The 57,671-nt window shown below is 61.5% G+C and carries 55 protein-coding genes, 1 tRNA gene, 2 rRNA genes, 3 pseudogenes and 1 riboswitch (1 of these 62 running past the window's edge); of the genes and pseudogenes, 46 read left to right on the plus strand and 15 right to left on the minus strand.

Features of this window, described 5'->3' with window-relative positions:
- The 20 genes from G8767_RS10225 to G8767_RS10320 form a co-directional block, all read left to right on the plus strand.
- Positions 1-79 (plus strand): 23S ribosomal RNA (locus G8767_RS10225); the annotation flags it as partial.
- 159 nt (positions 80-238) lie between these two features.
- A 5S ribosomal RNA gene (rrf, locus tag G8767_RS10230) occupies positions 239-355 on the plus strand.
- Between the two features lie 61 nt (positions 356-416).
- On the plus strand, positions 417-1,358 hold the full coding sequence (locus G8767_RS10235; RefSeq protein ID WP_073513327.1) for a hypothetical protein: 942 nt from the start codon (positions 417-419) through the stop codon (positions 1,356-1,358).
- Entirely contained in the window at positions 1,355-2,338 is a 984-nt protein-coding gene (locus G8767_RS10240) for an HAD-IIA family hydrolase (protein WP_166810097.1), read from the plus strand. Before G8767_RS10235 ends, G8767_RS10240 begins: the two co-directional genes overlap by 4 nt.
- 76 nt (positions 2,339-2,414) lie before the next feature.
- Positions 2,415-2,657: a hypothetical protein gene (locus G8767_RS10245; protein ID WP_095970021.1), complete on the plus strand. Its 243-nt coding sequence runs from the start codon at positions 2,415-2,417 to the stop codon at positions 2,655-2,657.
- A 1-nt stretch (position 2,658) separates the two neighbouring features.
- Complete coding sequence (locus G8767_RS10250; protein WP_166810098.1) at positions 2,659-3,504, plus strand: TlyA family RNA methyltransferase; 846 nt, start codon at positions 2,659-2,661, stop codon at positions 3,502-3,504.
- Positions 3,501-4,448, plus strand: a complete 948-nt coding sequence (locus tag G8767_RS10255; protein WP_166810099.1) for an NAD kinase — start codon at positions 3,501-3,503, stop codon at positions 4,446-4,448. The genes G8767_RS10250 and G8767_RS10255 overlap by 4 nt, the downstream gene beginning before the upstream one ends.
- Before the next feature lie 2 nt (positions 4,449-4,450).
- Positions 4,451-6,229, plus strand: a complete 1,779-nt coding sequence (gene recN / locus G8767_RS10260) for a DNA repair protein RecN (protein ID WP_166810100.1) — start codon at positions 4,451-4,453, stop codon at positions 6,227-6,229.
- An 86-nt stretch (positions 6,230-6,315) separates the two neighbouring features.
- Positions 6,316-7,500, plus strand: coding sequence for a putative cytokinetic ring protein SteA (gene steA / locus G8767_RS10265; RefSeq protein ID WP_007731902.1), 1,185 nt, complete (start codon positions 6,316-6,318; stop codon positions 7,498-7,500).
- On the plus strand, positions 7,497-8,450 hold the full coding sequence (locus tag G8767_RS10270) for a copper transporter (protein ID WP_019748590.1): 954 nt from the start codon (positions 7,497-7,499) through the stop codon (positions 8,448-8,450). The genes steA and G8767_RS10270 overlap by 4 nt, the downstream gene beginning before the upstream one ends.
- Positions 8,451-8,605: 155 nt before the next feature.
- Positions 8,606-10,366, plus strand: a complete 1,761-nt coding sequence (locus tag G8767_RS10275; RefSeq protein ID WP_003946139.1) for a CTP synthase — start codon at positions 8,606-8,608, stop codon at positions 10,364-10,366.
- 6 nt (positions 10,367-10,372) lie between these two features.
- On the plus strand, positions 10,373-11,005 hold the full coding sequence (locus G8767_RS10280; protein WP_166810101.1) for an NUDIX hydrolase: 633 nt from the start codon (positions 10,373-10,375) through the stop codon (positions 11,003-11,005).
- 1 nt (position 11,006) lies between these two features.
- Complete coding sequence (gene xerD, locus G8767_RS10285) at positions 11,007-11,930, plus strand: site-specific tyrosine recombinase XerD (RefSeq protein WP_095970025.1); 924 nt, start codon at positions 11,007-11,009, stop codon at positions 11,928-11,930.
- Positions 11,931-12,073: 143 nt separating this feature from the next.
- The gene (locus G8767_RS10290; protein WP_166810102.1) at positions 12,074-13,087 is read left to right on the plus strand and encodes a ParA family protein; all 1,014 of its coding nucleotides are present in this window, start codon (positions 12,074-12,076) and stop codon (positions 13,085-13,087) included.
- Positions 13,088-13,137: 50 nt separating this feature from the next.
- On the plus strand, positions 13,138-13,959 hold the full coding sequence (locus tag G8767_RS10295; RefSeq protein ID WP_046379919.1) for a segregation/condensation protein A: 822 nt from the start codon (positions 13,138-13,140) through the stop codon (positions 13,957-13,959).
- Between the two features lie 41 nt (positions 13,960-14,000).
- The gene (gene scpB / locus G8767_RS10300; protein WP_037127047.1) at positions 14,001-14,684 is read left to right on the plus strand and encodes an SMC-Scp complex subunit ScpB; all 684 of its coding nucleotides are present in this window, start codon (positions 14,001-14,003) and stop codon (positions 14,682-14,684) included.
- Positions 14,685-14,761: 77 nt separating this feature from the next.
- Positions 14,762-16,183: a pseudouridine synthase gene (locus G8767_RS36525; RefSeq protein ID WP_124568497.1), complete on the plus strand. Its 1,422-nt coding sequence runs from the start codon at positions 14,762-14,764 to the stop codon at positions 16,181-16,183.
- Positions 16,184-16,194: 11 nt separating this feature from the next.
- On the plus strand, positions 16,195-16,875 hold the full coding sequence (gene cmk, locus G8767_RS10310) for a (d)CMP kinase (protein WP_172827088.1): 681 nt from the start codon (positions 16,195-16,197) through the stop codon (positions 16,873-16,875).
- On the plus strand, positions 16,872-18,299 hold the full coding sequence (der, locus tag G8767_RS10315; RefSeq protein ID WP_007731884.1) for a ribosome biogenesis GTPase Der: 1,428 nt from the start codon (positions 16,872-16,874) through the stop codon (positions 18,297-18,299). Before cmk ends, der begins: the two co-directional genes overlap by 4 nt.
- 102 nt (positions 18,300-18,401) lie before the next feature.
- A tRNA-Pro gene (locus tag G8767_RS10320) sits at positions 18,402-18,475 on the plus strand.
- Between the two features lie 60 nt (positions 18,476-18,535).
- Here the strand turns inward: G8767_RS10320 and G8767_RS35520 are convergent.
- On the minus strand, positions 18,536-18,697 hold the full coding sequence (locus G8767_RS35520; protein ID WP_206029197.1) for a hypothetical protein: 162 nt from the start codon (positions 18,695-18,697) through the stop codon (positions 18,536-18,538).
- Positions 18,698-19,642: 945 nt separating this feature from the next.
- Here G8767_RS35520 and G8767_RS35745 point away from each other — a divergent pair.
- Genes G8767_RS35745 through G8767_RS35755 form a run of 3 tightly spaced genes read left to right on the plus strand, consistent with a single transcriptional unit; the run spans position 19,643 to position 20,551 of the window.
- Complete coding sequence (locus tag G8767_RS35745) at positions 19,643-19,825, plus strand: hypothetical protein (RefSeq protein ID WP_240952144.1); 183 nt, start codon at positions 19,643-19,645, stop codon at positions 19,823-19,825.
- Between the two features lie 28 nt (positions 19,826-19,853).
- Positions 19,854-20,264 carry a hypothetical protein gene (locus G8767_RS35750; RefSeq protein ID WP_240952146.1) on the plus strand — a complete coding sequence of 137 codons (411 nt, stop codon included), beginning with the start codon at positions 19,854-19,856 and terminating at the stop codon, positions 20,262-20,264.
- Positions 20,240-20,551 carry a hypothetical protein gene (locus tag G8767_RS35755; RefSeq protein ID WP_240952148.1) on the plus strand — a complete coding sequence of 104 codons (312 nt, stop codon included), beginning with the start codon at positions 20,240-20,242 and terminating at the stop codon, positions 20,549-20,551. The genes G8767_RS35750 and G8767_RS35755 overlap by 25 nt, the downstream gene beginning before the upstream one ends.
- 168 nt (positions 20,552-20,719) lie before the next feature.
- On the opposite strand, the gene G8767_RS10345 is transcribed toward G8767_RS35755, so the two are convergent.
- Complete coding sequence (locus tag G8767_RS10345; protein ID WP_166810105.1) at positions 20,720-22,009, minus strand: hypothetical protein; 1,290 nt, start codon at positions 22,007-22,009, stop codon at positions 20,720-20,722.
- Positions 22,010-22,629: 620 nt separating this feature from the next.
- Positions 22,630-23,016, minus strand: coding sequence for a hypothetical protein (locus G8767_RS35760; RefSeq protein ID WP_240952151.1), 387 nt, complete (start codon positions 23,014-23,016; stop codon positions 22,630-22,632).
- Positions 23,017-23,469: 453 nt separating this feature from the next.
- Between G8767_RS35760 and G8767_RS35525 the strand changes: the two genes are divergently transcribed.
- A complete protein-coding gene (locus G8767_RS35525; protein ID WP_206029198.1) occupies positions 23,470-23,637 on the plus strand; it encodes a hypothetical protein in 168 nt (55 codons plus the stop codon).
- Positions 23,638-24,505: 868 nt separating this feature from the next.
- Positions 24,506-24,688, plus strand: coding sequence for a hypothetical protein (locus tag G8767_RS10355; protein WP_166810106.1), 183 nt, complete (start codon positions 24,506-24,508; stop codon positions 24,686-24,688).
- Between the two features lie 375 nt (positions 24,689-25,063).
- On the opposite strand, the gene G8767_RS10360 is transcribed toward G8767_RS10355, so the two are convergent.
- From G8767_RS10360 to G8767_RS35765, 3 genes and pseudogenes are all read right to left on the minus strand, one after another.
- The gene (locus G8767_RS10360) at positions 25,064-25,378 is read right to left on the minus strand and encodes a hypothetical protein (protein ID WP_166810107.1); all 315 of its coding nucleotides are present in this window, start codon (positions 25,376-25,378) and stop codon (positions 25,064-25,066) included.
- 54 nt (positions 25,379-25,432) lie between these two features.
- A complete protein-coding gene (locus G8767_RS10365; RefSeq protein WP_166810108.1) occupies positions 25,433-25,906 on the minus strand; it encodes a hypothetical protein in 474 nt (157 codons plus the stop codon).
- Positions 25,907-26,162: 256 nt separating this feature from the next.
- Positions 26,163-26,282 (minus strand): annotated as a pseudogene (locus G8767_RS35765) (acyl-CoA thioesterase); the annotation flags it as partial.
- A 587-nt stretch (positions 26,283-26,869) separates the two neighbouring features.
- Between G8767_RS35765 and G8767_RS10370 the strand changes: the two are divergent.
- From G8767_RS10370 to G8767_RS10380, 3 genes are all read left to right on the plus strand, one after another.
- Entirely contained in the window at positions 26,870-27,565 is a 696-nt protein-coding gene (locus G8767_RS10370; protein WP_166810109.1) for a hypothetical protein, read from the plus strand.
- Entirely contained in the window at positions 27,562-29,673 is a 2,112-nt protein-coding gene (locus tag G8767_RS10375) for an ATP-binding protein (RefSeq protein ID WP_166810110.1), read from the plus strand. Before G8767_RS10370 ends, G8767_RS10375 begins: the two co-directional genes overlap by 4 nt.
- A gap of 70 nt (positions 29,674-29,743) precedes the next feature.
- Entirely contained in the window at positions 29,744-31,183 is a 1,440-nt protein-coding gene (locus tag G8767_RS10380) for a hypothetical protein (protein WP_166810111.1), read from the plus strand.
- Between the two features lie 245 nt (positions 31,184-31,428).
- On the opposite strand, the gene G8767_RS10385 is transcribed toward G8767_RS10380, so the two are convergent.
- Together G8767_RS10385 and G8767_RS35770 are read right to left on the minus strand one after the other, a co-directional pair.
- Complete coding sequence (locus G8767_RS10385; RefSeq protein ID WP_166810112.1) at positions 31,429-31,782, minus strand: hypothetical protein; 354 nt, start codon at positions 31,780-31,782, stop codon at positions 31,429-31,431.
- Positions 31,783-31,908: 126 nt separating this feature from the next.
- Positions 31,909-33,160, minus strand: a pseudogene (locus G8767_RS35770) (IS3 family transposase).
- Between the two features lie 150 nt (positions 33,161-33,310).
- Here G8767_RS35770 and G8767_RS10410 point away from each other — a divergent pair.
- Complete coding sequence (locus G8767_RS10410) at positions 33,311-33,505, plus strand: hypothetical protein (RefSeq protein ID WP_166810117.1); 195 nt, start codon at positions 33,311-33,313, stop codon at positions 33,503-33,505.
- Between the two features lie 1,501 nt (positions 33,506-35,006).
- Here G8767_RS10410 and G8767_RS10415 read toward each other — a convergent pair.
- From G8767_RS10415 to G8767_RS10425, 3 genes and pseudogenes are all read right to left on the minus strand, one after another.
- Complete coding sequence (locus tag G8767_RS10415; RefSeq protein ID WP_166810118.1) at positions 35,007-35,462, minus strand: hypothetical protein; 456 nt, start codon at positions 35,460-35,462, stop codon at positions 35,007-35,009.
- Positions 35,463-35,647: 185 nt separating this feature from the next.
- Positions 35,648-36,434, minus strand: a pseudogene (gene istB / locus G8767_RS10420) (IS21-like element helper ATPase IstB).
- Positions 36,435-36,562: 128 nt separating this feature from the next.
- Entirely contained in the window at positions 36,563-37,207 is a 645-nt protein-coding gene (locus tag G8767_RS10425; RefSeq protein WP_166810119.1) for a hypothetical protein, read from the minus strand.
- Between the two features lie 574 nt (positions 37,208-37,781).
- Here G8767_RS10425 and G8767_RS10430 point away from each other — a divergent pair.
- The gene (locus tag G8767_RS10430; protein WP_277346874.1) at positions 37,782-37,997 is read left to right on the plus strand and encodes a QsdR family transcriptional regulator; all 216 of its coding nucleotides are present in this window, start codon (positions 37,782-37,784) and stop codon (positions 37,995-37,997) included.
- An 83-nt stretch (positions 37,998-38,080) separates the two neighbouring features.
- Here G8767_RS10430 and G8767_RS10435 read toward each other — a convergent pair whose 3' ends face one another.
- Both G8767_RS10435 and G8767_RS10440 read right to left on the minus strand, forming a co-directional pair.
- Positions 38,081-38,902 carry a class II glutamine amidotransferase gene (locus G8767_RS10435; RefSeq protein ID WP_166810121.1) on the minus strand — a complete coding sequence of 274 codons (822 nt, stop codon included), beginning with the start codon at positions 38,900-38,902 and terminating at the stop codon, positions 38,081-38,083.
- 21 nt (positions 38,903-38,923) lie between these two features.
- A complete protein-coding gene (locus tag G8767_RS10440; protein ID WP_166810122.1) occupies positions 38,924-39,367 on the minus strand; it encodes a hypothetical protein in 444 nt (147 codons plus the stop codon).
- 354 nt (positions 39,368-39,721) lie between these two features.
- On the opposite strand from G8767_RS10440, the gene G8767_RS10445 reads away from it, so the two are divergent.
- The 5 genes from G8767_RS10445 to G8767_RS10465 all read left to right on the plus strand — a co-directional run bounded on the left by G8767_RS10445 (position 39,722) and on the right by G8767_RS10465 (position 45,857).
- Positions 39,722-40,465, plus strand: a complete 744-nt coding sequence (locus G8767_RS10445) for a hypothetical protein (protein ID WP_166810123.1) — start codon at positions 39,722-39,724, stop codon at positions 40,463-40,465.
- A complete protein-coding gene (locus G8767_RS10450; RefSeq protein ID WP_346842976.1) occupies positions 40,462-41,076 on the plus strand; it encodes a class F sortase in 615 nt (204 codons plus the stop codon). Before G8767_RS10445 ends, G8767_RS10450 begins: the two co-directional genes overlap by 4 nt.
- 93 nt (positions 41,077-41,169) lie before the next feature.
- The gene (gene thiD / locus G8767_RS10455) at positions 41,170-41,970 is read left to right on the plus strand and encodes a bifunctional hydroxymethylpyrimidine kinase/phosphomethylpyrimidine kinase (protein ID WP_166810124.1); all 801 of its coding nucleotides are present in this window, start codon (positions 41,170-41,172) and stop codon (positions 41,968-41,970) included.
- Positions 41,971-42,018: 48 nt separating this feature from the next.
- Positions 42,019-44,502 carry an aminopeptidase N gene (pepN, locus tag G8767_RS10460; protein ID WP_166810125.1) on the plus strand — a complete coding sequence of 828 codons (2,484 nt, stop codon included), beginning with the start codon at positions 42,019-42,021 and terminating at the stop codon, positions 44,500-44,502.
- Between the two features lie 65 nt (positions 44,503-44,567).
- Complete coding sequence (locus tag G8767_RS10465; RefSeq protein WP_166810126.1) at positions 44,568-45,857, plus strand: alpha/beta hydrolase-fold protein; 1,290 nt, start codon at positions 44,568-44,570, stop codon at positions 45,855-45,857.
- Here the strand turns inward: G8767_RS10465 and G8767_RS10470 are convergent.
- Both G8767_RS10470 and G8767_RS10475 read right to left on the minus strand, forming a co-directional pair.
- Positions 45,819-48,086, minus strand: coding sequence for a DUF2254 family protein (locus G8767_RS10470; RefSeq protein ID WP_166810127.1), 2,268 nt, complete (start codon positions 48,084-48,086; stop codon positions 45,819-45,821). The genes G8767_RS10465 and G8767_RS10470 overlap by 39 nt on opposite strands.
- Positions 48,087-48,090: 4 nt before the next feature.
- A complete protein-coding gene (locus G8767_RS10475; protein ID WP_166810128.1) occupies positions 48,091-50,226 on the minus strand; it encodes a DUF2156 domain-containing protein in 2,136 nt (711 codons plus the stop codon).
- A gap of 139 nt (positions 50,227-50,365) precedes the next feature.
- Between G8767_RS10475 and G8767_RS10480 the strand changes: the two genes are divergently transcribed.
- The 11 genes from G8767_RS10480 to gcvP all read left to right on the plus strand — a co-directional run.
- Positions 50,366-50,980 (plus strand): CoA pyrophosphatase, encoded by a 615-nt coding sequence (locus G8767_RS10480; RefSeq protein ID WP_166810129.1) that lies wholly within the window; start codon positions 50,366-50,368, stop codon positions 50,978-50,980.
- A 109-nt stretch (positions 50,981-51,089) separates the two neighbouring features.
- Positions 51,090-51,689, plus strand: a complete 600-nt coding sequence (locus G8767_RS10485) for a CDP-alcohol phosphatidyltransferase family protein (protein WP_166810130.1) — start codon at positions 51,090-51,092, stop codon at positions 51,687-51,689.
- Positions 51,686-52,552: a DUF881 domain-containing protein gene (locus tag G8767_RS10490; protein WP_095970050.1), complete on the plus strand. Its 867-nt coding sequence runs from the start codon at positions 51,686-51,688 to the stop codon at positions 52,550-52,552. Before G8767_RS10485 ends, G8767_RS10490 begins: the two co-directional genes overlap by 4 nt.
- Positions 52,553-52,565: 13 nt before the next feature.
- Positions 52,566-52,916, plus strand: coding sequence for a DUF1290 domain-containing protein (locus G8767_RS10495; RefSeq protein WP_003946178.1), 351 nt, complete (start codon positions 52,566-52,568; stop codon positions 52,914-52,916).
- Between the two features lie 3 nt (positions 52,917-52,919).
- On the plus strand, positions 52,920-53,699 hold the full coding sequence (locus G8767_RS10500; RefSeq protein WP_166810131.1) for a DUF881 domain-containing protein: 780 nt from the start codon (positions 52,920-52,922) through the stop codon (positions 53,697-53,699).
- A 45-nt stretch (positions 53,700-53,744) separates the two neighbouring features.
- Positions 53,745-54,149, plus strand: a complete 405-nt coding sequence (gene gcvH, locus G8767_RS10505; RefSeq protein ID WP_003946160.1) for a glycine cleavage system protein GcvH — start codon at positions 53,745-53,747, stop codon at positions 54,147-54,149.
- A 211-nt stretch (positions 54,150-54,360) separates the two neighbouring features.
- Positions 54,361-54,855 carry a glycogen accumulation regulator GarA gene (gene garA / locus G8767_RS10510; protein ID WP_003946166.1) on the plus strand — a complete coding sequence of 165 codons (495 nt, stop codon included), beginning with the start codon at positions 54,361-54,363 and terminating at the stop codon, positions 54,853-54,855.
- On the plus strand, positions 54,855-55,592 hold the full coding sequence (locus tag G8767_RS10515; RefSeq protein WP_003946161.1) for a MerR family transcriptional regulator: 738 nt from the start codon (positions 54,855-54,857) through the stop codon (positions 55,590-55,592). Before garA ends, G8767_RS10515 begins: the two co-directional genes overlap by 1 nt.
- A gap of 93 nt (positions 55,593-55,685) precedes the next feature.
- The gene (locus tag G8767_RS10520) at positions 55,686-56,159 is read left to right on the plus strand and encodes a bifunctional nuclease family protein (protein WP_003946194.1); all 474 of its coding nucleotides are present in this window, start codon (positions 55,686-55,688) and stop codon (positions 56,157-56,159) included.
- A gap of 335 nt (positions 56,160-56,494) precedes the next feature.
- Positions 56,495-57,049, plus strand: a complete 555-nt coding sequence (locus tag G8767_RS10525) for a MerR family transcriptional regulator (protein WP_021344354.1) — start codon at positions 56,495-56,497, stop codon at positions 57,047-57,049.
- Between the two features lie 220 nt (positions 57,050-57,269).
- Positions 57,270-57,399, plus strand: a riboswitch (glycine riboswitch).
- A gap of 53 nt (positions 57,400-57,452) precedes the next feature.
- Positions 57,453-57,671, plus strand: the 5' end (the start) of a protein-coding gene (gene gcvP, locus G8767_RS10530) for an aminomethyl-transferring glycine dehydrogenase (RefSeq protein ID WP_166810132.1). It continues 2,640 nt past the right edge of the window; only the first 219 of its 2,859 coding nucleotides appear in the window; it begins with the start codon at positions 57,453-57,455; its stop codon lies beyond the right edge, outside the window.

The following is a 57,671-nucleotide window of genomic DNA, read 5'->3' on the forward strand; positions in this document are numbered from 1 at the left end:
CACCGGGTTGATAGGCCAGAACTGGAAGTGCAGTAATGCATGCAGGTGACTGGTACTAATAGGCCGAGGACTTACCACAAAGAAGCTACGCGTCCACTGTGCGGTATCTGAAACAACACACAGATACTGATGAGAAACTCTGTTTTCTCCGTCATCCATCCACCCGGTAACGGGTTCGGGTTGGTGCACGGTGAAACCAGGTGATCAGAAGTTGGTTACTGTGACAGTTTCATAGAGTTACGGCGGTCATAGCGAAGGGGAAACGCCCGGTCCCATTCCGAACCCGGAAGCTAAGCCCTTCAGCGCCGATGGTACTGCACTCGACAGGGTGTGGGAGAGTAGGACACCGCCGAACACCCGTTAACCGAAAGGGGACCCAACATATTGGGTCCCCTTTCGTGCGTTGTATGAGAGGAATGACTGTGTCGGAGAATGGCGACGAGCGTCGGTCCTTCCGTGGGGGAGGAGCGCCTCGATCAGGTGGCCCCCGTCGTGACAACGACGGGCGTGGATCACGCGGCGCTGCAGGCGGAGACCGCCGCGGTGGTGCCGGAGACAACAACCGTGGCGGTGCTGGAAACAGTAACCGCGGCGGCGGATTCAACGGCGGACAACGTCGCGGCGGCGAGGGTGGGTTCACCCCTCGTGGGCGCGACGGCGACCGCAACCGTCAGCAAGCACGACCTGACGAACCGGATTTGCCCGACAACGTAGAGCCCACCGAGTTGGACCCGGCCGTTCGTCGGGATCTGCTCAGCCTCGACAAGGACAACGCCAACACCGTTGCGCGTCACCTCGTCATGGCAGGAAAGCTCGTCGACGAGGACCCGGAACTCGCACTGCTCCACGCTCGCGCTGCTCGTCAGCGCGCCGGCCGTATTGCCGTCGTTCGTGAAGCTGCTGGAATCACCGCGTACCACGCCGGTGAATGGGCTGAAGCTCTCTCTGAGCTTCGTGCTGCCCGTCGAATGGCTGGTGGACCGGGTCTGATCGCTGTCATGGCCGACTGTGAACGCGGTTTGGGCCGACCCGAACGCGCGATCGAACTCGGCCGCAGCGACGAGGCTGCCCTGCTTTCGGGCGACGAGGCTTCGGAGTTGAGGATCGTCGTCGCCGGCGCCCGCATGGATCTCGGTCAGTTCGATCAGGCAGTTGTCACGCTGCAGACCAAGGATCTGGACGCAGCGCGTACCGGTGAAGCCGCGGCTCGGCTGTTCTACGCCTACGCCGATGCCCTCGTTGCAGCCGGTCGTGTCGAAGACGGACTGAAGTGGTTCCTCAACGCTGCAGCTGCAGACCTCGAGGGTGACACGGATGCTGAAGAACGGGTGGCCGAGTTGACCGGAGAAGATCAGTGACCGTGCTTCGTACTCAGTACGACGTACTTTTGCTCGATCTCGACGGAACGCTGTACGCCGGAGCTCATGCGATTCCCGGCACACAGGTTGCTCTGGGGCAGGGCACGCAGGCTTTGTACTACGTGACCAACAATGCGAGTCGCTCGCCTTCGGCGGTGTCGGCGCATCTGACCGAACTCGGTTTCGATTCCGAAGATGATCGTGTCGTCACCAGTTCTCAGACGGCAGTGCGCCTGTTGGCGGAGCGTCTCGAACCCGGTGCAGCTGTTCTGGTCGTCGGTACCGACGCATTGGCCGACGAGGTGACCCGCGTCGGATTGCTTCCGGTTCGTGAGTTCGCGGATTCTCCGGTTGCTGTCGTTCAAGGACATTCGACGGAGACCGACTGGACGATCCTCGCCGAGGCGTGCTTGGCGATCAGGGCCGGCGCGCTGTGGGTGGCTGCGAACCTGGACACCACTCTGCCGTCGGAACGGGGTTTGGTTCTCGGAAACGGCTCGATGGTGGCAGCTCTACGCGCTGCGACCAAGCAGGAACCCTTGGTGGCAGGTAAGCCGGCTGCACCGCTGATGGAAGATGCGCTCGCTCGCAGCGGGTGTTCGCGTCCTCTGGTGGTCGGCGATCGTCTGGACACCGATATCGAAGGCGCACATGCTGTTTCGGTCGACTCGTTGTTGGTTCTCACCGGTGTGAGCACGCCGGGCGACGTACTGCGGGCTCCGATTGAGCAGCGTCCCACCTACATTGCAGCAACTCTGGATTCGCTCAATCAGCCGGCCGTCGAATCGCTGGTCGGTGCGGACTCCAAGTGGTCTGTCTCCGTGAACGGATCGGCGCTGGTTGTCGACGGCCCGGTTGTCGGTGACGAGATGTCCCTTCTACGCGCGGTTGCGCCTGTCGCATGGGCCAATCCGTCCTTCCAGACACTGAAAGCGTCGGACGCCGGCGTGGCGGATCTGTTTGCTTCCTGGCTCGTCTGATTTCTCGCAAATGTGTTCGACTCGCGGGGGTGCGGGTGTATGCGTAACCGAGAGTCATGCACTAGCGTTGTGCGCGATGAGCACGCCGACACCGCACCCCGGAAACTCGAGTAACGGATCGCCGTTGCCCGGGCCACGCCAGACCGTCGATCCGGAACGTATACGTTCTGACGTCGACGGTTTATTGGCGCGCCTCGGCGGCATCGAACACGATCCGAACGATCAGCACGGAGCAGGTGTGATTCCGCAGAAGGCACATATTTTGGAACAGGCACATGAGGTGCTCGTCCAGGCGCTCGCCTCTGTGGACAGGGCTTGACGTGGCACGTAGAGCACGGGTGGATGCCGAACTGGTCCGTCGCGGACTCGCACGGTCGCGAGATCATGCGCAAGAACTGATTTCCGCAGGCCGAGTTCTCATCTCGGGCGCAGTCGCGACCAAGCCTGCGACGGCGATCGAGGCAGGAACTCCACTTCGGGTAGTCGAGGTCGAGCAGGAAGTCTCGTGGGCATCGCGAGGGGCACACAAGCTGATCGGTGCCCTCGACGCTTTCGGGTCCGAAGGATTGACGGTCGAAGGACGCCGATGCCTTGACGCGGGCGCTTCCACCGGTGGGTTCACCGATGTTCTTCTGACGCGTGGTGCGAAGGAAGTTGTCGCCGTCGACGTCGGTTACGGCCAATTGGTGTGGCGCCTTCAGTCCGACGACCGCGTGCATGTCATCGACCGAACCAATGTTCGCGCTATCGATGCCGAGACGATCGGTGGAACAGTCGATCTGGTTGTCGCGGACCTGTCGTTCATTTCTCTCAAACTCGTACTCGGGGCCTTCGTCGCCTGTACTGCTGACGGTGCGGACCTGGTCCCGATGGTCAAGCCTCAGTTCGAGGTGGGCAAGGACCGCGTCGGTGCCGGTGGCGTCGTACGAGATCCGGAATTGCGAATCTCCGCTGTGCTCGACGTGTCGGAGGCTGCTGCAAAGGTAGGTCTGCGGACGTTAGGTGTGGTGGCCAGCCCATTGCCCGGTCCGTCGGGAAATGTCGAGTATTTCCTGTGGCTTCGAAAGACAGGTTCATCCGGCGATGAAGAGACGGATGCCGCTACCGACGATGTCCCCACGGTGGAGGACATGATTCGCAAGGCTGTAGAGGAAGGGCCCCAGTGAACGCGGTCACGAACGGCGAGTCGCGCGAGATCCTTCTTGTCGCACACCCGGGTCGACGTGACATCACGGAAACTGCCAAGCGGGTCGGGAAGATCTTCGAGCGCGCGGGAATCGGACTGCGCGTCCTCGTCGACGAAGCAGACAGCTCGCGCATCGAAGCAATGACGGAACCCGCGGGTTTCTCTGCGCCGGGTCTCGACGTCACCGTTGTTCATCCCGGCCCTGATGCCGCCGTCGGATGCGAGTTGGTACTGGTTCTCGGCGGCGACGGCACGTTCCTGCGCGCCGCCGAGCTCGCTCAAGAAGCGTCCATTCCGGTACTGGGCATCAACCTCGGGCGCATCGGATTTCTGGCAGAGACCGAAGCCGAGCATCTCGACGAGGCTCTCGCACAAGTAGTTCGCAAGGAATATCGCGTCGAGTCGCGTATGACACTCGACGTCGTGATTCGGGTGGACGACGAGATCATCGACCGCGGGTGGGCGCTCAACGAGGCCAGTATCGAGAATCGTTCGCGTCTGGGAGTTCTCGAAGTGGTCCTCGAAGTCGACGGCCGACCGGTGTCTGCCTTCGGTTGCGACGGTGTTCTCGTGTCCAGTCCTACAGGCTCGACCGCGTATGCATTTTCCGCAGGCGGCCCCGTCGTGTGGCCCGAACTCGAAGCGCTGCTCGTCGTACCCAGCAATGCGCATGCGCTGTTCGCGCGGCCGTTGGTCACCAGCCCGAATTCGATCATCGCGGTGGAGACCGTCGCCGGTAGCCATGACGGCCTGGTCTTCTGCGACGGCCGTCGAACGTTGGAACTGCCTGCCGGCGCTCGCGTCGAGATCGTTCGCGGCGCCACTCCCGTCAAGTGGGTCCGGTTGGACTCTGCGCCCTTCGCTGATCGGATGGTTCGCAAGTTCGAGCTTCCGGTTACCGGATGGCGAGGAAGGAAGCCTTAATCGTGCTCGCAGAGATCCGTATCGACAGTCTTGGTGTGATCTCCGAGGCCAGCGCCCAGTTTCACGAGGGCCTGACCGTCCTGACCGGTGAAACCGGCGCAGGTAAAACGATGGTCGTCACGAGCTTGCACCTCCTCAGTGGGGCGCGAGCGGATGCCGGTCGAGTGCGATTGGGTGCGTCGCGAGCCGTTGTCGAAGGACGATTCATCGCCGACGACGTCTCACCGGCCACCGAGCGTGAGATCGTCCGAATCCTGGAATCGTCGGGCGCCGAGCGGGACGAGGACGGGACCATCATCGCCGTCCGCACGGTCGGCAGCGACGGCCGCTCGCGCGCCCATCTCGGCGGCCGTAGCGTGCCGGCGGGAGTTCTCTCCGAATTCACTGATCCGCTGCTGACTGTCCACGGACAGAACGATCAGCTGCGGTTGCTTCGTCCCGACCAACAGCGCAACGCTCTGGACCGCTTCGGGGACAAGACAATCGGAACGCTGCTGACGAGGTACCGCAAACATCGTCGGGAGTGGCTTGACGCTCGTTCGGAGTTGATCGAGCGCACGTCGAAGGCTCGTGAACTGGCGCAGGAAGCAGACCAGTTGACCTTCGCGCTCAACGAAATCGACGGCGTGGCACCCGGGCCCGGCGAGGACACGGCGATCGTTGCCGAGGTGCGTCGGCTCAGCGAACTCGATTCTTTGCGCTCCGCGGCCGAAGAGGCGCACGCTGCCCTCGCCGGTAGTGACGACATGGCCAGCGGCGATGTGGGCGTCATGCCTGCGCTCGACCTGATGTCCGAAGCGAGGGCGCGGATCGAGTCGGTCACCGATGCCGATCTGGACGGTCTCGGTTCCCGGTTGGCCGACGCTATTGCCGTCGTCACCGACGTTGCCGGTGACCTGAACACCTACCTGTCCGGGCTTCCTGCCGATCCGGGGGCACTGGACTCGCTGTTGTCGCGGCAATCCGAACTGAAAACTCTGACGCGTAAGTACGCCGCCGATGTCGACGGTGTTCTCGAATGGGCGGATACCGCTCGCGCTCGTCTGTCCAAACTCGACGTGTCCTCGGATGCGTTGTCGCTGTTGTCCAAGCAGGTCGAGGAGACGGCTGGCCTAACGGCGGAAGCCGCCACAAAGCTGAGCGCCGCGCGAGTCAAGGCAGCGGCAAAGCTCGCCAAAGCGGTCAGCGCGGAACTTGCCGGTCTGGCGATGGGACGTGCGGGCCTCGAGGTGACTGTGCGTTCGCAGCCTGCCGGCCCGCAGGACTCGGCGCCGCTCAGTGTCGGGGGAGTAGACCTGCATGCGGGGTCTGCCGGCGTCGACGAGGTGGAATTTCGCCTGTCCGCGCACAGTGGGGCACCGTCACTTCCGATCAGCAAGAGCGCTTCCGGTGGCGAGTTGTCACGCGTCATGCTGGCGCTCGAAGTTGTTCTCGCTGGTAGCGACACCGGCGCGACGATGGTTTTCGACGAGGTGGACGCGGGGGTCGGTGGTCGCGCTGCTGTCGAGATCGGACGTCGATTGGCGAAACTTGCTCGCACGCATCAGGTTATCGTCGTCACCCACCTTCCGCAGGTTGCTGCGTTTGCCGACACCCACCTCGTGGTGGACAAGGTCGACGACAAAGGCGGAGTGGTGAGCAGTGGTGTGCGGACTCTGTCGGATTCGGATCGGGTGGTCGAATTGGCCCGTATGTTGGCAGGGCTGGACGACACCGAGACCGGTCGTGCGCACGCCGAAGAACTGCTCGAGATCGCGAATGCGGCCCGCGTCACAGATTGAAGGTTCTGTGGTGTTGGTGTGACTGATGTGGTAGTTGTCGGCGCGCCTCCACCGGTCAACGCGGTTTCAGGTTCATCATCGAAGCCATGAAGATGCCCGGATTGCTCTCACGTAACACCGAATCCTTGCCTGGGATCAGTGGCATCGCCAGGGCCGATCGGAACACGGCGAAGCTTCTGCGCCGTGTCGGTCCTGGAGACATCGTGATCCTCGACGAAGTCGACATCGATCGCCGGACCGCCGACGCTCTGGTGAAAGCCGGAGTCATGGCCGTGGTCAACGCGTCGCCGTCGATTTCCGGGCGCTACCCCAACCTCGGCCCGGAAGTGATCGTCGCCAACGACATCGTTCTGATCGATGCCGTCGACGGTGACGTCTTCAAGAACGTCAAGGACGGCAGCAAGATCCGCCTGCACGAGGGTGAGATCTTCAACGGCGAGAAGAGTCTCGTCAAGGGTGAAGAGCAGACCGAGGCCGAGATCTCCGACCGGATGATCGAGGCCAAGACCGGCCTGGTCGATCACCTGGAAGCGTTCTCGGGTAACACCATCGAGTTCATCCGCACCGAAAGCCCTTTGCTGATTGACGGAATCGGTGTTCCGGACATCGACATCGACTTGAAGGATCGCCATGTGGTGGTCGTCTCCGACGGCCCCGAACACGAGGCAGATCTGAAGAACCTCAAACCCTTCATCAAGGAGTATTCGCCGATCCTGATCGGTGTCGGCGCAGGTGCGGACGTATTGAGCAAGGCCGGATACCGCCCCGATCTGATCGTGGGCGACCCGGAGGAAATCACCAGTTCCACCCTCAAGTCCGGCGCGGAAGTTGTTCTGCCCGCCGACCAGGACGGACATGCGGCGGGCCTTTCGCGAATCCAGGATCTCGGTATCGGGGCGATGACGTTCCCGGCGACCTGCTCACCGACCGACCTTGCACTGCTGCTCGCCGATCACCACGGAGCCTCACTGATCGTTACGGTCGGCAACGTGGTGTCCCTGGACGAGTTCTTCGACCGCGGACGCCGTGAAAGCAATCCGTCGGCGTTCATGACACGGCTCAAGGTGGGACCGAAACTGGTCGACGCCAAAGCCGTCGCAACGCTGTATCGAAGTCGAGTGTCCGGCGGCGCGATCGCGCTCCTGGTGCTCGCCGCCCTGGTGGCAGTGATCGTCGCCCTGGTCGTGTCCAATGCCGGTAGTGAAGTTCTCGACTGGGCAATCGCAACGTGGAACAGCTTCGCGCTGTGGGTTCAGGGGCTCTTCAAGTGATTTCGATGCGTCAACATGCAATTTCCATAGCGGCAATCTTTCTGGCACTCGCGATCGGCGTGGTGCTCGGTTCGGGAATGCTGTCCAGTGGATTGCTGTCCGGTCTGCGTGACGACAAGGCGGACCTGCAGAACGAGATCGAAGACCTCAATCAACAGTCCAATCAGCTTCAGCAGCAACTCAATTCCGCGGACGGCTTCGATGCTGCCGTGGGTGGCCGCGTCGTGCGCGACAGTCTCGCTGGTCGCACGGTCGTCGTGATCACGGCACCGGACGCGGATCCCAGTGATCTCGACGGTGTCAACCGACTCGTCACTGCCGCCGGCGGCGCCGTGACCGGACGCGTCTCGCTCACCGATTCGTTTGTCGACGCCACGGGCGGCGACCGCTTGCGGACCGTCGTCACCAATGTCATCCCTGCGGGCATCACCCTCAAGACCGGTGCGGTCGATCAGGGAAGCCTTGCGGGCGATCTTCTCGGGTCGGTTCTGCTTCTCAACGGGCAGAACAGCGAACCGCAGAGCACTCCCGACGAGATGAATCTCGCGCTCGACTCGCTGCGCAGTGCCGGCTTCATCAGCTACGACGACGGAGCGGTCAAGCCGGCTCAGCTCGCTGTGGTTCTCACCGGCGACAACAAGAGCGAATCCGACGCAGCCACCGGTAACCGCGGCGCGGTCATCGCCCGGTTTGCAGGCGCTCTCGACGGACGCGGGGCAGGAACGATTCTCGCGGGCCGACCCGGCTCGGCGGAGGGTAGTGGTCCGGTTGCCGTCGCACGTGCGGATGCGGCGCTCTCAGCGGGATTGACGACCATCGACAACATCGATCGGGAGTCGGGCAAGATCACGACGCCGTTGGCGCTGCAGGAACAGCTGAACGGCGGCGCCGGCCGCTACGGCACGGGACCGGGAGCGGCGGCGGTTACCGTCGGCGCACCCACCAACTGACGCCCCGGTATTGATACGCCGGTCACATCGGGGGCGGAAAGTCGGCGCGTTGTAGGCACCGACCCCCGATAGGTGTTACCGTGAAATCCCGTGGGTCGGCAGGCCCCAGCATGCTTCATCAGACCAAGCCCTGCACAGTCGTCACGGGAGCCCCTTTGCCACAGTCACGCACTAACACGCGTACCGCCACCAAGCACATCTTCGTCAGCGGAGGTGTAGCTTCCTCGCTCGGCAAAGGATTGACCGCCTCGAGCCTGGGACAGTTGTTGACCGCGCGGGGAATGCGCGTGACCATGCAGAAGCTCGATCCCTATCTCAATGTGGATCCGGGCACCATGAACCCCTTCCAACACGGCGAGGTCTTCGTCACCGAAGACGGTGCCGAGACCGACCTCGACGTCGGACACTACGAGCGGTTCCTCGACCGTGATCTCTCCGGTCAGGCCAACGTCACCACCGGCCAGGTGTACTCGACGGTCATCGCCAAGGAACGCCGCGGCGAGTACCTCGGTGACACCGTTCAGGTCATCCCGCACATCACCGACGAGATCAAGCGTCGCATCCTCGAGATGAGCGGCCCGGATCTGCAGGGCCACCGCCCGGATGTCGTGATCACCGAAATCGGTGGAACCGTCGGCGACATCGAATCGCAGCCCTTCCTCGAAGCCGCTCGCCAGGTCCGCCACGACGTCGGCCGCGACAACGTCTTCTTCCTGCACGTCTCCCTCGTGCCGTACCTCGGCCCTTCCGGAGAACTCAAGACCAAGCCCACGCAGCACTCGGTTGCGTCGTTGCGCAGCATCGGCATTCAGCCCGACGCGCTGATCCTTCGTTGCGATCGTGACGTTCCGCAGGGCCTCAAGAACAAGATCGCGCTGATGTGCGACGTGGACGTCGACGCCTGCATCTCGACGCCCGATGCTCCCTCGATCTACGACATCCCGAAGGTTCTGCACCGTGAGGGCCTCGACGCTTACGTCGTTCGCCAGCTCGGTCTTCCGTTCCGCGACGTCGACTGGACCGTGTGGGGCAACCTCCTCGATCGTGTTCACCAGCCGCGTGAGACCGTGCGCGTCGCATTGGTCGGCAAGTACGTCGACTTGCCCGACGCATACCTCTCCGTCACCGAGGCTCTGCGCGCCGGTGGATTCGCGAACCGGTCCAAGGTCGAGATCTCCTGGGTCCCGTCGGACGCCTGTGAGACCGAAGCTGGAGCGCAGGCCGCTCTCGGTGACGTCGACGGTGTTCTGATCCCGGGCGGCTTCGGCATCCGCGGCATCGAAGGCAAGCTCGGCGCGATCCGTTTCGCACGTTCGCGCAAGCTACCGCTGCTGGGTCTGTGCCTGGGTCTGCAGTGCGTCGTCATCGAAGCTGCTCGTAGCGTCGGCCTCGACGATGCCAACTCGGCCGAGTTCGAGCCGGACACCAAGCATCCGGTCATCTCCACGATGGCTGATCAGGAAGACGTCATCGCCGGTGACGCCGACCTCGGTGGCACCATGCGTCTGGGTGCTTACCCGGCCGTGCTGACCAAGGGTTCCGTCGTCGCTCAGGCCTACGGAACCGAGGACGTTTCCGAGCGTCACCGTCACCGCTACGAGGTCAACAACACCTACCGCGATCGGATTGCCAAGTCCGGCTTGCAGTTCAGCGGAACCTCACCGGACGGCCATCTGGTCGAGTTCGTCGAGTACCCGCGTGAGCAGCATCCGTTCTTCGTTGCCACCCAGGCACACCCGGAGCTCAAGAGCCGCCCGACGCGCCCGCACCCGCTGTTCGCCGCCTTCGTCGAAGCAGCGTTGACGTACAAGCTCGAAGAGCGCCTGCCCGTCGACGTCCACGGTGACGAGAAGATCGACACCGCCGCCACCGAGACGGCGCTCGACGCTGCAGTCGAGAACGTGGAAAAGGTCTAGCCACAGATGAGCGATCCCGGTCGGCACGAATTCGACACCCTCGGCTCCAAGACGGTCTACACCGGCGCGATCATCGCGTTGCGTGTCGACACCGTTGCGATGCCTGGTGGTCAGCGTGCCGATCGGGAAGTCGTCGAGCATCACGGCGCCGTTGCCGTCGTGGCACTGGACGAGCACGACAACCTGGTGCTGATTCGCCAGTACCGTCACCCGCTCGGGCACCGGTTGTGGGAAATCCCCGCCGGTCTGCTCGACGCTGCGGGGGAGAGCCCGGTCGAGGCAGCAGCGCGTGAGCTGGGCGAAGAAACCGGACTCGGCGCCGATCGATGGTCGGTGCTGGTCGATGTAGCTCTCTCACCCGGGTTCACGGACGAGGCGGTTCGCGTCTTCCTCGCCGAGGGGTTGCACGAGGTGGAGCGCGACGATCCCGAACACGAAGAAGCCGATCTCGAGATTTCGCGAGTTCCGCTCGCCGACGCCGTCGACATGGCGCTGGGCGGCGACATCGTCAATGCCACCGCGGTATCGGGCATTCTCGCGATCGCTACCGCACGCTCGACGGGAAAGCCGCTACGCCCGGCCGACGCACCGTGGCCCGATCGTCCTCGCGTATTCGGAGAACGCAAGTCGCGAGCCTGAAGTGCTTGCCCGACAGGTGGACTCGTATCTCGACCATCTAGCGGTCGAGCGAGGATCTGCGCGCAACACTCTTCTTTCGTACCGCCGCGACCTGAATCGCTATGCGGACTATCTGAACGGACGCGGCATCGACGACGTCGCGGGCGTGACGGAGAACGACGTCACCGAATTCGTGACACATCTGCGCCTGGGTGACAAAGATGCCGGAGTCGTACCGTTGGCGGCCAGTTCGGCAGCGCGCACCCTGATCGCGGTCCGCGGATTCCACAAGTTCTCTGCCGCCGAGGGCCTGGTCGGTGTCGATGTGGCTCGGACGGTCAAGCCCCCGACGCCCGGACGCAAGTTGCCCAAGGCTCTGCCGCTCGACGACGTCATAGCCCTACTCGACGCTTCGGGTGGCGGTGCGGCCGGTGACGGGCCCCGCGACCTGAGGGATCGCGCTCTGCTCGAGCTTCTGTACTCGACCGGAGCACGCATCACCGAAGCGATCGATCTGGACGTCGACGACATCGACACCGAAACCCGTTCCGTGCTGCTCAAGGGCAAGGGCGGCAAGCAGCGGATCGTCCCCGTCGGCAGGCCGGCGATCGCCGCCGTCGACGCGTATCTCGTCCGTGGGCGCCCCAGCCTGGCGACGCGCGGTGTTCCTGCCCTGTTTCTCAACGCTCGCGGTGGACGACTCTCGCGTCAGAGTGCGTGGCAGATACTTCAGGATGCGGCCGCGTCGGCCGGAATCAAGGCGGACGTCTCACCCCATACGCTCAGGCACTCGTTTGCCACACACCTGCTCGACGGCGGCGCGGACGTACGTGTCGTGCAGGAACTCCTGGGTCACGCTTCGGTAACCACGACGCAGATCTACACGCTGGTCACCGTCACCGCGCTGCGCGAAGTGTGGGCTCAGGCACACCCGCGTGCCCGTTAGGGGTTGGTTGGCTCATGCGTGTCTGCGAGACCATTCGGTGATGTAAGCGGTAGCGTTCAAGGAGCGCGAGCGGCCTCCACCGCAGTTTCGGGGGTTTGCCGGCGCCGAGAGCAACCGCCGAAAGAGTAGGGGAGCATCGGACCGTGTCGACATCGCAGCCACCAGCGGCGGAGTCCGCGCCGCCGCATGTCAATGCCCAACTCTTCGAGCGCGTGAACGAATCAGCACCAGCTGTACCCTCCGAACCAGAGGCGATGTTCGAAATAGATACGACGCCAGTAGCCTCTCCACCTGCGGAAACACTTACCGTTTCTACGGAAGAACTCGGCCCGACGGGCCGGCCGGTCCGCGAGGTGCCTCAACCGACACCGTTGGCGCATCACGGACCAGCGATGATCATCGCGATGTGCAACCAGAAGGGTGGCGTCGGCAAGACGACGTCGACCATCAACCTGGGCGCGTCGTTGGCCGAATACGGTCGTCGAGTGCTCCTGGTGGATCTCGATCCCCAAGGCGCGTTGTCTGCCGGACTGGGCGTTCAGCATCACGACCTCGAACTGACCGTCCACAATCTCCTGGTCGAACCGCGTGTGTCCATCGACGACGTGCTGATGAGAACCCGAGTCGACGGCCTCGACCTGCTGCCCAGCAACATCGACCTTTCGGCCGCCGAGATCCAATTGGTCACCGAAGTCGGACGTGAGCAGACCTTGGGACGCGTGCTCCACCCGGTTCTCGATCGGTACGACTACGTGCTCATCGACTGCCAGCCGTCGCTGGGCTTGCTCACGGTGAATGCTCTGGCGTGCGCCGATTCGGTCATCATTCCGATGGAATGCGAGTACTTCAGCCTGCGCGGCCTGGCACTCCTCAACGACACTGTCGAAAAGGTGCACGATCGTCTCAATCCCAAGCTCGAGTTGGCCGGCATCGTCGTCACGATGTTCGACGCCCGGACCCTGCACGCACGGGAGGTGATGGCGCGCGTCGTGGAGGTCTTCGGCGACGTCGTCTACGACACGGTGATCAACCGTACCGTTCGGTTCCCCGAAACCAGCGTCGCCGGTGAGCCGATCACGACATGGGCGCCGAAGTCGGCTGGGGCCGAGGCATATCGAGCATTGGCCCGCGAGGTCATTCACCGGTCTGGTCGTTAGTGGAACTGATTGCATCGCAAGAAGATCCGGTCGAAGTCGCACCGGATTCGATCGACCCGAACGTGCCGACCGACGCTCAGACCGCAGCCAAAGCTGCCGGTTTCCGAGTCACTCTCCGGAACTTCGAAGGCCCGTTCGATCTGCTGTTGAACCTGATCAATCAACGGCAACTCGACGTCACCGAAGTTGCCCTGCACACGGTCACGGATGATTTCATCGCGTACACCAAGGAACTCGGCAGCGCGATGGGCCTCGATCAGACGACGGAATTCCTGGTCGTCGCTGCCACTCTTCTGGACCTGAAAGCCGCCAGGCTGTTGCCTGCCGGGCAGGTCGAGGACGCGGAGGATCTGGCACTTCTCGAAGCTCGCGATCTTCTCTTCGCGCGCCTGCTGCAGTACCGGGCGTACAAACAAGTTGCGGCGCTGTTCGGTGAGCTCGAGGAAGCGGCGCTGCGGCGCTATCCGCGTTCGGTGGCGGTCGAGGATCAGTTCACCGAACTTCTGCCGGAGGTGCTGTTGGGCGTCGATCCGCAGCGTTTTGCGGAGATAGCGGCGACGGTGTTCACGCCGCGTCCGGTGCCCACGGTGGGCCTCGATCACCTCCATGTGTCCAATATCTCGATACCCGAACAAGCCGAGCGAATTCTCGAGTTGCTGCGCGAGCGAGGCATAGGGGAGTGGACACCCTTCGGGGACCTCGTTGCCGAGTGTGAGATCACCGTCGAGATAGTCGCAAGATTTCTCGCGTTGCTCGAGTTGTATCGCCGGCAGGTCATTGTGTTCGAGCAACCCGAAGCACTCGGACCGCTGATGGTGAGTTGGACCGGAGACGACCCGGCCGCGCCGGTCACAGAGGAGGACTACGGATGAACGCCGAGCCGACGGAATCAGAGTCTTCGCAGCTAGACGAGATGATCGAGCCTACCGAACACGCCTCGGAGTCCGAAGATTCCGCCCCCGATTTCGAACTCGACGACGATCAGCTCGACGCAGTGCTGGAGTCGCTTCTGCTTGTCGTGGATTCGCCGGCCGAAGTGAACCAGCTCGCATCGGTCACCGGCACCGCACCGGAACGAGTCGAAGAACGCCTGACGTCGATGTCGGCCGCATTGACCGCTCGCGGCAGCGGAATGGACCTTCGCTACGCGGGCGACGGATGGCGTCTGTACACGCGACAAGAGTTTGCCCCGTACGTGGAAAAGCTGCTATTGGACGGCGCACGCACCAAATTGACCAGGGCGGCATTGGAAACTTTGGCCGTAGTCGCATACCGTCAACCGTTGACTCGTGCGCGGATCAGTGCGGTACGAGGCGTCAACGTGGACGGGGTGGTACGCACCCTCCTTGCCCGCGGACTGATCGCGGAAGCCGGGCCGGACCCGGACACCAACGCGACACGGTACTCCACGACCGAACTGTTCCTCGAACGGCTCGGGCTGGCCTCGCTGAGCGAGCTCCCGGAGTTGGCCCCGCTCTTGCCTGATGTCGATCTCATCGACGACATCAGCGAAAGCCTGGAATCCGATCCGCGATTTGCGAGAATGAACAAGGCCGACGTGCCCGCTGACGTAGTGGACACCGAAGTCGACGACTGACCGGACTTCCGTCGGTCGTCAGCACCGAGAAAGACCCGACCACGCTCGGGAAACAGTAGAAAACTGACAGGAAAAAAGTGAACAATCCCGCTCGCCGAGATGGCACACCGGACCGTAACAACTCCCGCGACAACCGCGGCGCACGCAGCGAAGCACCCCGTGGTGGTCGCAGCGACGCCCCCCGCGGCGCACGCAGCGAAGCGCCCCGTGGTGGACGCAGCAACACTTCCCGCAGTACCTCCGGATACGACCGCAACGCCGGATCCGACCGTCCCCGCACGGACGACCGTCGCGGTGGATTCAACGATGACCGTCGCCCCCCGCGCAGCGACGACCGTCGCCCTCCGCGCAGTGACGACCGTCGCCCCGCACGCACCGACGACCGCCGTGGTGGTTACAACGACGACCGGCGCGGACCCCGCACTGACGATCGCCGCGGACCTCGCAGCGACGACCGCCGTACCCCCCACGTCGACGCCCGTCGCGCACCGCGTGGCGGCGCTGACCGTCGTAGTGACGATCAGCGCGGCGCACGCCCCGACGCTCCTCGCGGCGGCGCATGGTCGAACGCACCTCGTGGATCCAAGTTCGACGGACCTCCGCGCAAGCGCCCGGCAGCCCCGACACCGCCGGCGACCAACAAGCGTGGCAAGCCGAAGACCGAGAAGCCGCAGCGCGTCGTCTCTCAGAACCCGTTGGTCTCCAACGCCAAGCCGGCACGTCACCAGCATGCCGAGATCACCAAGCACGACGGCCCGCCGAAGGGCGACGGCGTCCGCTTGCAGAAGGTGCTGGCTCAGGCCGGCGTCGCATCACGCCGTGCAGCTGAAGAGCTGATCGACCAGGGGCGCGTCGAGGTCGACGGCCGCATCGTGGTCGAACAGGGTCTGCGTGTCGACCCCGAGAACGCAGTGGTTCGTGTCGACGGCGTCCGCGTCGTCGTGCAGAAGGACCTCGTCTACCTCGCGATGAACAAGCCGCGTGGGTGGCAGTGCACCATGTCCGACGACCTCGGTCGCCCGTGTGTCGGTGACATCGTCTCCGAGCGCGTTCAGTCCGGTCAGCGGCTCTTCCACGTCGGCCGCCTCGACGCCGACACCGAAGGCTTGCTCCTCTTCACCAACGACGGCGATCTGGCTCACCGCCTGATGCACCCGTCGTTCGAGGTTCCGAAGACGTACCTCGCCACGGTTCACGGCGTTGTCGAGCGCAGCACCGGCAAGCAGTTGCGTGACGGTGTCACTCTCGACGACGGTCCGGCCAAGGTGGACGCGTTCACCGTGCTCGAGATCAACGAGGGCAAGACGCTCGTCAAGCTCGTACTGCACGAGGGCCGTAAGCACATCGTGCGTCGCCTCCTCGATGCCGTCGGTCACCCCGTTGTCCGTCTGGTTCGCACCAACGTCGGAGTTGTCGCTCTCGGCGATCAGCGTCCGGGAACGCAGCGCGTCCTCGGACGTAGCGAGGTCGGTGGACTGTACGAGGCGGTCGGCCTGTGACCGATTCGTCCATGCCGCTGGTAGTCGCGATGGACGGACCGTCCGGAACCGGCAAGTCCAGCGTCTCTCGCGCGTTGGCGCAGCGTTTGGGCGCTCGCTACCTCGACACCGGAGCCATCTACCGGATCGCGACCCTGCACGTGCTGCGTCAGGGAATCGATCTGGCTGATTCCGCCGCGATCACCGCTGCCGTTGCGGCACTGCCGTGGTCCATCGGTACCGATCCAAGCAGTGAGCAGGTGCATCTCGACGGCGCGGACGTCAGTGAGGAGATCCGCGGCGACGCGGTCACCAAGGCTGTCTCCGCGGTCTCGGCCGTACCCGAGGTTCGCGACCTGCTGGTCGCCACTCAGCGTGAGTTGGCGGCGGGCGCAGAGCGGATCGTCGTGGAAGGTCGCGACATCGGAACCGTTGTGCTTCCCGATGCCGACGTCAAGATTTTCTTGACCGCATCCGCGGAAACTCGTGCGGCACGGCGCAATACGCAGAACATCGGCCAAGGCCGCGAAGACAATTACGAAGCGGTGCTGGCTGATGTGCAGCGCCGTGACCATCTCGATTCGACTCGGGCAGTGTCGCCGTTGCGCCCTGCCGAGGATTCCATCCTGGTGGATACGAGCGAATTGGGAATTGAAGATGTGATCGCCAAGTTGCTGTTGGTGGTCAGCGACAGAACTGGAGCAGTGCAGTGAGCGACGATCTGGTAACCGAATATGCCGGTGACGGAACTTGGTCCGAGGAATCGGAGTGGGACTACGCCGATCTCGAAGCGGAAGGCGAAGGCGAAGCGCACATTGCCGTCCCGACCTTGGCTGTTGTCGGTCGACCGAACGTCGGCAAGTCGACGCTCGTCAACCGCATCATCGGCCGTCGTGAAGCGGTAGTCGAGGACATCCCCGGCGTCACTCGTGACCGCGTCTCGTATGAGGCGAACTGGGCCGGACGACGCTTCCTCGTCCAGGACACCGGCGGATGGGAACCCGACGCAAAGGGTCTTCAGCAGGCCGTTGCCCGTCAGGCCGAATTGGCCATGGGCACAGCTGACGCCATCCTGCTGGTCGTCGACGCCGTTGTCGGCGCTACGGCGACGGACGAAGCTGTGGCTCGTGTGCTTCGCCGCTCGAAGACTCCGGTCATCCTCGTTGCCAACAAGGTGGACGACGGACGCACCGAGTCCGAGGTTGCCGCGCTGTGGTCCTTGGGCCTTGGTCAGCCGTACTCAGTGAGTGCGACGCACGGCCGCGGTACCGGCGACCTGCTCGACGAGGTTCTGGAGAAGCTGCCGGAGACCCCGCGTGAAGGTATTCCCGGCGGCGGTCCGCGTCGTGTTGCTCTCGTCGGAAAGCCGAACGTCGGAAAGTCCAGCTTGCTCAACAAGCTGTCCGGTGACGAGCGGTCCGTCGTGCACAACGTTGCCGGCACCACCGTCGACCCGGTCGACTCTATCGTCGAACTCGGCGGGCGCCCTTGGCGTTTCGTCGACACTGCTGGTCTGCGCAAGCGCGTCAGCCATGCCAGCGGCGCGGAGTTCTATGCGTCGCTGCGTACGAAGAGTGCAATCGAGGCCGCTGAGGTCGCGATCCTGTTGATCGACGCACACGAGCCGATCACCGAGCAGGACCTGCGTGTTCTGAGCATGGTGGCCGACACGGGTCGTGCATTGGTGATCGCATTCAACAAGTGGGACCTCGTGGACGAGGACCGTCGACTCATGCTGGACAAGGAAGTGGACCGCGATCTGGTCCGCGTTCCGTGGGCTCAGCGAGTCAACATCTCCGCCCACACCGGTCGCGCCGTGGCGAAGCTCGTGCCGGCTCTCGACACGGCTCTGGAGTCCTGGGACAAGCGCATCCCCACGGGTCGCCTGAACACCTGGCTCAAGGAAGTTGTGGCGGCCACGCCGCCTCCGATGCGTGGTGGCCGCCTGCCTCGCATCATGTTCGCGACGCAGGCAAGCACACGCCCGCCGACATTCGTTCTCTTCACCACGGGCTTCCTCGAGGCCGGCTACCGCCGCTTCATCGAGCGGCGTCTGCGTGAAGAGTTCAACTTCGACGGCAGCCCGATCCGCGTATCCGTCCGAGTGCGCGAGAAGCGTGACCGTAAGGGCCGCTGATTCTGCGTCCAAATCGGTACTGAAAAGGCTCTGACCTGCCGATTGGCACTTCGGCCCGTCCCTGATGTAATCTTTCCAAGCGCCCGAAACAAGGGCGTGGGACGGGCTGTGGCGCAGCTTGGTAGCGCACTTGACTGGGGGTCAAGTGGTCGCAGGTTCAAATCCTGTCAGCCCGACCGAAGTTAGATCAAAAAGGCAGTTTCTCAGAAATGAGAAACTGCCTTTTTGTTTGTGCCTCAGAGGTTCGGCAACGGATCACGCGGGAAGTCCTGTGGCGACGTGATCTCCGCGTCGGCAGCATTCACGACTGCAACATATTCTTCGTCGATCTCGTACGTTATGCCCGCCGCAGTGAAGTGTGGCGTTGACGCAGTATCGACCGGGCCGAGAACGGTCATTCTCGGAAACTGGGTAAGGATCGACCTCGGCACTTTTCTCGAACGAAAGCTTGTCGAGAACACTGTGATGGCCTTTCGGCTCACCACGACAAACACACTCGGTTTCGCGCTCATCAGAACGTCAGCCGGAAATACGTACCGGATCTCGTCATCTGGATCCAAGTGAGACCGAAGGCGCTCGCGAATATTCGCCGAAACCGGCATGTGCGGAAGGTTAGCAGCACGAGCACAAGAGCTTGCTAAATTCGTAATGTCGACTGGCCGATAAACCGAGTATTTCTAGGGCGCTTATCCACCGTTTGACCATTTTTCTCCTATCTCCCGGCGATGGAATCGGGCGTTGGACCTCACCAATGTCAAGGCGACGTTGATCTTGCTGTCCGGTCATCAGACGCTGGAGGACATACGACGGTGATCGAGTCGATGGCCGGCTTCAGTCCGGTGCGCGGAGCGGAAGTCCCCGCTGTCACTGGTGGTGATCTCACTGCGTTCGGAACCCAGATCGATTGGCGCGCATCGCGGGTCTGGCGCCGAAACCTCCTGTTTCGGGTCGGGTGAGCGGAAACCTGTGGCGGCAGAGCCGATACGACCGCCGCCTGCTACGGGCGTTCCACCTCGCCGCCCAGTTGAGCCCCCAAGTTGTCTGCGTATCGCAGACCTACTAAGCCTGGAAACGATTCCAATAGAAACGTCACACCCAACTCGTCCTTTGCTCTAGCGTGGCGGCTGTTGAATGTGTTGTCGGCGATGGTCGTGACAACGCGGCGGTCTAACTGCCAGGACCAACTGCCGCATTGGCGGTAGGCAACTTCTGAATAGATTATTTACAGACTCGACTTAACACCGTCCTCAACCTCCGAATCGCCCCGAACCCCGAGTCCGCCGAAATGCGCCAACGCGCCGCCATCGCGTCCATCACCGGCCCCCCTCCCGGGGTTCTCGATCGTGACCATCGCCAACCCGACGGGCGGCGTCGGCGAAACCCCACTCGCGGTAGGGCTCAACGCGATCATCGCCGAACACCGCGGCGCCGCAACCACAGTCTGCGTCGACGTCGCCGACGTCGGCGGCAGCCTCGCCGACCGCGTCAGCATCCACCCCGCGACGGACACGACGTGCTCTCACTGATCGCCGCCGAGGCGGCCGAGCCCACTGCGTGCGCATCACACCCGTCACGCTTTCCGGACTGGGGGATCGAGGATGCCGAAGCCCTCGGCTTTTGATAGGTGGCCACCAGATCCAACCGGTCACCGACCATACACTTCCCGCTGACGAACGCGCAGACTTCGCCGTGCGCGGACTGTCCGCTCCCACGCTCTACGAACTGGCTCCTGCCGACGCCGGGGTCTACCGCGAGCAAATGCTCGAGCTCGCCCACAAGAATTCGCACGCCTCCTCGGTCCACGTCTACGACGAAGCCGAGTACCGGCAGATGCGACTCTTGGTCAGCGACGACGGAAAAGCCGGCGTCGCAACTAAAGACGACGAAATGTCTCCGCATTCGGGCACAAGGACTGTGCACATCCGAAGGCCGTGCAGTCGATGCTCCGCCAGGCCACGCGGCTAGGAGGTTTTCGTCTGGACTGCTTCGATACCGTCCTGCCGACGCTCTGTGCGGACGCCGGATTCGTTCCCGGCGCACATCTGGCCTGGAACGACGACTACGCACCCGACAGTTGGGGCTACCAACAGTTTGGCCGATTCAACGGTGGACGGCCCGACGTGGTGTTTATGGCCTATGACTCCGACCGGATCGGCGGGATCTATACGTCCGGAACTGGGGTGTACGTCGACGACTACGACTTAGGGATCGCCCTAGCCCAGGCGTTCAGGCGCGGCACGTCGACGACATGAATTGGATTGGCGGAAGCAGTGGCGGAAGCAGTGGCGGAAGCGCAATCGAGAAAGCGACCGAACCGATGCAGGAGTCTGCCCCACTGCATGCCGCGGGACCCCGGGAACCGAAGAGCGGCAGGAAGACAGGTATTCCGGCACGAGTTGCTCGCTTGACGTCGCGGATACCTAGTTGCCTAGCCCACTGATCAGATTGACGGCGAAATCGTAGGCACCATTCGCTGCTGTCGTGGCCATGTCGGAGAACTGTTCTAGCGCTGCATCCTGCAGTTCTCCCTTGACGTAATCGAGTGCCTGGTCACGCGCCACGAGGACGGCTGCACCGGAATAGGTGTATCGCGCTAAATCTTTGAAAAGTACTTCCAAGTTTCGCTCGTGACCTCCACCATCGGAGACGAATTGATCGAGATGGTCGTCCCGTATTCCCCTGGCATACAGTCTCGCAGCGGTTACGGCGTCTGCGATTCGACTGGATTCGGTTGCGGTGACCAAGGGAAGACGATTGGCGAAGAGTGCACCCAGGTACGGAATCGTGGCGCGTTCGTACGAAGTCGTATTCGGCATATCGTCTGGAGCCGAACGGTACCCGGTGAGTTCCAGCGCGCGGGGGAGATGGTCGTCGACGTACTGCGCTGCGCGCACCATGTCCTTGTCGACGATCCGAATCATTTCCGACTCCAAGAACACGAACATGACGAAATAGTGAGGGTCGTCGATCGACGCGACGGGGATGGCGTTGGTGACGTCATCGAACAGCTGCCTATCTTCCAAGCTGAGCGCTGCACGTGCTGCCCAGTATCTTGTTGTGTATTTGGGGCCGGGCGAGTGTCGTTCTCCCATAAGCGCTGACTGTAAGTACGCCATGTGGGCCTGTCGCCTACGACCGTTTTCCAGCAGGAAGTTTCCCGCCGCTCCGTAGCATCGTTCCGACATGCCGAGTTGGCCGAGGGCCGCGAAAATCTGACCTGCCCGAACGAAAACATCTGAGGGTTCGATTCGAGATTCGTCTGGCGCTTTACACGTCAGGAGACCTGCACCGAGTTCGTACATATAGGTCGCAACCTGCACATTCCCTGCTTGAGAATCGGTCGAAGGCACGGTCGACGGCCGAGCAAGATCTTCGATTTCTCGCGCATACAGGACTGCTGTGTGCGCCGCTGCCACGATCTGATCGCCGCCTTGAGCACCGATCATCTCCCGCTCTGCGAGGCGCAACAGTTCCGATCCCCGGCCATACTGACCCGTTGCGAAAGCGATCGCACTACTGGCTGCAACTTGTCGGGGTACATACGCCACCTTCGGTACGGTCGTGCGCCGCATCAAATGGATTGCCGCCGCATGCGCCCTCGAAGCGTCGTCGAAGCGTCCCAAGTAGGTCGCATTCCGCGCGATTTCAACCCAGTTGCGGATTGCGTCGTAATCGTTGTCCGGCGGATCTGCGAGCAGTACTTCTGCCATTCGGTAGCGAAGATCAAGCGAGTTTGCGACTCGGCCTTCCGCATAGACTTGCTCGATCCGAGCTTGAAGTCCAGCTGCTGAATCACCCTCTGCCGGTGTCGGACTCACACACGACTGGACATACGAGTTTAGATCGAACGGTTCATGAAACGGATCGCCGGGCGTACTTGGCCACAAAAAGGGGCCTGTCTCTGTGTTCATTTGTGATCTCCCATGGACGGCTGCAGGACTACGCCGCTAGTTGAGTGGCTGAGTTTAACGGCCTTCGCAACCTCATCGGTGGGCTTTCGTCAAGTCGCCTAACCAAATCTCTACCCGGCTGAAGTGCTGGCGATGAGGCTAGGGGACGGCTAGATCGCAGCGGCCGTGCGGTGCTGCTGTCGTCGACCGCTTTTGCCGTTTGAGCGGCGGCGTTCCCAGCGGCGTTGGACACGGCGACGAACACCAATGAGGCAGTGTCGACCTGCTCATCGGGGTTCGTCGCCAAGCGGTGGGGTCAGCGAGGTAGAGCCCGAAGGAGCTTGGATGCCTCGTCCGAGGTGCTGCCGGACCCAACAGAGTTCTGGTATCCGGCCACTCCTGGCCAGCCGGATTGGGAGGCCCCAGGTGAGAGGCCGAGCCTAACAGGCTGGTTGGCCGTGAACGCCCAGTACATTCCGCCGGATCTCCGATTCGTGTGTGGTCAGTCGCCGAAAGTATTTGGTGGGCAGCGGGATCAAGGATTGATGCTCGAACAGCTGGCTTCGGCTGAGCTGCAGGATTTCCCGGAGCGCGCTGGACAGGTGGTGGAGTTCCTCTATATCGGAGGAAGATTCGGGGATTCGCTGTACTGCTTTCTTGGTCGCGTCGACGAGGTCTGTTTCGCCCTCGTATGCCTGACAGGTGAGGGGCGTGATGAGGCTGGAGGGTGGCCGGTCGTCGAGGTAGATGGCGAAGTAGATGTCTCTGTTTCGCTTGAGGATCTGCACGACGCGGTGGATCGGGGTGCGGACCCGGTGCTTGGGCACCGCAAGCGCCACCACCGGCGAGCCGGCCGAAAGTAGTCGTGCGTGACCTTCCTCGACGAGACAGCAGAGAAGCGCAGATCTCGCAACTCCTCGGATCCACCATCGAGCAGCTATATCGCCGACGCTGCCTTCAAAGCTGCTGAAAGTTGCTACCTGGACCTCGGTGACAGAAGTCCAACCCGCTGGCCTACATCGAGTGGTTCCCCACTCAGTGCGTCAAGCAGTTCGAGGAAGAACGCGCCATACTGGCCAGGTTTTTCGGCTCGGCCGAGGTCGTACTCGCCGGCGCGGTGGCTGAGCCAATACGGTGCCCTCAACCGCGAGTTGCAGCCCGTATAGGGGCGGCTGAAACCTCGGACGGTTCAGACTGCTTGGGGCCTAGAATAGCCTGCAAGGGCGCGCTCGAAGCAACTCGTGCGTGACGAATTAAACCCATACTGCCGAAGGAGAACCATGGCTAGTGAATCTTGTTCCGTTTGTGGCGAAGAGGCTGACGCCGATGTACTGGATCCACATGGACACTTCACCTCAGATGATGACGATGATGACTGTGCCATTTGTGGTGACGAACATTTTGTAGTGGGCAACAAGCCTGATCACGAGTGGACCAACGGGATCTGACAACCGTTCTCCAGCACGTCAAGAAACCCCGGGACTGCCTGTAAGTGTTGATGGCGGCTGGCCGGGGCCGGGTGACCGGATCGGTATCGCCGCTGCGACCTATGTGACTCAGAGACTGCTTTGCCTCCCGGACTGCACTTGTGGGAAATTGTCTATCGATTGCGGCGGCGATGCCGACTCTGGCCGCGTCCCTTGCTTCCGACCGTTTCTGTGAACCAGAGCAGACGAGAATGTCCTTGACGATTCAGATTCCACGTAACTATCAAGATGCTCAAACGGCAAATGTACGGGCGCGCCGGATTCGACCTGCTCCGCAAACGAATACTCCTCAGCAAACGACGTATTCGAAATCGATCACAAAAATTGGGCCAGCACCAGTTTTCGCTCGTCGTTGACGTTGAAGAATAAAGTTGCACCGTTTCCGGGTGTGACTCGGAGCAGCAGGCACCGGAATAACCAAGCCCGGTCCTCATCTGTGGCAAGCTTTCCAAGCTCCGTCAACAACGCGTACATGCCCGGATGGTCTTCGGGTTCCCTAAAGGCCTGGACACGATGGATGTCCCCGTCGAGATCGCGCAGCAAGTTTCGCGCTGTGGTCTCGACCTTTGGAATGACGGTCGAGAGACAGCCGCCTCGTAGTCGCCCACTCACTTTGGACCTTAACTGGCTGCATCGACGTGGGCACTGCCCACGTCGATGTTAATGATCGGTCGAGGAAACGGGCTCAGGCTGGCCTATGTCTAGGACGATTACCTCGATGTGCTTGTTGGGGAGATGATTCCGCGCCTGCTCGCGCAAACAACGTGGAGCGATCTTTGGCGTAAGTACCGAACTGTTCGATGCTCCAGAAGTTGGCAAAGTCGATCTCATGGGACGCGCGAATTGCAACGATCCGATGGCGCGATTCAAGTTCTCCGATGGAGGTACCACCTTCGAAGCTGAACTGCTGTACACCGCCGCGGTCGCATCCGAATCGATCGAGCAGAAGGATAAGGTCCTGACGCGTCTCCGGGCAGAGGTCCGTGCAGAATCGTCTATCCAGTACGTCTAGATAGTTAGGGCACGCACTGCTGTACAGCTTGACGCGATTGCACTCGTTAACGAACTGGAGGTCAGCACTGGCCAGAATTAAGGAAGGCTACGGCTACCTTATGGGCGCGCAGTACTCTGCCCGATCAAGCCCTCGGAGAATTTCTTAGTCGCGACCCAGACAGAGGAGTTCGTCTCACGCTGGCAAATGAAATCGCCTCAAAGTCGCCTAACCAATCGATCAACGGCGTTCGAGCGATACTGCGCGAGGATGCCAGCGCGCGGGTACGACCCACGGCCGAACGCAGGTGTACGGACGACAACGGCGGTTAGCTCAATCTCGTCTCCTGGATCAGTCCAGACTGCGACGCCCCGGTCACAACGCAGGGACGGCCTGCTATCCGTTGGCCTGTTTGAAATCCTCGTGGAGATCGAACGACCTCGTCGCCTTCGTGATCAGCGCGGCCAACCTTGGACCGAGAACTTCGAAAGCTTCTGGGCGAAGAGCAGACAAGTAGACGTGACTCATGTGAGCACCGAACAGTGCCATGGTGAAGAGCGGTTGCGCGTAGATGTCCCCGGAATCGTAGTTCGGGAAGAACTTGCCATCTTTGCGCTGAAGATGATTGCGCTCTAACTCGTGCCACGATCCATGGATGCTGCTTGATGCCAGTCGATACATCACGTAGGCCGTAGGGGATATGAGGATCATCCGACGCTCTGCATTTGGCTATTTTATGTTACCCGTGATGGAAGGTCTTGGCGCTCAACAACAGCCGCGGCGAAAGACGTATGGATGGAAAGAAATCACTCGTAACTCCACAGGATCGAGCGCCCGGTTTCCGTCAGCTTTGACCTGGTTTTCGATTGTCACTAACGTCTGAACCTCAGCGACCAGGCTGTCGAAGACATAGCTGTCGAATCGCGACGTGTCGCCTGGATCGTCAAGCAGATAATTCAGGATGGAGACCGAATCCGGGAACTGCGGCATCAAGTGCATCTGTTCCATGCCACCATGCTCGTCCAACACGCACCGGATCATCGGCCGAGAAAGCTTGACAATGCGGACTATATGGCCAGAGAGGATAGCTTCGTTGCGCTCTACCCCTTGTTCAGTTTCAGTCGTCACGGCTGCTGCCGTCAGCGTTACGAGTTGCGCGGCTTCTTTGAGCAATTCAAAGGAGATGCGGACGAACTCATGTTCATGGTTAGTTTTTTGCGAGTGCATCGAAATCGACATGGAAGTCGATGATGTGGTCTAGGTCCGCAACAATAGTTTCGGTCATCAGTGAAGAGTAACCTGCTTGGAGCCGAATGTGTTTCGCAGGATAGTTTTTGGCATTGACTGGTCGACGGCCTTGTATTCGCCCTGCAGTCCCACTGACACCGACGTCGAGCCTGCCGAGGGTCAGTTTGCTGTGGTCCACGCTGCGAACGCGACCCGCTCGTCGACGGAGAGGCGTCGCAGCGGGCCGGCGTCGGGGGTCGGCGAACGCGAGTTGGGTGGTGGCGGTGATGGCGGGTTTCGAGTCCGGTGCGGCGAGTGTGGACCGCACCTCGTAGAGGAGGGTGATGTCGACGGTGCGGAGCTTCTCGGCGCGCATCGTGACGGCGAGCTTGGTGGTGGGGCTCGTTTCAGGTCACGGTGGCAGAGGTCGGTGAGACGGTGAATTCGCTGCCGGCGGTATCGGAGCAACTGACCGTATCCTCGTGGACTGTGCAGGTGTAGTCACCGACGTGCAGGGTCTCGTTGTTGTTCAGGACGGCTGCGGTGCCTCCGATGGCGTAGCGTTGCCGTTCTGCTTGCTGAATGCAGTCGGCTGGTCGAGTCCAGGAATCGTTGTCTGCGCCGAGGTGCGGAAGGCTTTCATTGCGCGTTCTCGCCGCGAGTAGGTTGGTGCGAGTCCTCGTTTGGATTGTTCAATTAATTGTTCTGCCGGTGCTCAGTTGTCGACAGTGTGATGCGGTGCGCGACCTGGAAGCTGGCAAGCGTGTCGATGATCAGCACCCGTGCTGGGCGACCCTGATGATTGAGGCGCGAAAGAACCTGGTTGCGGCCTCCACGTCCGCTTTCTTTAGATCCGAATGTCGAGTACGTTCCCGTGCGCTGGCTATTTAGATCGTGGGATATGTTTGTTGCGGTCAGAGCCATCAGAAAGGGGGATGGCGATTCTTCTGTTTGGTGAGGTGGGTGAGGAGTCTGATGGACGCAGATCCAGTAGGTGACGGCGGCCGTCCTTCGGCGACCCGGACCCAGCACGCCATAAGAATTCTAGTTCTATTGGATAAATGCGGTGAGGCGGTAACAGATTCCGACCCGGACGGTTCAGTGAAAGCCATTCGGAGCGAACTCCGCCTTCAGGCGATGGACTTTTGGATGCGGAATCCGGACTATTTGGCCGATGAGCTCATCAGCCAGATCGCGGCCGGCGATCTGAGCGACTCCTTCCTCGACGTTGCGCGTCATCTCTTGGACGATCCAGAACCCGACTTGCATTGGTACCCGATGCCGCGCTGGTTCTACGGAGCCTATGAGGCGATTGACGACGCGGTCGCGTTGCTTGAGACCTATGGGTTGGCGACGTTCCGCCGTACCGGTGAGCCTGGCTCGAAGAGCTACAGGAATCGGCTCTACTTGACGGCCGATGGCGCGAACGCAGTTGCAGAGCTTGCGAAGGATCCAGTCCTGAACTGGTATGCCAAGCAGGTTGAACTCGTCGCTTTGCTCGCGAAAGACACTGTGGGCGACAAGCTGAAGGAACGGCAATACGAGCAGGCTACGTACGCAGGTACAGAGCTTGGTCTCGATATCGCGCCGATTACGGACTATGTACGTGTCCGGCTCGCAAAATTGTCCAGTCAAGACTTCGGAACAAGTTCCACGGGAGGCGGGTCGTGAGTGCCCTAGCTGAAGAGATTGTCAAGGTTCTAGGGCGGCGACAAAAGGGTCGAGCTCTCGTCCTGATTCCTGCTGACGTCGACACCATTTTGGCCACGTTGGGAATCCCTGCCTCGGCGTCCAAAGGGGTGCCGGTTTCACTCCGCGCGACCCGGGTGCTGTTCAGTGGGACCAAGCGCCTGGCGCCAGACCATCCCGACGCCCAGGGTTTCGAACCTGAAGTCGTCGAGGATGAAGAGGTTCATGACGCACTAACGGTAGTCGGTGAAAGGAACGAAGCCGGTCAGAGCCTCGATCCAGAGGCGACCGACGAGGAGATAATCCGGGTACCAGTTCCGTTCGAATTCGAGTGGGAGCCGCAGCCCGGAGTCAACGGGGTCGGTTCCGGACGCAACCTTCGTGGCAAGTCGACTGTGATGAACGTGCTGTTGTGGTCGTTGACTGGACGATTCTCGGAGTTCTCTCCCGATATCCGCCGCTGGATTGAGCACGTCGAGGTCGATTGGAAGGTCGGGGAAGAGGAGCTCCGTGTCTCGTTCGATGCCGAACGCGGCGTGGTCGCTCGCGGGACCGTCATTTCTGTAAACAGCGACGGGACAGAGGGAACCGCTTTGGCGGCCTTCGATGACGACTCGTTCGCTGACGCCATGAATTCGGTCATGATGAACCGGCTACGTCTCGAAGCGTTTACCGTATCTCAGGCAGGCACACCAGCAACGCACAAGTGGGCGTCGTATGTGAACGCGTTCTGGGTGCGACCCAAGTATTTGAAGTCCATCATCGGGAAGGAATCGACCCTCAGTATCCGCCTGATGCAAATGTTCATCGGGACCGACTGGGTGCCAGTTCTTGCCACAGCCTCCACCGTCGCCGGTACCCTTGCTGCAGAGCATAAGTCGGCAACTGACAAGGCAATGGTCGCTACCGACGCCGTAGAACTATCGCGGGTGGCGGCTCAAAAATCCGTCGACGAAGTGAAGGTTAAAATCGCGGCGTTGCCGTCTGACACTCCCGACATCGCAAATATGAGGCAGTCGAGTGTTAAAGCCAGCAATCTCTCCCGCGAGATCCATACCCTGGACAGCGAATTAATAGCTCGCGCTATGTCAGCCGAAACCGTCAGGCAACAACTAAAAGCCGCGAAAGCTCGCGACCATACTGAGTTCGAACACGCGCTCCTGACCAAATTTTTCCACCAGATGGAACCAACTGTGTGTCCTCGTTGCACCGCGCAGGTCACTCCAGAGCGTCGTGCTGCCGAACCTGAGGAACACAAGTGCTCCGTTTGCACCAACGACCTGAATCTTGATTCCCTCGACACGGCCAATTCTGTAACCGATTACCAAGGCGACGACGAACCTGGACCGCGCAGCGAGGTCGAAGCACTCGAAGAAGCCTTGGCGAACGTGGAGGTCGTCATGGCCGGCCTTCGAGATCAGATCGACACGAAGACCAAGGAACGCGATGTGGCGTTCACTGAATCCGAAGCGGCCGCAGACCTGGCAAAGGCCGCCGAGGAACGCAGGACTCTCGATTTGGCGCTTGCACGCGCAGAAGGCGCTGCCGAGGCACTGGCGCAGCCGGTAACGCCCATCGATGCTAATCCAGTCGAGCCACTTCATCTGGCGGTCGCGCAAGCTGCTGAGAAAGTCCTTGCACAGTGGGTTAAAAATAGCCAAGACCCTCTGCTTCTCAAGATTTCGAGTGACATCGAGCGACTCACCATTGGTTTCGGCGGCGATAGCCTGAGCCATATCAAGCTCGACGGCGCCGCGAACATGAGCCTCCGCAAAGGCGGTGACCCGGCCAAGTACGGTGACCTGACCGAGGGAGAAAAGCTCCGAGTCAAGATCGCGACAGTCATTGCACTGATCAAACACGGATACGCTGAGAACATCGGACGTCACCCTGGGTTACTCCTCCTCGATTCCCCTTCATCAGAAGAAATGCCTGAAGAAGACCTCGCGACTATGGTCGAAGCGCTCATCGCCGTCGCGGAGGAAGCGCCGATGCAGATTGTCGTAGCCACCCGAAATTCGGGGCCGCTGATGGACCTTCTCCCCGAACGCAACCGCATCATCGCCGAGGGCGACGATTACGTGTGGTGACATCAGATCGCTGAATTGTAGGTGCCACCGGGAACCATCAGCGCTTGTCCCACTCAAGAAAGGCGGTCAAGTGAGCGCACCTGATGAGACGACGCTTGCCGACGACATTCGGCGACTGGCACAAGAAGCCCGAGGGGGCCCTTTCTCCAAGGACGCCCTCAGGACCCTCGGCGGGTGGGAGCGGATCTTCACCGAGGCCAGCACTCTGCAAGAAGAGGGCACCCTCCCTCTGCTCGCGAACCTTGTCGCGCGTGATGCAGGCCCTGAACCTGACGAAATCACTACGCAAGCACTTGTTGCCGTGGCCGACTCGGCTACGGCAACAACGCATCCCACGTTGTTTCGGGACAGCATCGATCCGCTCCTACGATCGCCGGGCACACTCCGTGCCACCGGCGAACGTCTCGCAACAACGCTCCAGACGCCGGTACAGGAGTTCCTCGCTAGCGAGGAACGCGACGGCCGCGCAGACCTTCGTGCTGCGGACGCACTCGAAGCTCTAACCCGCGTCACCATCGCCGGATATGGCTCCCACTTCGCCCTCCTCGCGCTTCTCCAACGCTTCACTGCTCCGACCGTGACCTCGATGGCAACCGCTGTCATCCGATCGATCAGCACTGTCGTAGACCGTTGGCCAGAAGCCGACATCCTCGGCGACATTCCGAGGAAGCTGGCCGGCCTCGACTCCGTTCCCAACGGCGACTTGGCTTTTGCAGCAGCCGTCGAATCTGATGCCACGTGGGTACTCGCCAATATCGGAGTCCTACGGACCCTGCGTGCCGAATCAATCGAACAGATGACACCGCATCTCGAAACCGCGGCCCACTACCTCACTGTCGCGTCCGACACTTACGGCCGCGATGACGCACGTGTTCTCCGGACAGTCATCGAAGCTCTCGGCGAACTGGCCAGCGCCATCGTCGCTGGTACACCGACAGCAGCGCTTGATAGCACTCACTTGACCGCAGACGCGCTAAAGGAACTCGCCGCGCAGGCTCACGCCTTCAATGTCACTGGCAGTGGACTCAATCATTGGTATGGCGACAGCAAACGCGCGGCCATCCTCGCTTGGTCGCACCTGTTCAGAGATCTCGGCCGACTGCGGATCGAGTTCGAGAAGGATGCCTTCTATAAAGCAGAAGTCATCGTGGACGATCTCCTGCGCATTTATCTCGGAACCCGTTCCTATACGCTCCACCAACGAGACTCCGATACCGCTGGCGTACATGATCTGGTCCAACCAGTCATTGAGTCTGGTTTTGCAGCGAAAGCTGGCCTGCTGAGTAACCTCGAAGACCATGCAGCTGCCCTCAGGGAGCGTGTCGAATCTGAACCCGGCACCGAGCTCGTCGAACAGCTCGGTGCCGCGCGACTGCTCATCCAAACCGCCCGTCAAATCGCGAAGGATGGCACAGGTCTGGGAAAAGGCAACGGCGGCGCCCCATCCGAGCCGCTCCCCCACCCCTTAGTCGGCTCTTTCCATCTGGATCTCCGGATGAAGCAATCCTAAACCGGCTTACGCCTTCAGCAATCGAAGCTCTAGCTGAAGGGCTCGACCACGTTGCAAAGGGTCGCAGCCACCTCAATATCGTCTCAGCCGAAGTCTTCGAGAAAGTTCGTGCAGCACTCATTGAAAGCCCCGATTACAAAGGCGATGTCGTCCGGGTAGTAGACGAGGTCCTCCTCCTTGTTCTGAACTTCGTAGTTAGCCGGACCAGCGGTGAGTCAGGTCATTATAAGTACCTGTTCGATAGGTCAGCGAACGAAGCTGCAATCCATGAAGATCTCAATGATTACTTGGTCGGCAACCTCGGATCCCATGCCGAGTATGAGGTCTCCCATATCGGGGGAGGGCGCGTTGATCTGAGACTCAAATTCGACGGATTCGCGATCAACATCGAGATGAAGGTCGACCACACCAGAGTCCCCATGAAAGACAAGACGGCCTACTTGAAACAAGCCGCCGCCTACCAGGGCAACGACATCCGTATCGGCTTCCTCGTTGCACTCAGGCACAAGGCCTTCGATCCGACAGGCGGCGCGCCGCATTTGTCGAAGCTCATCGAACACACGAAGTTTGTCATCGAAGGCGACCCCGAGCCTCGCCACATAATTCTCGTTCAGGTCCCCGGCAGTCGTACGAAACCATCCGCATCGAAATAATCGCAAGGGCGTGGGCGACGGCCGACCACTCGGTCAGAACCAAATTTGAATCGCACCGGCGAGTCCGGAGACTTACTGATTTGAGAACTCCGCGATTCGCGTAGTTCTGTGTTCACCGTAGTAGAACGCCTCGAGTTCGGCCGGAGGAACATCGCCACAATGCTCGTAGAGGCGTCGGTGGTTGAACCAGTCCATCCACTCCAACGCCGCGATTTCCACATGCTCGACCGTTCGCCACGGCCCGCGCGGTTTGATCAACTCGGTCTTGTAGAGCCCGTTGATCGTCTCGGCGAGAGCGTTGTCGTAGCTCGACCCGGTAGCCCCGATCGAGGCATCGATACCAACCTCAATGAGCTTGTTAGTGGACGCAATGACGTATATTGTGATCCGCGGTCGTTGTGGTGAATGAGCCCCGACAAATCCGCAATTTCTTCTCGGCAGCGGGTCCAGATCGCGTGCTCGTCGCATCGAGTACCAGCGGTGTCGTCATCGTCAACGCAGTCCTCCATCCGAGGATTCGGCGAGAATACGCATCGATCACGAACGCGACATACACCCAACCCGACCATGTCGAAACGTTATTAAAGTCAGCTACCCACAACACATTTGGTGTAAGCGGGGTTGAACTTTCGCTGCACCAGATCCTCCGTACGACGACCTTGTGGATCTGCGATGGTGGTCCGTTTCTTCTTGCCTCGACGTGCACGCTCGAGCCCGAGGACACCCATCAACCGTTCGACCCGTGCACCGCGCTACCTCGATACCCTCTCACCTCAGCTGAAGCCACACCTTGCGGGCGCCGTAGACCGAATAGTTCTCGGCATGCACGCGGCTGACCTCGATCTTCAGCTCTTCTCGCGCGCGGTCCGCCGAGACGCAGGACGGTTGCGGGCTTCGTGGTATGTGGACAGCGCAATTGAGCTGCCGTGCTCGCTGAGCACCCTGCACATCGGCTCGACGCCGTACTTGCTCTTGTATCGGTTGATGAAGTCGATGATCACTTGTTGTTGCGGTCGAGCTCCGCTGCGAAGAAAACCGATGCCAACTTCAGGATTTCGTTGGCGCGCTTGAATTCCCGGTTTTCGGCTCGGAGCTTGCGCATCTCCGCCGCCATTTCGCTCGTCACACCGGGCCGCTGGCCGGCGTCGGTTTGCGCTCTCCGGATCCAGTTGAGCAGCGTCTGCGTTGTTCCGATGCCGAGTTTGTCGGCGACGGCTTCGACCGCGGCCCACTCGGATGGGTACTCGTGTTGGACTTCTGCGACCATCCGCACCGCCCGCTCACGCAGTTCGGGCGGGTACCTTTTGTTCGTTGCTGACGACATGACGCCATCTTTCCCAAAGGATGAAGTCTCCGGACTCGCCGGAGTGATTCAGTTCGAGCCTGTGCGTCTATTCGAACAGTTACGAGTTCTCGAGCCACCGACACCCACCTATATCTCGGCACTGGACCTTGCAGCAAGTCGTGCACTCGAATGGCGCCCACTCTGGACGACGACTCGGAGCCGATCCGCGGACTCGCCCTTCTTCTGTTCGACAAGCGGAACAAGATCGCATCGGCGAGACTTGCCGGCACGTACATTCAACTGCTGCTCTATGCCAGGAATGGCTTCGGAAAATCATCCGGCAAACTAATCGCGTCCTTCCCCGCAGGTCACCCGAGGACCTGACACCCGCAGTTCGACCTTCGCGTCAACTGCGGGTCTGGCGAGCGTGTAAAAACACGCCGGGCCCCGCTTCGTCACCAGACAAGTGGAGTCGACATGTCGGTTTCTTCCGACCTTCTTTCCTTCATTCCTCCCGACCTGCTATTGCTGGTCGGGATCGTCCTCGGGCTCGCTTTCCTGACTTACTCGGTACTCATCATCGTTATGGCAGCGGTCTCCGTGAGCGCCAGTGCCGAACGTGCTGAACGTGCGCGGTCGGTGGTCTCCGGGCTCGTGCAAGCACAGTGCTCACTTCTGCATGGGAGGGGTACCGGCCCGGTATGCGATTTGCGCGTTGAGTGGGACGTTGCTCGCGACGGTAAGTGTCGACCTGCTGATGGTTTTCGGGATCACGATGATCTCCTTCAACAGTTGAATTTTTGGTTCGGAAACGCGGTACGTTCCCACCTATTCGTGTTCAACTCGGAGAAGGTTAGATAGCGCCGAACAGCGCTACTACTGACACCGCGACACTTCCTTGGAGTGGCCTGCTGTGTAGTTTCCAGAAAAGAATTGCAGCACGGAAGGTCCCAGATCGCAGCATTTTGAAATATGTTCGTAGTGAGACTTCCCTCATCGTCACACGCGCCAACATCTGCTCGTCGCCCGTGCACGGGCGAGAACAATGCTCTTGTCGTTGTGACAACCCGGAGAGGGATGCTGTTGTGTCGGACCTACACGCTCGCCGACTCCGCAGTGTCGACAAGCTCAGGAGGGTAACTCTGACGACAACTACCGAGAATGCTGCAGGAGGCAACACCTTCCAAAAAAAGTTCAATCGGTATGTTTAGGATGGGGTGTGAGGGCTGACCCCACACTGATGTTGCCCTGGGCAGGCGCGAACCTGACGTTCTACTTGTTTGCGGCGCCCTTTGTCGCGGCGGCAGTTGGAGTGGTCGCGGGCCGCGTTGAATAGCGCGTCGGCTTTCGCTTGAATCGTGGTTCGTCAGGGTTTTCCTGCCTCTCAGGGTAATTGGGTTGCTGAGCGTGGCCATGTGACCGGTTCGGCCGCGCACTTCTGCGCGGACGAACGTAGAAGTTGGCGGGACAAGACGCGACACTTCGCAGGTTCCGCTGCTGGGAAACGATTCTGAGTGAATCGGTCCTGCATCGGTGTGAATGGTGAGGGTGCCGAACGGTACGCCCTGCACGGTGGTCTGAACCGTGGCCGATTTGCCGTGCGTGACGATCTCGTCGCCGATCGGTGCGCACTGATCGTAAATAGTTTGCTGTGAACGACGGGTCGATGGAGGCTGTGGCTGAGATCCAAGTCCGGCCAGCTTTGATGGATGTTAGGAGATCGTCTGTGTTCAATCGGTCGGCCGCAACGACATCACGGTGAGCGGGTATCCGACTTGCGCGTGGCTGAGTGCTCGTTTTGTGGCGTTGAACTGGGGTGATGACACGTCCCCGGTTTGTGGTGGATGTCGGTGAGCTGCGCGCTCGGCTGACGGGCAGCGGCGATCTAGAGGGCGAACACCATGAAGGAAACGTTGGCTTGGCCTGTCTGTGCGAAGGTGGCTTCGTTGATCAGCTCGCTCAGTGCTTGTGCGCCGTAGTTCGGCATCCGTTGGGTGGCCAGCGGTGTTCGTCCGCGTGCTGTCACGACTTCTCCGGCGAAATCAATTGTGTCGGTGATGGTGAGGGTTGATTCGTAGTCGGATGTGTTGCCGCCGTGGGTGTTGACGATTCTGTCCGCGACGACGCTTACCGTCTCTTCGGAGAACGGGAAGCTGGCGACGATTGTGGGAGTGATGTCTGCGGGGCCGCCGCGCGGAAGGGATACGTGAGGTTCGGAACTGAAGGCAATGGCTAGCGATCGGGTAAAGGCGATCGTTCTCGTCCACCACAACGAGCCCAGTACGACAACCATCACGGTGAACACGATCAGTGTGCGATGACGATTGGCGTAACTCCTCATCTGTTAGTTGTAACAGTGCGCTGCCCCGGTGCCACCGTTAAACGTCCTAAGGGGCATCGCGCCCTGTACTCGGGAGTGGCGGTGGGTTCCCGGTGCGCGCTTTGTGCTTTTGACCTGGGATTTGTGAACCACAGTCGAAACCTGGTCCATTTCAGACGGACGGAATCTTGACCACGCCGATGTGTTCATTGTGCCGCGTTGTCTGCTTTCACGGACGGCGCCGTGTCGACCCCGGTGTTTGTGAGTCGGTAACTCGTGCCTTTCAATGTCGAAACTTCTTCCGTGATGGAAAATTCGGTCGATCATCGCGGCGGCGACTGCCTGATCGTCGAACACGTCGCCCCACCGGCCGAACGGCGGATTCGATGTCAGAATCAGTGAGGCGTGCTCATAACGAGACGACCCCGAACTGGAAAAGCAGGTTCGCGGAGTCCTGTTCGAACGGGATGTGGCCGTCTTCGTCGACGATGATCAACTTTATTTGCCGTAGTCGCGCCTACTCTGCAGGTAGCTTTCCTCCGGCGTGTGCGGTTTTGAGTCTGGTCACCCAATCGGCGGCGGTAGCGAATGAAACGCGATGTCGGGCCTGGGCCGCTTTGATTCCCAGCCCGGTCGCCAGATGCGTTTTGCCGGTGCCGGTGGCCCCAGAAGCGTCACATTGGGTGCCTGCGTCAAGAAGACTCCAGTTCCCAGATACGCCACCATCTCTGGAATGAGTGACGGTTGATAGTCGAAGTTGAACTTCTCCAATGATTTTCGTGTCGGGAATCCGGCTCATCGGATCCGGTTCTGCGTGCCGGACGATTCCCTGGCCGTGACCTCTCTCGACAGTACGGCGGCAAGGGAGTGCTTGTGGCTCCATCCGTCGCTTCGGGCCTGCTCGGCTAGCCGTGCTGTCGGTTCCCGAATGCGCGGCGTCTTCATTACTTGGGCGCAGTGCTTGAGGTCCTTGAGTGGCTCAACGGCACCCATTCATCGTTACACGATGCAGTACAGGGGAATTCGACTCCAAAGGCTCGATCGTAGTCGCCCAGGTCTCGCATCAACCGGTCTTCGCCGGCGGCAATCGGCATCGGCCGTGCTCGATTCGGGACTTTTTGTTACAGGGCAGTTTTGGTCCACGAGTGTTGATCGGTGATCGCGACATCGCCACTCGCCAGCCACGCTTTCATCATGCCGACGACCTCCGGCGCCGCTACCACTTCGGTACCGAAATGCTGGTCTGCAGATCCTGCTCGGTGCTCAACGGCGAAGGCTTTGATATCAACGCGCGTGGTTTGTATGTAGACCTCGTCACTGGTTTCGACGACGACGAAATCGTCTACTTTCATTGCTCCAACGAAGTGGTCGATCAAATCTGGAGCGATCGTGGGAAAGGTCCCTTCGCGAGAGGTCGAGACTTTTCCGGCGACCGACCTACGCGGACTGAGCACTATGTCGAGCTGTGGGTCATACATGCCGTAGTCGGCGGCGAATGCTCGAGGCACCATCACATCGCGAGCATCCTGTATGCGTCGCCACGGAGATGGAACAAACACCGCGGCGCCGGTTCCACTCAATGAAGTGACCGACAAGAATCCCTGTTCTTCTGTCAGATCTGCGTTGACTGCGCTGATGTCCGCGGCAAGGCTGGAGGCAATCGATGTCGCCGGTTCGTCGGCCTCGTCCTGGGCCAGTGCGAAGGCACGGGCGGCTGCGGCGGTTTGGCAGTGCTCGGCGGGAAAAAGCCAGAAATCGTAGCTCATCTCACGATGTTAGTCATTTCCCGGGCCGCTGTGAGCAGGCGTTGTCCCAGCGCGGTATCGAGCTTCTCAGCGGGCTGGATCGCCTACGAGCTCGAGCCTCAAAAGCGTGAACGCCGACCGCAAGATGTGTGCGACGACCCCCGAAGTAGTAGGCCGACGCCCGCCGGAAGGCTGGCGCGAAGTCAATCCTCACATCGGCCACCTTCGCGAGTCTTGTTGCGGGATGCGCTGACGATGCCGGTACCTCGACTGTGGCAGGCGCCGACTCCGACACCTCCGGCCTCACAACTGCTGGGGCGACTACGACTGCTCCGGCGATTCGCCCACCGTTGCGCGGATCCGATGTCGCTGGTTTGGTGGCCAACGAGTCGGTTGCGCAGATGGCGGTGCGAGCGATTTCCAGCCGTCCTTGGAAGATTCGTCCCCGGAGCGGTTGTTGTGGGTGTGTGGTACTAGCGTTAGGGCTCTGTCTATTTCCGGTCCTCGTGCTCCGTGCGTCCCGGGCGTTGGACATTGCTGATCCCTTGGCGACTCCGGGTCCGACGCCGACGTCGTACCGGGTCTTACAACGGGGTTGGGGCCGGTTCAGGGGACGATGGTCGAATCCGTGCGGCGGCTGATCGAAGCCGAAATACCGGAGCAGATTCGACCCGATCTGCCCGTTGAGGACATGGCCTATCTGCTGGTTCGCGTGGGGGAGTCGTTCATCTACAACGATCTGCTCACCGGTGGCACTCCGGATGCGGAGAAGGCTCGCCAGGCGTTTCGGCTCATCCTCTCGAGAGACTAGTGTTCCGGGTTTTCCGTTAGTCGAGCGTCGTGAAAGCGCTTCGAGGGCAGGCTATTTCGCAGCTATGTCCGCTTCTGGCGACATCACGCTGGGGGGATCGGCGCGAAGTGCCGCATATCGTCCCGCCCGGGGCGTATGACGCCTGCGGCGGATTCGGGAACCTCGTTCCATGCTCCGGGAAGGTCGCGCAGCGGTTCGGAGACGACGATGCGGGTCTCCTCACCTAGATGGTGAAGGGCATCCACCTCAGGATGGAGCTTGCGTAGCGTGGACATCTCGGTGGAGAAGAACAGCGACCTTGACCGGTTCTCGCTCGAATAGCGAAAGATCCAGGTGGAGGTGCCATTCGACGTGGCAACGGTCATCTGGACCGGATTGTCGATTCCCTGCGAGCGAGCCGTGTGCTCGACAAATCCGACTGCCCTCGCGACACCTTCGAACGGATCGTCGGTCAGGCCGAACGTCAGCGCGAGGAAGAACAAGGTTTCCGAGTCCGTCGATCCTTCGAGATCCGGGAAGAGCGACGGATCAACTGCGGTCACCAATTCCCTTTTCATGTCGTGGAATCCGCGTAGTGAACCGTTGTGCATCCACATCCAATTGCCGTGCCGAAATGGGTGGCAGTTGCTGCGCTGCACCGCAGTTCCCGTCGAGGCGCGGACGTGGGCGAACAGAAGTGGAGTGCGAAGTTGAGAGGTGACCTCGCGCAGGTTCGAGTCGTTCCATGCCGGTTCGATGCTCTTGAACAAGGCAGGTTGGGGCCCTTCCCCGTACCAACCGATTCCGAAGCCGTCACCATTCGTCGTCGTTGCCCCGAGTTGAGAATGCAGGCTCTGGTCGATCAGCGAGTGCTGTGGCCGGAACAGCAAGTCATGGGCCAGTATCGGCTCTCCCGAATACGCCATCCACCTACACATGCTTTCAACTCAAACAGATCGAGTCGGCGTTGACGGTGCATGCGCAGCGGCGTGCGTCGGTTGGGCGGGCTTCCATGTCGACACAGCCCAGATCACGACGATGTTCAGCGCGATGATGAGAGTCGACCACCAGGGGTAATACGGCAGCCACAAGAAGTTCGCGATGATCGAGATGGCACAGATCACGACCGCCGATACCCGCGCCCACGCCGTTCCGGTGAACAGTGCGAGACCGACGAGAGCGACGAGCGCGCCCAGCACGAGGTGGATCCACCCCCACGTCGTCAGGTCGAATTGATAGACGTAGTCGATCCCGACCACGAACACTTCGTTTTCGGCGACGGCAGCGAGACCTTGGAAGAACTGCACGATACCGACTGTCGCCAGGATGACTGCTGCCCCGATCGATGTTCCTACCGCGAATCCTTGCTTGACTGACGTTGTATCCGACATGACGGGTTCCCTTGATTCGGTGGGGCGACTGATTCGGTGGGGCGACCGGACACGTGCCCGGCACGCTGTACCGATGGTTGTTCCACCTGGTGACCGTCTCGAAACGACAATGCCTGCCCGCTTCGGTGAGAAATCAGAGTGTTCTGCGCCTGCGTGCGGGCGAAATGTAACTTCTGGGCACTGTTGATGCGATGTACCCCTTGCCGGAATGTGTGTGCGGAGGAATTGCTCGTTACCGAGGTTCACAGAAAACGAGAAAATTTCGGCGCGAAATGTGACCTATTTGTCCAGCTGTACTGGTATTTTGGCTGAATTGACCGGAAGCTGCGGTCCGCGGAAAAGAGTAGCGAGAGAATGACAATCTTCGGTAGGCGTTCCGCGGTCGTCACCGCGACGGCCTTCGTTCTGGCGACTGTTGTGTCGACGGCGCTCCCCGCGGTGGGATCGGCGGATTCCGTCGCGCTCACCCACCGATGCAATTCGGAAATCAACGACAACTCGATGTCACTCGATCCGGCAGTGATCGACGGCTGGTACGACATCTCGACTGGTTCGCCCGGAACGAAGATCACCTCGATCGAAGCGTGGCGGACCGTACCGGGAGATGTTCTCGAGTTTCGCGCGTCGGTGACGATCAGAGCGCACGGTAGTCCAGTCCGAGGGACCCTTCGGATCGACGGCGCCGGCTTGACCGGAGATCAGGATTTGCTCTCCAGGATGACGATGACTCAAGATCTTGGTCGCTCAGGATCCACGGTCACCGATGCCGACGACGGCTCGGTCATTCCAGTTCGCGCCAAGCTCGCATCCGACGTCACAACTCCTGGACAAGTGGCACAGAACCAGACAGTCAACCTCTCGGCAGTCAAGATCGTCTTGGCAGGCGACTCCACCGAACCAGCAGGTGAATGCCCCGGCCCCGGCCCCGGCCCTGGTGGGAATGGAGGCGGCGGGAATGGAGGCGGTGGAAGCGGTGGCGGAAACGGCAGCGGTGACAACGGTTCCGGTGGGGATTTCGGTGACGCCCTTCCCGGCCGTGACGTCGGAAACCGAGTACCGATTTCCCAGGTCCCGTCCGGCCCGACTTCTCGCCCGTGACAGCGGCACCTCGATCCACGGTCCGTCGAACATGGGCCGCTGCAGTAGTGGTGGCCGCGCTCCTGACCGGGGGATGTTCTGACGACGGTGAATCTCCGACCCGTGTCCTCGCGACCGGCCAACAAGATCTGCCGCCCGAGGTTCGCGCTGCGGTCGACGGTCCGGATGTCCCGACCACGCTTCGTATAGTCGACAGCACGGCTGACATTCTGTCGATCAAGACGACGACAGACGGCTCGCTCATTCCTCCCGAGGATGTCAGTGAGATCGGGTGGTGGGCGGACTCGGCCTTTCCCGGCTCCGGCGCGGGCACCGTGGTGATCACCGGACACATCAATGACATCTATCAGGGTGACGGATTTGGAACGAAGTTCTCGACACTGGAAATCGGCTCGATCGTGACCGTGACGGGCACCGGGGGACAGGCCTGGAACTACCGTATCGATGCGGTCGATCACTACGGCAAGGACGGCGAGCTGCCGGTCGAGCGATTGAACAGCCTCGACGGACCGGAAACCCTCGCGCTGATCACCTGTGGTGGCGAGTTCGTCGGTCCACCCTTCGGTTACGAGGACAACGACGTCGCGTGGGGAACTCCGGTGCCTGCATAGGCGAAAACCGGACGTCGGATCGGTTGATAAACTGGGCCCCGCGTTCGTGGCCATCCACGCACGTTTCGAAAGTCCGAAGAAGGAGATTGTGCTGTGGTTGACCTCGCCTATGTCATCGCTGGGTCCGAAGCGACTGGCGGTGCCGGCCTGCAGGTCGACCTGAAGACGTTTCAGGCATTGGAGGTCTACGGCGTAGCGACCACCACGTGCATCGTTTCGTTCGATCCCAAGAACAACTGGGGTCACCGCTTCGTGCCGATCGCCCCTGACGTGATCGCTGATCAGATCGAGGCTGCCACGGCAGCTCACGATCTGGACGTCGTCAAGATCGGCATGTTGGGCACGCCTGCCACGATCGAGGTTGTGGCAGAGGGATTGCGTCGGCAGTCCTGGCGCCACGTCGTCCTCGACCCGGTCCTGATCTGCAAGGGCCAGGAGCCCGGCGCGGCTCTCGATACCGATACAGCACTTCGTGATTCGATTCTTCCGCTCGCCACCGTCGTCACACCCAACCTGTTCGAGGCACGCACCCTCGCCGGAATGGACAGCATCGAAAGCGTGGACGACCTCATCGAGGCCGCACGTCGTATCCATGACCTCGGGCCCAAGTACGTGCTCGCAAAGGGTGGTGTCGAACTCGCCGGTGGCGACGCTGTCGACGTGTTGTTCGACGGGACCGACGTGACGGTTCTCTCCGCCCCCAAGGTCGGTGAAGAGCGCGTCTCGGGTGCCGGTTGCACGCTGGCCGCCGCAGTGACCGCGGAGCTGGCGAAGGGCGCCGACGTGGGCGAAGCCGTCGCCCTGGCAAAGAAGTTCGTCACGGCGGGCATCGAAGGCCGAGTCTCGGCGCACACGCCGTTCGACACCGTCTGGCAGGGCGCTTTCAAGGGATAGGCGCACTGCGGCTCACATCGCCGCGCGCGGCCTGGCAGGATCGAGTGCGTGAGTACAGCGAACCTGAATCGAAGCGAAGTCGCCGAACGATCTCGAGCCATCTCCGTCGCCGGTTACCGGGTGGAGTTGGATCTGCGATCGGCGGTCGACTCCGCCGTGAAGACCTTTTCGACGGTCACGACAATTGATCTGACGTCGTCGGCGGAGTCCACATGGCTCGACTTCATCGGTGCTGCAGTCGATTCCGTGGACGTCGACGGTGTGTCGATTCCCGTGGAGTACGACGGGTCCCGGATTGTGGTGCGCGGACTCGGTGGATCGAACGTCGTGCGGGTGGCAGCTCACGGTAACTACAGCCGTTCCGGCGAAGGGCTGCACCGATTTGTCGACGACGCTGACGATCAGACGTATCTGTACACGCAATACGAGCCCGCCGACGCCAGACGTGTTTTCGCCTGCTTCGAGCAACCGGACCTCAAGGCGCCCTTCACGTTCGAGGTGACAGCACCTGACGGCTGGGAAGTCCTGTCGAATCAGCCCGCGACCCAGACCCACTCCGTAGACGGCGGACAACGCGTCACTTTCGCACCGACGCTGCCGATCTCGACCTACATCACCGCGATCGCAGCCGGGCCGTATCACCGGGTGGCGTCGTCGTGGAGTCGCGGCGACCTCACTGTCGAGTTGGGCGCTTTGTGTCGGGCGTCGTTGGCTCCTCATCTCGATGCAGACAACGTTTTCGACATCACCCGTCAGGGGTTGGACTTCTACGCCGAGCACTTCGACTATCCGTATCCGTTCGGCAAGTACGACCAGATCTTCGTCCCCGAGTACAACCTCGGCGCCATGGAGAACCCGGGATTGGTGACCTTCACCGAGGCATACGTGTTCCGCGGCTCCGCGACCGACGAGCAGCATCAGCGCCGCGCCAACACGATCCTGCACGAAATGGCGCACATGTGGTTCGGCGATCTGGTGACCATGGTCTGGTGGGACGACCTGTGGCTCAAGGAATCCTTCGCCGATTTCATGGGATCGCTGGTCAGCGCCGAAGCCACGCGTTTCACCGATGCCTGGGTAGCGTTCGCCATCAAGCGGAAGGCGTGGGCTTACCTCCAAGATCAGCTGCCGACCACTCACCCCATCGTCGCCGACATCGTCGATCTCGAAGCTGCGAAGCTGAACTTCGACGGAATCACCTACGCCAAGGGCGCCAGCGTCCTCAAGCAACTTGTTGCGTTTGTCGGCCGTGACGCGTTCTTCGAAGCGGCTCGACGGTACTTCAAGGCTCACGCATTCGGGAACACCACGCTGGTCGATCTGCTCGACGTGCTCGCGGAGACTTCCGGACGCGATGTGCGCGAATGGGCACGAATCTGGTTGCAGACCACCGGAGTGTCCACGCTGTCGCTCGATGGAACAGATGTGGTCCAGACGGACCCGAGGCCGCATCGGCTCGCAGTCGGAATTTACGACTACAACGAGTCCGGAGATCTTGTTCGCACCGAACGCGTCGAACTCGACATCACCGAATCCCGCACTTCCGTGGACCTTCCATCTGGGGCGCTCACACTGCTCAACGACGAAGACCTCACCTACGCGAAGGTCCGCTTGGACGAGCGATCACTGTCGACAGTCGAGGCATCCCTGGACCGCGTGAGCGATCCGCTTGCGCGCGGGGTGATCTGGTCGTCGCTGTGGAACTCGGTGCGTGATGCGCAACTCTCGGTGTTCCGTTACCTCGACATGGTGGAACGATTCGCGCCCGCAGAGACAGATCTTGCAATTCTCAGCTCGATCCTGACCGATGCCCAATACGCGGTTCTTCACTACGTTCCGAAGAGCTTGCGGCCCAATGTCAGTGCAGGCTGGTTGGAAACGACCTGGAAGGCGGTGTTCGAAGCCGAACCGGAGTCCGGAAGACAGCTGGCCTGGGCACGGGCCCTGTCGGCCGCCGCAGCGGTCAACGACGCTCGCGCCGACGAGTTGCGGTCGATACTCGGCGGCACGTGCCCGGGACCGGTCGGACTGGCTCTCGATCCCGATCTGCGGTGGGCATTGTGGATCGCCCTGTCCGCGACCGGCCATGCGAGTGTGAGCGACTTCGACCGTGAGCTGAGCACGGACAGCACGTCGGCGGGTCGAACTGCGTACGTCCGCGCCGCGGCGTCGATTCCCGATGCCGCGACCAAGGCGGCTGCCTGGGCGTCGGCGACCACCGATGCCTCACTCTCGAACGACCGCCTGGATGCGACGATCGCCGGATTCCGTTCGGGCACGGACGCGTCATTGATCGAGGGATATGCGGGCGAGTATTTCTCGTCCTTGGGGAAGTGGTGGTCCGAACGCAGCATCGAGATTGCGCGACGGTTGGTGAACGGACTCTTCCCGGCAGCTGAAGACACCTCTGCGGTCGATGCCTGGATCCAGGGCAACGCAGACGCGCCCGCGTCGCTGCGGCGGCTTGTTCTCGAGCGTCGGGATCACTTGGCCCGAGACCTACGTGCCCAGGCGTCGAACGCGGTGATCTGACGCCATCAGCTCCGAAATGTCCTGTTCTTGGATATTGTCTAAACAGGGCTGCGACGGGAGACGACGTGCACACGATCACGGATCTGTCGCTGGTCACGGGCCCGGTCCCGCCCGTGGTGACGGTGCTCGGAATTCTGGCACTTCTGTGGCTGATCTTCTCGAGATCGAGGCGTCACGTGCTGATCTCGATTCCGGTCTGCATCGTCGCGGCAATCGCGATCACTCTCGTGCTGTACTGGCTGATCGAGAAGGTATGGCACCCGTTCCCCGATCCGATTGCCCGTCCGGTCTACGTGTGGATCGGGTTGGGCATTCTCGGCGCGCTGCTGGGTGTTTCGCGGATATTTGCGGCCACGCGACTCGACGGCCGCGCGCTCACCGTGGTCTCCGTGCTCCTGGTGGTCGTGTCGAGCGCGGCTCACGTGAATCTGCAGTTCCAGTCGTATCCGACGTTGGGAACAGCGCTGGGACTCTCGGACGCGGAGAAGGTTTCACTCGCCGACCTGGACGACGGCAAGGACGGGGCGGTACCGGTTTCGCAGTGGAAGGCTCCAGCGGACATGCCGACGGCCGGCAAGGTCAGCACGGTCACGATTGCAGGGACGGTCTCCGGATTCAGCGCCCGTGACGCCGAGATCTACTTACCGCCCGCGTATTTCACGAACCCACGACCGGAGTTGCCGGTGTTGGTACTGCTTGCCGGCCAACCAGGCGCGCCCGAGGACTGGCTACAGGGCGGACGTCTCGTCCAGACCATGGACACCTACGCCGCTGCACATTCGGGCTTGGCTCCCGTCGTCGTCGTTGCTGACGGGACCGGGTCGGAACTGGCGAATCCGCTCTGCGTCGATTCCCAACTCGGGAACGTCGCGACGTACCTTTCGCGCGATGTTCCCGACTGGGTGCGCGGGAACCTCCAGGTGGATCCCGACCCGAGGAAGTGGGCGATCGGGGGACTTTCCTACGGCGGTACCTGCGCGTTCCAGATGGCAACGAACTTCCCCGCGGTATATCCGACGTTCCTGGATCTGTCCGGTCAGATCGAGCCCACCCTCGGTGATCGCAAACAGACGGTCGATGCCGCGTTCGGCGGCAACGAAGCCGCGTTCGTGGCTGTGAATCCGCAGGATCTGCTCCGGGAGAAGAAGTTCCCCGACAGCGCCGGAGTGTTCGTGGTCGGCAAACAGGACAACGACTACCGCCCGGGACTGCAGACGCTCTACGAGGCCGCAAAGGCTGCAGGGATGGACGTCCAGTACGCCGAGGTCGACGGAGGACACAGCTTCCAGGTGTGGTCGGCTGGATTGGCGAGTCAATTAGGTTGGCTGGGAACGCGACTCGGTCTGCCCGGGTGAACGGTCGTCCGGAAGTTCGGCGGACCCGATGATCAGCGGGTGAATTCTTCCGGTCGCCCCGGCCTCGGAGCCCAATCCCTGCGGATCCGCCACACTCGCGAGTCGAAGGTCGAGTGCGCCGGTCCATTCTCGGGTCAATTGCGCATCGAGTGCGTCGACGCGCTCGAGTAGCGGAGGGTGCTGATCCGGCGGGCAGGCTTCGAGCAAGGTCGCGAACACCGCGCGTAGACGACGCTGGACCTGCGCGGAATTGCTACTGAAGTGCCTGATCTCGTCGGTCGCCACAGAGACGTAGTCGGTCCAGGTGCGTTGCTGCCCCCGGATCAGTGTGAGATCCGAGGTTGACGTGTCGAAGCGGACCCGTGGGGCGAGGAGTACCAGAAGGTCCTCGATGTGATCGAGAGCCTGGACGGCTCGACCCGGATCGTTGATGGCGGGTGAGAGCGCCTTGAGCGCGATGTCCACGATCGACTGCAGCGCCGCACCGGGGCTGACGACCGGACTGTGCGTGTCACCGAAGATCAAGCACGACATCAATGTGTCCGGACGGACCTTCAGTGACGGTCCGCGTACCTCGAAGAGGGGCGCGTTCTGGGCGACGAACTCGCCGATGCTGGGGACGACCTCGACCGAGACGTCCCAGCGGCCGGCCAAACGCTGCAATCGTGCGAGATCGATCGCCAGCAGAATCCGGCCGTCGGGTGAAAGGTGGCGTAGGCGAATCACCAGTGCGTCGGCGCTCTCGGAGGTTTCGGACTCGTGCGGTTCGCGTAGGGGAAGCGGTTGACTGGGTTTCGGTGCGCCCGAGGGTAAGTCCTCGTACAGCGGATAGGCACGAATCGTCGCGCTCCGGCCCTGGGCCGCTATCCAACGCAACAACCGGCTGGAATTGAGAATCGACCCGACCTTCGCCACCAATGCGATGAACAGGATCGCACTGGCCAATGCCAGAAGCAGTGCGATCGCCGTGGAGATGGTCGGAGAGGAATTCTCCGAGTCGAGCGCCAGATCGAGCGCAATGATCAAGGAGAAGACGAACGTGGCCAGAAACATGCCGATCGACCACCGCATCACTCGCTGTTGCGCAAGCATCGGGACCACCCGCACCGAAATCTGCGAGGCGCCGAACTGCATGGCGAGGGTGATAGCGGTGAACACCAGACCGGTGAGGGTGATCATCCCGCCGGCGATGACGCTGAGCAGCGTTGCGGTGGCCCCGGCGTCCACGCCCTCGGAAATGGTGCCGACGTCGCCGTCGCTGACCAGGTCTCCGTCGATCCCGACGAGGATGGTCGCGGTCACGACGGACAGAACGACGAGGATCACGGGGAGGCGCCAGACCGGGACTGTTCGTAGTCTTCGGCGAGTGCGACGCCAGCGAATTCTGTCCGAAAGCCGCTGCGACAGTTCGACCTTCGACGTGGGCGTCGAGGTATCGACGACCGGGAGCGGTGGTGGGGGCGGGGGAGTGGAACCGAAACTTCCCGACACCGCTTCCTGAACGTAGATCTTCGCGTGGATCATCGGCTCGCGATAGCGCTGCTCACGGGCCACTGCGCGGCTCATCTTCGCGGGCTTGTCGCGGTAACGCGAACGCGCCCACGGCGCACCCGGGCGACTCAATCGAATCGCGCCGACCAACAAAAGCGGGGTGAAGAACAGTCCGATCAAGCCGGTCCAGAGTTTGCCCTTCATCAACGTGATCACCGCGAGTCCGAGTTGGATCACGATCGCGACGACGACGCCGATCAACGTCGCCAGGCTACGGTCCTGCTCGTACGGGTCGAACTCTCCCGCGAACCCGATCGGGTGGACTCCGAGAAGGAAAAGGAATGAGATCGCGATGGCAACGAACACCGCGTCGATGGACGAGCGACCCTCCTCGGCCCAGTAGACATCGCGTAGATGCAGCACGAGTGCGTACTCGTCGAGCACCAGCGCACTGCCGATACCGAACACCGACGCGAGAACACAGTTGGCGATCGGGGTGTGATAGTCGGCCAGAGCGATGAAGGCAAAACCCGACACAAGCATCATCATCAGGCCGAAAACCATGTGGTGGATGTGCATTCCGCCGGGCGTGACATTGCCCGGCCACCACGAGACCTCCGCACGGATCATTCGAACGCTGAAGCGGATGAACAGGAACGTCAGAACAAAGGCGAGCAGAAGGAAGAACAGTGGGAGTCTGCCGGTGTCGACGACCGTGTGCTCGAACCAGGACCGCACGGCGTCAGCTCTTGCTGGTGGCGAGCTTGATCAGCTGAGGAGCCGTCGCGTCGGGTAGGTATGCACGCGTCAGTGCGATTCCGATCCGAGGCAGGTCGGCCTCGTCGCGGAAACACAGGAAAACGGGTTCGTATCTGGGCTTGAACTTCTTCTTGAACGCGTGAAGAGACCGGAAGCCGTACAGCGGTTCCATCGCGGCTCCGAGCATGTCCAGCAGGCGGTCCATCGATGCGGCGTCGGCGCCGTCGTCGCTGCGTGCGAGCGGTGCTCCGGACAGTGAGACGAATTGGGCACCTTGTTCTTTGAATTCGAGAGCCGACGATGCGATGAGGAATTCGACCACGGGGCGGAACCCGTCCGGGCGTCGACGCATCACGTCGAGGGTCCAACCCCGGACGACGCCGCCCTCGCCGTACACCGGCAACCACGAGGTGACGCCGTGAATGCTTCCCGTCGGGTCGACGGCCAAGCCGACCCGGACGTCGCGATCGAGCGCCTCCTCGACGCTGCCGAGAGTGAACCCCATCTCGGGTAGTCCCTTGTCGCCCACCCATTCCTCCGAGATGGCGCGTACCTGAGCCAACACGGAGAACGGTTCGTCTGCCAGTGTTGTCATCCGGAAGGTGATGTCGTCCTTTTTCGCCTTGTTGAGCGCCGAGCGGATGTCCTGCCAGGACTTCCCGGTGAACTGCAATTCCGGCAAGTCGACGATCGTGTCCTCGGCGACCTGAACGGTGCGCCACCCGCGCCGTGTGGCGGCATCGGCCGTATCCCTTCCTACGGAGAACAGGCAAGGAGTGAGGCCGTTGGCTTCGGACATCGTCGTGAATTCGTCGACCGCCGCGGCAAGCCTGTCGGGACTCGCTATCGGATCGGCCAGAACGACGACGACACCGACATGTCGTTGGAATGCAACGACGCTCTCACCCGACTCACCGAAGTAGTAATTGTTGCCGTCCCACGTCGTCATCCACGACATGGTTCCGCCGCCGTGCTGTTTGAGCAGTTCCCGAGCAGCGGCGCGAGGATCGTTCCCGGACAGCGGCCCGCCTCGAATCTTGCGCCGCATCGGCACGTGAAAAGCGTGACGGCCCTTGATCAACAAGATGAGTTCGAGAAGCCAGAGCAGCGCGGTACCGACCGTGACGGCGCCGGCGCTTTCGTAGTCGAAGAAGATGACCGAACCGAGGACGAGGGCGGTGGCCAAAACCGTCAGAGAACCGAAGACCACAGCAACCCACCAGGCCCAGCGGCGACCTCGTCGCAACTGATCCGCGATCAGGGCAACGATGATCACGTCGACCAATGCGGTCCAGCCCGAACCGGTTTCGGCTTCCGTCGGCCCGAACGGTCCGCTTCCGGGGAACAACCAGACGGCGATCTCGACCACGCCGATCAGGAGCAGGCCGATGAATCCGAGCAGACGGATCTCACGTCGGGTTCGGGGGATGAACCCACGCTCTCCGTCGCCGAAGAACTTCTCGCCCACCGGGAGGAAGATCGCGACCGCGATGAGGTGCTGTACGTCGGCGAGGCGGCCTTCGAAGAGAAAGGCGATCGCGATGTACGCACACAGGATGGCGCGCACTCGCATTCGCCAGGGCGAGCGCAGAGTTGCGGTGGTTGCGGCGAGTGCGGCGATGATGGCGGTGGTGACACCGACGTCGCGGTGGGTGGCGAGGTTGCGGGCCCAATCCCAGTCGGTGTGGCTGCCGGCCCAGAGGAGGAGCGATGCACCCAGTTCGCCCGCCAACTGACCGCTGATCGTGACGATGGCCGCGTTCTTGGTGCCCAGGCGCCACTCGCACCAGCCGACCGCGAGGGCGAAGACGACGATGATCGAAACATACTGACCTGGCGTCAATCCGAAGAACCACCCCGTGACGAGAGTCCACCACTTGCCTTCCTGCAAGGCAGGGACTCCGTAGGCGATGTCGTCGAACCACGAGTAGGTACGGACGTGATTCCACAACGCACCGGTGGCGATCCCGACGACGGTGATGGTGAGCACGACGATCGCGGTGAACGGCACGCGCCGCAGGACACTGAGCGCTTCGGAGGCGAAGCGGGAGGCCCGATTCGGCGCGCCCGGCGCGCTCTGGTCGGTCTGCGGGGTGGGGGTCTGGGACTGCTCAGCCATCGACGTTCTCTTCTCGCCATGCCGCACGGTGGATTCTGCCTGTTCAGCATGACAGGAATACAGACCGATAATCAGGCGAAGCGGTCAAAATGGACCAGACTGGCTGGGGGTCTCAGTCTCGTGGCGCTACTGTCGAGCCATGGTGAACGGAGATTTACTGAATCGGGACCACGTGGTCGCCTCACTAGCCGCCTTCGAACCTCGGTCGGTCGAATTGGACGGAAGGCGCTCGGCGTCGGTGGTCATCGTCGTCATGCGGACTGCGGACGGAACACCGGTGTTTCCGGTGACAAAGCGGCCGAGCAAGATGCGCGCCCACCCCGGTCAGTTCGCGTTGCCGGGCGGAAGCGTCGACCCGGGCGAGTCGTCCGAACAAGCAGCGGTTCGGGAACTGTCCGAGGAGTTGGGCGTCGACGTCCCTGAGTCGAACATCATCGGCCGGCTCGACGACTACGTCACCCGTTCGGGATTTGTGATCCGACCGTTCGTCGTCTGGTCCGGTGAGGACATCGGGGGACTGGTACCCAATCCCGACGAGGTGGCCCAGGTGTATGCCGTGACGTCGGAGGAGCTCGACGTGGACTCGCGATTCGTCACCATCGAGGAATCACCGAACCCGGTGATTCAATGGCCGTTCCGAACGAGCTTGATCCATGCGCCGACCGGAGCCGTCATCTATCAGTTCCGCGAAGTTCTGAACGGACGGACCACGCGCATCGACAACCTCGAGCAACCGGTGTTCGCCTGGCGATAAGACCAGCTCGACACGCTCGGGACAGTTCGGGCTACGGCGCCTCGGCGAATAGTCCGTCGTGCTGTGGAAAGCTGGCCGCACGGCAATCGAACGACGCGAGGTGTGTGCAGTGAACTCTGGCGAACAAGAACTGGTCCCCACGGATCGGATTCTCACTGTTCCCAACGTGCTCAGTATCGTGCGTCTACTCGCTCTGCCGCTGTTCGCCTATCTTCTGCTCGTCACGCACTCGGACGGCTGGGCATTGGCACTGTTGATGCTCAGCGGGTTCACCGACTGGCTCGACGGCAAGTTGGCCAGAGTGCTCGGACAAACCTCCCGTCTGGGAGCGCTTCTCGACCCGCTGGTCGACCGTCTCTACGTCGTCACGACACTCGTCACCTTCGTCGCCCGCGATTTCATTCCCTGGTGGGTCGCGGCGATATTGATCGGACGTGATCTTCTACTCGCGTTGACGTTGCCGATCTACCGGCGGCGTGGACTGCCGCCGCCCGAGGTCGTCTATCTCGGTAAGGCCGCGACCTTCCTGCTGATGTTCGCGCTGCCGTTGATTCTTGCCGGACACGGAGACTGGGCCATCGGACCGTTCACCCATGCCTTCGGTTTCGCTTTCCTGATCTGGGGAACCGTCCTGTACGTGTGGACTGCCGTGATCTACGTGCTCAAGGCCGTCGACGTGGCGCGAACACACGAGGTCGTGCCCCGATGAAGTCGACCGGGGAGGACGTCCGTCGTAACCCGGTACCGTCGCTGCTTCGGTCGCTCATGACCGAACATCTCGATCCGGGCTACGAAGCAACGGCATTCGAACGTCAACACGAGCACACCAAGAACAGATCCTCGAAAACCGGGCCGTGGCTGGCTCTCGGCGCACTGTTGATCGGGTTCATCGTCACGGTGTCCGCAGTGCAGGCCACCAAACAGGTGACCGGTACCGAGGAGGTTCGAAGCGAGTTGGTGGCCAAGGTCCGTGACGCCGAGGATCGTATCGATTCGCTGGCCGCGTCCCGCGATTCACTCGGCGGTGACGTGGACGCCGCGCGCGGCGTGGCGCTCGAAGGCGATGCACGCGGCAGCGCGGTCCTCGATCAACTGCGAGCGGTCGAATCCGGTGCAGGAGCCGAAGCTGTTCACGGAGAAGGTCTGGTCGTGACCCTGACGGACCCGGCCGGACGCCCGAACCTCACCGACGCGTCCCAGCGCAGCGTCGGCGGTAAGACCGTTGTCCTCGATCGCGATCTGCAGACCGTCGTCAACGCCCTGTGGGCGGGCGGAGCGGAGGCAATTGCCGTCGGCGGCGTGCGAATCGGGCCGACGGTGACCATCCGTCAGGCGGGCGGCGCGATGCTCGTCGACAACCAACCTGTCTTCTCGCCGTACCGCGTCGAGGCGATCGGCGACACGCGCGCGCTGCAGAGAGAGTTCGTCGTCAGCGACGCCTACGTGAGAATGTCGAGCGTCTCGCAATTGTACGGAGTCGGTTTCGCGGTGGCCGAGGACGATTCGTTGACACTGCCGCCTGCGACGCCCCGCGCGGTCCGGGTGGCAACAGAACCCACAGAGCCCAAGTGACAGAAGGAGTTCGATGAAGGCCGGTTCCGCCCTGTACGGACTCGCAGCACTGGTCGTCGGCATCGTCTTGGGCGTTGTTTTCAGCCCGCAGGTGCCCGACGTCATCCAGCCCTATCTTCCGATCGCTGTCGTTGCAGCGCTCGACGCCGTCTTCGGTGGACTTCGCGCGTATCTGGACGAGATCTTCGACGCGAAGGTGTTCGTGGTCTCCTTCGTCTTCAACGTGCTCGTCGCGTCGTTGATCGTCTGGCTCGGCGATCAGTTGGGTGTGGGTACTCAACTCTCGACGGCAATCGTCGTCGTGTTGGGTATCCGGATCTTCGGCAACGCAGCGGCATTGCGACGACGACTGTTCGGAGCGTGAGCCATGTCCGACCACGCCACGACTGACCCCGAAGAACCACCATTGACGACTACGGGTGAAGGTCGTCACGAGTTGCGTTCGCCGTCGAAACACCGCACCAACGTCGTTTTCGCCATCCTCGCTGCCGTGCTCCTGGGCGTGCTCGGCGTTGCGATTGCGACACAGGTACGCAGCACAGTGGCCGGAGATTCACTCGACGCCGCGCGCCCTGCCGACCTCTTGGTGGTTCTCGACAACCTGAATCGTCGCGAAGCCGCGCTGCGGCAGGAAGTCGCGAATCTTCAGGAATCGCTTGCCACTTTGGAAGCCGGCGGAAACACGGGAGCAGCGCTTGACGAGGCGCGGGCGCGGCTGACCTCGCTCTCCATTCAAGTGGGGACCGCTCCCGCTACCGGACCGGGTGTGACGATGACCCTGACAGATCCAGCAGGCGGCGTCGGATCGGAAGTGATTCTCGATCTCATCCAGGAACTGCGTGCTGCCGGTGCCGAGGCCATCTCGATTGCCGGTGCGAACGGCGAACCCATTCGTATCGGCGTGAACTCGTGGGTGAGTGGGCGCGGCGGCGAGATCGAATTGGACGGAACCCGGATCGAGCAGCCGTACACTGTGACCGCGATCGGGGATCCGCCGACATTGGCGGCAGCGTTGAACATTCCCGGAGGCGTCTTCGACAATGTCGCACGCAACGGCGGAACGTCGTCCGTCGAGCAATCGCAGCAGGTCACGATCTCCGTCTTGCGACAATTGAATCCGCGCCAATACGCTCAACCCGGAAATTGATCTTTTTGCGTCCGACTTTCGGACGGCCTGTGAAAGGAAGCCACTGTGAGTGAGCTCGATACACCTACCGATCTGCGCTACACCGCGGAGCACGAGTGGGTGAAGCGAACCGGCCCGACCTCAGTTCGAGTCGGTATCACCGACTTTGCTCAGTCGCAGCTCGGTGACGTCGTGTTCGTCCAGCTTCCCGCTGTCGACGAGGACGTGACCGCCGGTGAATCGCTCGGTGAGGTCGAGTCGACCAAGAGCGTCTCCGACATCTTTGCTCCGTTCACTGCGAAAGTTCTTGCAGCCAACGGTGAATTGGACGGACAGCCTGACCTCGTCAACACCGATCCGTACGACACGGGTTGGTTGGTCGAGCTCGAGGTTGCCGACGAGGCCACACTCGACGCCGCTCTGGCGGCAACTCTGGACGCGGAGGCATACAAGGGGCTCACGTCCGAGTAGAAAACCTGCGCGTGGACCGGCCAACTCGTGTTGTGTCGCGGCCTGTCTCGCTGCACACGGCGGTCTGCGCAGGGTACGGTCGTTAGGTACGCATGTGCCGAGTCGGGGCGCAGGGCCGTATCGAACGTGACTGTGAAAGATGCTCGTGAAGAAAGTGCACTGCGTAGTCCAGTGATTCATGATCTGGATGATTGACCCAGGAGGAGAAACAGTGAGCGAGAACGGTAACGACGCGGGCTATGGGGAGTCGCCGGCGGAGACCACTTCGGTTTTCCGTGCGGACTTCCTCAATGAGCTCGACAACACCTCCTCTGCAGCACCGGCCGCCGAGCAGCCGGTTTCGGGCGTGGAAGGCCTTCCCGCCGGAGCCGCACTTCTGGTGGTCAAGCGGGGACCGAATGCAGGATCCCGCTTCTTGCTCGATCAGCCGACGACGTCGGCAGGTCGACACCCGGACAGCGACATCTTCCTCGACGACGTGACCGTCAGCCGTCGTCACGCCGAGTTCCGTCAGGAAGATGCAGATTTCCACGTCGTCGACGTCGGAAGCCTCAACGGCACCTACGTCAACCGTGAGCCTGTCGATTCGGCAGTTCTCGCGAACGGTGACGAGGTTCAGATCGGCAAGTTCCGTCTGGTGTTCCTCACCGGCCCTCGTGCCGGCGGTTCGCAGGTCGGCGAGTCGTCAGCAGGTGCGGGTAGCTAATGACGGCAGTGCGGCAGCAGAGCCAGCCCGGAATGTCGATTGGTTCCGTGCTGGATCGGTTGCGTCCAGATTTTCCCGACGTGACGATTTCGAAGATCCGTTTCCTCGAGTCCGAGGGCTTGATCAGCCCACAACGGACACCGTCGGGATACCGCAGATTCTCTGTCGAGGACTGCGAGCGTCTTCGCTTCGTGCTGACCGCTCAACGCGATCAGTACCTGCCGCTCAAAGTGATCAAAGAACAACTCGAAGCGATCGACAGTGGCGCAGCGACGGTGAGTGCAGAAGTTCCTGCGCCTCGTCGTGCTCGCGTCCTGTCGATCGCTACGGGCGATGTCTCACCCGAGGCTTTCCGAGTCGATCGCGAAGTTCGGGTCGGTCGTCAGGATCTTCTCGCGCGCGCCGACATCGACGATCGGTTTCTGACCGATCTGATCCGCACCGGTTTGGTCGTTCCCGGCGCCGCAGGCTTCTTCGACGAGGACGCCGTGACATTGGCGCGCACCGCGAAGGCGATGTCCGAGTACGGCTTGGAGGTTCGCCATCTACGGGCGTTCAAGTTGGCTGCCGATCGCGAAGCGGGACTGGTGACCCAGATCGCCGGACCGGTTGCCAAGGGTCGTGACGCCGGAGCGCGTGATCGCGCCGAGGAAATGGTCCGGGAACTGGCCGCGCTGTCGTTGACTCTGCACACGTGTCTGGTCAAATCGGCGGTTCGGGGAAGTCTCGATCGCTGAGTTCCTCGATCAGCGGGGCACACTCGAATAGAATTTCAGTACGACCGCATCGGAGCCGGTCGGCTGGATCACGTCAGGTTGGAGGCAAGCTCGATGGGCGAAATGCGTGTGATCGGAGTTCGTGTCGAGCAGCCTCAGAATCAGCCGGTCCTGTTGCTGCGAGAGTCCGACGGCGATCGGTACCTGCCGATCTGGATCGGGCAAACCGAAGCTACCGCGATTGTTCTCGAACAACAGGGAGTCGAGCCGGCGCGGCCGCTGACTCACGACCTGATCAAGATCTTGATCGAGTCTTTCGGCCGGAGCCTCAAGGAAGTACGGATCGTGGACCTGCAAGAGGGCACGTTCTATGCGGATCTCGTCTTCGACGAGCAGACTACTGTCTCGGCACGTCCTTCGGACTCGATTGCATTGGCCCTGCGCATCGGCGTTCCGATTTTCGCGTCGGAAGCCGTTCTCGCCGAAGCCGGCCTGGTCATTCCCGACGAGCGCGAAGACGAAGTCGAGAAGTTCAAGGAATTCCTCGACACCATCTCGCCGGACGACTTCAAGGCAACTGACGGTTAGTCCTGTTTGTCCGTAATCAGGCTTTAGTCTTCAACTCTCAAGTAGAGGTTGAGTCTCGGTCGGCGTGTTGCGTTGACCGAGCACCCTCGTGGTCTTACCGTTGCGTGCGGTGGAGATCTTCTCGCCTTGTCGATCGAGGCGTACTCTGGGTAAGTCCACTCATGGAATTACCTGCCTTGGATTCACATCTGAAAGTTCGGTCGGCACGGGATTCTCGTGACTGCTGATAGCACAGGTTGGTTACATGATGGCGAAGCGAGAGGGAGACGGCAGTGGAAGAACAGTCGAATGAGCGCGGAACGGGCATAGCCGATAGTGCCGAGCCGACTGCAGAAATGTCTTCCGAAGAGCTGCAGCCGGGCCTGTTCCCGGATGATTCCATCCCCGACGACCTCGTCGGATATCGAGTGCCCAGCGCGTGCCAGATCGCTGGGATCACGTACCGCCAACTCGACTACTGGGCACGAACGTCGTTGGTTGTACCGTCCATCCGTGGCGCTGCCGGATCAGGTAGCCAGCGTCTGTACTCCTTCAAGGACATCCTCGTCCTGAAAATCGTCAAGCGTCTACTCGATACCGGCATCTCACTGCAGAACATCCGCGTTGCCGTCGACCACCTGCGCAAGCGCGGCGTGCGCGATCTCGCGAACATCACACTCTTCTCCGACGGCACCACCGTCTACGAATGCACGTCTCCCGAAGAGGTCGTCGACCTCCTCCAGGGTGGGCAGGGCGTATTCGGCATCGCAGTCAGTGGCGCGATGCGTGAACTCACCGGAACGATCGCCGACTTCCCCGCCGAGCGGGCTGACGGCGGCGAAAGTGATCCCAATCCGGAAGACGAGTTGGCTTCGCGACGCAAGAATCGCGCCAGCCGCAAAACCGGATAACGTACGTCACATCTCTTTGGAGGATGCCACGGTGCAGGTAGGCGTCTCGGTCAACTAGACTGGGCCTGCGTCGCCGGCGTACGGGAGAGCCTCGGATACCGATTCACCGAACTTGTCTTTGCTGCAGTCTTTGTTGCAGAGCCCAGTGGTGAGCGGGATCAGGGCGCCGAAGGAGCAATACCTCCCCGTCAATCTCTCAGGCACCAAGGACCGTACGGGCTCCGACGCCTCTGGAAAGCGGTGGGACAACCCACCCGCCGACGGGGAAAGGCTGTGGCTTCCGTCAATCGGCGGATCACTACCGAATCTCTCAGGCGCTCGGGAATCGAGCATGCGACAGAGGGGGAGGAACACACCGCAGTTCGGTGTGTGTCCTGATCCTCCGATCTGTCTGGGAGTTGTCGTGATCGACGCTGCAAGCCGTATATTTGCCGACCGCCATGTCGGTCCGAACGCCGCGGAACTCGCGCGCATCCTCGAACTCGTCGGGGTCGATTCTCTGGACGAACTGGCAACCAAGGCCGTTCCCTCCGTCATCCTCGACGCTGCCCCGAACGGCATCGCGGCCGGACTCGACGCTCTGCCGCTTCCGGTCGGAGAGCACGAGGCACTTGCCGAACTG

Origin of the sequence: Rhodococcus sp. IC4_135 (genome assembly GCF_011602025.1) — a bacterium.
Taxonomy (GTDB): domain Bacteria; phylum Actinomycetota; class Actinomycetes; order Mycobacteriales; family Mycobacteriaceae; genus Rhodococcus_F; species Rhodococcus_F baikonurensis.

Coding starts and splice junctions, on each gene's coding strand:
- G8767_RS10480 (WP_166810129.1), top strand. CDS start 50,366: ATGGTGAACGGAGATTTACTGAATCGGGACCACGTGGTCGCCTCACTA.
- scpB (WP_037127047.1), top strand. CDS start 14,001: ATGATCGAGCCTACCGAACACGCCTCGGAGTCCGAAGATTCCGCCCCC.
- G8767_RS35525 (WP_206029198.1), top strand. CDS start 23,470: ATGGCTAGTGAATCTTGTTCCGTTTGTGGCGAAGAGGCTGACGCCGAT.
- G8767_RS10280 (WP_166810101.1), top strand. CDS start 10,373: ATGAGCGATCCCGGTCGGCACGAATTCGACACCCTCGGCTCCAAGACG.
- cmk (WP_172827088.1), top strand. CDS start 16,195: ATGCCGCTGGTAGTCGCGATGGACGGACCGTCCGGAACCGGCAAGTCC.
- G8767_RS10475 (WP_166810128.1), bottom strand. CDS start 50,226: ATGGCTGAGCAGTCCCAGACCCCCACCCCGCAGACCGACCAGAGCGCG.
- G8767_RS10435 (WP_166810121.1), bottom strand. CDS start 38,902: ATGGCGTATTCGGGAGAGCCGATACTGGCCCATGACTTGCTGTTCCGG.
- G8767_RS10415 (WP_166810118.1), bottom strand. CDS start 35,462: ATGAGGAGTTACGCCAATCGTCATCGCACACTGATCGTGTTCACCGTG.
- G8767_RS10440 (WP_166810122.1), bottom strand. CDS start 39,367: ATGTCGGATACAACGTCAGTCAAGCAAGGATTCGCGGTAGGAACATCG.
- G8767_RS10525 (WP_021344354.1), top strand. CDS start 56,495: ATGTCTTCCGAAGAGCTGCAGCCGGGCCTGTTCCCGGATGATTCCATC.
- G8767_RS10425 (WP_166810119.1), bottom strand. CDS start 37,207: ATGAGCTACGATTTCTGGCTTTTTCCCGCCGAGCACTGCCAAACCGCC.
- G8767_RS10345 (WP_166810105.1), bottom strand. CDS start 22,009: ATGGCAGAAGTACTGCTCGCAGATCCGCCGGACAACGATTACGACGCA.
- G8767_RS10490 (WP_095970050.1), top strand. CDS start 51,686: ATGAAGTCGACCGGGGAGGACGTCCGTCGTAACCCGGTACCGTCGCTG.
- G8767_RS10235 (WP_073513327.1), top strand. CDS start 417: ATGACTGTGTCGGAGAATGGCGACGAGCGTCGGTCCTTCCGTGGGGGA.
- steA (WP_007731902.1), top strand. CDS start 6,316: ATGAAGATGCCCGGATTGCTCTCACGTAACACCGAATCCTTGCCTGGG.
- G8767_RS10365 (WP_166810108.1), bottom strand. CDS start 25,906: ATGTCGATTTCGATGCACTCGCAAAAAACTAACCATGAACATGAGTTC.
- G8767_RS10520 (WP_003946194.1), top strand. CDS start 55,686: ATGGGCGAAATGCGTGTGATCGGAGTTCGTGTCGAGCAGCCTCAGAAT.
- G8767_RS10445 (WP_166810123.1), top strand. CDS start 39,722: ATGACAATCTTCGGTAGGCGTTCCGCGGTCGTCACCGCGACGGCCTTC.
- G8767_RS35755 (WP_240952148.1), top strand. CDS start 20,240: ATGCTCCGCCAGGCCACGCGGCTAGGAGGTTTTCGTCTGGACTGCTTC.
- G8767_RS10360 (WP_166810107.1), bottom strand. CDS start 25,378: ATGATCCTCATATCCCCTACGGCCTACGTGATGTATCGACTGGCATCA.
- G8767_RS10515 (WP_003946161.1), top strand. CDS start 54,855: ATGACGGCAGTGCGGCAGCAGAGCCAGCCCGGAATGTCGATTGGTTCC.
- G8767_RS10495 (WP_003946178.1), top strand. CDS start 52,566: ATGAAGGCCGGTTCCGCCCTGTACGGACTCGCAGCACTGGTCGTCGGC.
- G8767_RS10410 (WP_166810117.1), top strand. CDS start 33,311: ATGGCGCCCACTCTGGACGACGACTCGGAGCCGATCCGCGGACTCGCC.
- G8767_RS10500 (WP_166810131.1), top strand. CDS start 52,920: ATGTCCGACCACGCCACGACTGACCCCGAAGAACCACCATTGACGACT.
- G8767_RS10245 (WP_095970021.1), top strand. CDS start 2,415: ATGAGCACGCCGACACCGCACCCCGGAAACTCGAGTAACGGATCGCCG.
- G8767_RS10355 (WP_166810106.1), top strand. CDS start 24,506: ATGGGACGCGCGAATTGCAACGATCCGATGGCGCGATTCAAGTTCTCC.
- G8767_RS35520 (WP_206029197.1), bottom strand. CDS start 18,697: ATGACCGTTCTCGGCCCGGTCGATACTGCGTCAACGCCACACTTCACT.
- G8767_RS10370 (WP_166810109.1), top strand. CDS start 26,870: ATGGACGCAGATCCAGTAGGTGACGGCGGCCGTCCTTCGGCGACCCGG.